Raw genomic sequence first — 56,715 nt, 5'->3', positions numbered from 1 at the left:
CCTTCGTTGACCTCTATCAGCAAACCGTCGCGCTGGCGGCTTAGCAGCAGGCCGTCGGGCGAGGCGTGAAACGCCTTGGCGAACTTCTCTTCGGAGGTTTGCAGCTGCTGCTGGGTTTCCTTCAACTGAGTGATGTCGCGGACTACCACGACCAGGGCGGGCGTGGTGTCGAGGTCGAAGGGTTCGGCGGAGATCAGTCCGGTGAACAGCTGGCCATTGCTGCGCCGAAAGGGCATCTCCAGGTTACGGATACTGCCGGCCTGCAAGCGCTGCAGCAGCCCGGGGCCGACGCCCTGGATACCCCAGATGTTCAGCTCGGTAGCCGTTTGGCCGATGACTTGCTCGGCACTCAGGCCGATCTGTTCCTCGAACGCCTCGTTGACCTCCAGCAGGCAGCCATCCGACAGGCGGGCAATGACCAGGATGTCCGGGCATTGCTGGAAAACCGAAGCGAATTTCTGTTCCGAGAGTTGCAGGGCCTCTTCGGTGCGTTTGGTTTCGCTGATGTCGATCATCAGGCCGCGCATGATCGGTTCATGCCCGTGCTCGATCAGGCTGACGATGTCGCGCACCCACAGGCAGCGGCCATCGGCGGTGATCACCCGGTAATCCAGGCTGTGATCGCGCCCGGCCAGGACTTCGTGGTCGCAGAAGTGCTGGGCGCGCGTCAGGTCGGCGGGGTGGATGATGTTTCTCCAGAACCCCGGAATCAGCCAGTGCGAAAGGGGGTAGCCCAACAGTTGCTCGGCATGGGGCGACACGTAGCTGTAGGTGAAGTCGCTGATGCGCGCTTCCCAGGCGATCGCCGAAAGGCTTTCGACCAGGCCGCGGTAATGGTATTCGCTGCTGCGCAGTTCCTGTTCCAGGGCCACGCGGCGGGCGATCTCGGAGCTCAGCCGGCGGTTGATGCGGATCACCGCCGCCAGCACGGCAAACAGCAGGAGCAGCCCTGGCAGGCCATAGAACAGCAGGTCCGACCAGAACGAACGATGATCGAGCACATTGCCTACCCAGCGCTGCTGGATTTCGTTGACCTCCGCCGGGCTTATGTCGGCCAGCACCTTGTCGAGAATGCTTACCAGTATCTTGCTGTCGCGGGGGACACCCATGGCCAGCTGATAGCGGTAGGGCGTCTCGCCGCTGACGTAGAGCCCATCCAGTTTCAGTTGCCGCAGGCTCCAGACACTGGAAGCCAGGTCGCCGACCACGGCATCGACCTGATTGAGGGCCAGCGCCTGCAAGGCCGAGCTCACATTGGGCAGGGCGACCAGATTCAGGTCTGGATGGTGGGTGCGCAGCAGTTCGTGGGGGGCGTAATTCTCCACGACGGCGATCTTCAGGCCGTACAGGTCCGGGAGCTTGCGAGGTTGTGCGCCGCCTTTATGGGCCAGGATCACAATGGGGAAATCGAGGTACGGGCGGGTGAACGCCAGGTAGTTTTGCCGCTCCGGGGTCGACATGATGCCTGGCAGCAGGTCCAGATTGCCCTTTTTCGCGGTTTCGAGCACTTCGCTCCAGCTGGCGGGTTCTATCGGCTTGAGCGTGATCGCCAGGCGATCCTGGATCAGGTGGATATAGTCCGCCGCAAGGCCCTGGTAGCGCCCTTCCTCATCGCGATATTCGAAGGGCGGCCATGATGCATCGACGCCCAGGCGCAACTCCGGATGAGCGGAAAGCCAGCCTCGTTCTTCATCGGTGAGCGTCAGTGCGCCAGCCGTTGCGGTCCAGGCGAGCAGCGACAGCATCAGCACGGTCGGCAGTCTGGGCATAACGGTCTCGTTATGGCACGGGGGAATGTTTCGAGTGTAGACGGGCAATTCGGAGGGAGTGAGGCGCGGGGAGTTTTAAACTGCACAAAACAAAACCCCCAGCAGGGCTGGGGGTCTTGGTATTACTCGTCGAGGAAGGAGCGCAGGTGCTCGCTTCGCGTCGGGTGGCGCAGCTTGCGCAGCGCCTTGGCTTCGATCTGACGAATCCGCTCACGGGTAACGTCAAACTGCTTACCGACTTCCTCGAGGGTGTGGTCGGTATTCATGTCGATGCCGAAGCGCATGCGCAGTACCTTGGCTTCACGGGCAGTGAGGCCGGAGAGTACTTCGCGAGTCGCTTCTTTAAGACTCTCGACGGTGGCGACATCGATTGGCGACTGCATGGTCGAGTCTTCGATGAAGTCACCCAGATGGGAGTCTTCGTCATCACCGATCGGGGTTTCCATGGAGATCGGCTCTTTAGCGATCTTCAATACCTTGCGGATCTTGTCCTCAGGCATTTCCATGCGTTCGCCCAGCTCTTCCGGAGTCGGTTCGCGACCCATTTCCTGCAACATCTGCCGGGAAATACGGTTGAGCTTGTTGATCGTCTCGATCATGTGCACCGGAATACGGATGGTGCGGGCCTGGTCGGCGATCGAGCGAGTGATCGCCTGACGGATCCACCAGGTGGCATAAGTCGAGAATTTGTAGCCGCGACGGTATTCGAACTTGTCTACCGCTTTCATCAAACCGATGTTGCCTTCCTGGATCAGGTCGAGGAATTGCAAGCCACGGTTGGTGTACTTCTTGGCGATGGAGATCACCAGACGCAGGTTGGCTTCGACCATCTCTTTCTTCGCGCGACGGGCCTTGGCCTCGCCGATCGACATGCGACGGTTGATGTCCTTGATCTCGGCGATCGTCAGGCCGGTCTCGGTCTCAAGCGCGGTCAGCTTCTGCTGGCAACGGATAATGTCCGGCTGCAGGCGGCCGATGGCTTCGGCGTACTTGGCCTTGCCTTTGGCCAGCGCGTCGGACCAGCTTTCGTCCACTTCATTGCCAGGGAACTGGCGCAGGAAGTCGGCGCGTGGCATGCGGGCATCACGAACACAGAGCTGCATGATCGCGCGCTCTTGCTGACGCAGGCGATCCAGGGCGCTACGAACACGTTCAACCAGGCCTTCGAATTGCTTCGGAACCAGTTTGATCGGCATGAACAGTTCAGCCAGGGCCAGCATTTCAGCCAGGGCTTGCTTGTGTTCGCGACCGTGCTTCTTCAGCGCCTTGCGGGTGATTTCCATCTGGTCGGCAACGGCGCCAAAGCGCTGGGCTGCGATGACCGGATCCGGACCGCTTTCGGCTTCTTCTTCGTCGTCACTGGCTTCGGCGTCATCGTCGTCGGTGTCGTCGTCCGCTTTTGCGGCCTTGGCATCGACAGGCGGTGGTACTTCGGCGGCAGGCGGCGCGATGCCGTCGTCCGGGTCGATGTAACCGCTCAGGACGTCGGACAGGCGGCCACCTTCGGTGGTGACGCGAGTGTATTCGGAGAGGATGTGCTCAACCGTGCCAGGGAAGTGCGCGATCGCGCCCATCACTTCACGGATGCCCTCTTCGATACGCTTGGCGATTTCGATTTCGCCTTCACGTGTGAGCAGCTCTACCGTTCCCATTTCGCGCATGTACATACGCACGGGGTCGGTAGTGCGACCAATGTCGGTTTCCACGGCCGCCAACGCTGCGGCGGCTTCTTCAGCTGCTGCTTCGTCGGTATCGGCTTCGGCCAACAAAAGGGCATCCGCATCCGGAGCACTCTCGAATACGTTGATCCCCATGTCGTTGATCATGCGGATGATGTCTTCCACCTGTTCCGGATCTGAAATATCCTCCGGCAGGTGGTCGTTGACCTCCGCGTAAGTCAGGTAACCCTGCTCACGACCACGGCTGATCAACTCTTTGAGGCGAGACTGCTGTTGCGCTTTTCCGGACATAACACCCTATCCACTGAAGGTCTTGGCGGGCAAAAAACAAGCCGAGGATTATACCCGAGCTATGACCTCACGCGCCAGTTGAGGTCGGGTTTGATGCGGGAACATTGCGTTTTAAAAGCTCGAGTAGCTGAATTTTTTCTTCGCCACTCAATTCGCTTTGACGCGATTTCCTGAGAAGTTGTTCCAAAACACGCTCACGTTGACGAGCGGACAAGCTTTTAATGGTGTCGAAAAACTGTTGTTCAAGGTTGTCGCCCTCAATCAACCACTCCTTTTCTGCCAGCGCCTTGATCAGGCGGCCCTGTTCAGTGCCGTGCCAGCGCGCCATCAGTTGATGAATAGAGCGTAGCTTAGGATTTTTCTGCACGGCTTCGATCAAGGCGACCAGCAACTGGGTATTGGTGTTGTCGTCGGCAGCGAAATGCCCGGCGTCTTCAACTTTCTCGGCCAGTTGCGGGTGATGCAGCAATGTTCGAAGGGCTGACAGTGTTGGGGGTTCGACGGCGGCCGGGACGCGCGGGGCACGTGGCTGATCACGATCGCCATTGCGCTTGCCCTTTTTGTCCCAGGGCTTGTTCTCCCACTTCTTGCCGCCCGCGCCGCTTTTCTTTGGCGTCCATTCCTGCTGCGGCACATAGGCTTCTTGCGGCTCGTGGTAGTCGACATAGTCCGGTATGCCGTCGTAATCGATGCCAGCGTCATACACCGGAGGTGCTTCTTGTGGGGCGCTGTGCACCAACTGGTTGACGGTCTCGTTGTTGAGCCCGGTAATTTCACTGAGGCGCTGGCGCATCAGGGTCCGCAGGTTGGCTCCGGGGACCTTGTCGATCAACGGTGCGGCGAGAGTGGCCAGGTGAGCCTTGCCCTCGAGCGAGCGTGGATCCGCTTCGTCGGTCAGTTGCTGGAAGAAATAATCGGCCAGCGGTTGAGCGTGTTGATTGATGCGTGCGCGAAAGGCATCTGTGCCCTCGGAACGCACCAGGGTATCCGGGTCTTCCCCTTCGGGAAGGAACAGGAAGCGTGCCCGGCGACCGTCCTGCAGGCTGGACAGGGTCGCCTCCAGTGCGCGCCAGGCGGCCTTGCGTCCGGCCTGGTCGCCGTCGAAGCAGAACAGCACGCTGGGCACGATGCGGAACAGGCGCTTGAGGTGTTCTTCGCTGGTGGCGGTGCCCAGGGTCGCAACGGCGTTACGCAGGCCCTGTTGGGCGAGGGCAATCACGTCCATGTAGCCTTCGACGACGATGATTTCGTCGAGGTTGCGGTTGTTCTTGCGAGCCTCGAACAGGCCGTAAAGCTCCTGGCCCTTATGAAACACCGGAGTTTCCGGCGAGTTCAGGTATTTCGGTTTGTCGTCGCCCAGTACCCGGCCACCAAAGGCGATGATCCGGCCGCGGCTGTCGCGGATCGGAAACATCACTCGGTCGCGAAAGCGATCGTAGCGTTTACCGGTTTCGGCGTTTTCGATCAGCAGGCCGGCGTCGATCATGGCTTTCTGCTGCAGGGTGTCGCTGCTCAGGTGCTTGAACAGATTGTCCCAGCCGGGCGGTGCGAAGCCGAGGCCGAAATCGCGGGCGATCTCGCCGGTCAGGCCGCGGCCCTTGAGGTAATCGACTGCTGCCTTGCGGGCTGGGTGGCTTTTCAGAGCCTGTCGATAGTAATCGGCGGCGGCGGTCAGCAGCGGGTAGAGCGGCGAATCGGTCGGCTGCCGCGGTTTGTGCGAGCGACCGCTTTCCTCCCGCGGGATTTCCATGCCGGCGGCTTTGGCCAGTTCCTCGACCGCCTGGGGGAAATCCAGGTTGTCGTGGTCCATGATGAAGCCGAGGGCGTTCCCGCCCGCGCCACAGCCGAAGCAGTAGTAGAATTGCTTGTCGGGGCTGACGCTGAAGGAGGGGGTTTTTTCCTTGTGGAACGGGCAGCAGGCGGTGTAGTTCTTGCCGGCCTTTTTCATCTGCAGGCGCGAGCTGACAACATCGACGATGTCGGTGCGGTTCAGAAGGTCGTCAATAAAGCTCTGGGGAATCAGCCCGGCCATGGCGTTCTCGTCATCACTGCGCGAAAGAATTGGACCAATGCGAAGGCTTCGAAAATGGGCTGTTCGAGACGCAACGGCTGCGCGTTCGACCATCTGTCGTCGGCTTGATCGCTATCGGGAAGTGTATCTGCCGAAAGTCCACTGACGTTAGTTTCAATCAGTCTTCGACTATTTGAAGATATTGCTCTGAGTCCGACAGGTCTCGGATGGCTCATAAGCGGACGCTGGAGAAGGGCGCCTTGGGCTGAGTCTGTTGAGGAATCAGAATAAAAGTGTGCTCGTCAGTAGCCTTGGAAGGCTCGTCAGAAGAGACGTGCACCGCTGGCAGGAAGCCAGGTCTGACGTGGTGAAGCGGATTGTCTCGGTCGCATGCGCGGCGTTGACGGTGAAGCATCAAGCGTTGTCCGCAAATGCCATTAGCCCGGCTGAGGGCCGGGCTTGGCAGAAGCTTGCAGCGAACGTCTGTGTATTAGTACAGACGTACGGCGCGGCGCTGTTCGCGCTGAACTTTCTTGGCGTGACGCTTAACAGCAGCAGCTGCTTTGCGCTTACGCTCGGAAGTCGGCTTCTCGTAAAATTCGCGGCTACGAACTTCAGCCAGAACACCGGCTTTTTCGCAGGAGCGCTTGAAACGACGCAGAGCTACGTCGAAGGGTTCGTTCTCTTTAACTTTGACGGCTGGCATCCAGAGCTACCTTCATTCATTACCGGGGTCAACGTTCTCGTCGCAAAAATCGCGGCTGAGGTCGTCGGTTTTTAAGGGTTGCGGATGTTAACCCCTCATCGCTCGGAATGCAAAGCCTCTGATCGAAAACCGCTGGTCGGCTGAGGGAGTGGCGACTATTATGCGCGCCTTCGAATTTAGCCTCTACAAGGCGCAAACCCATGCTAGTACTGGGATTAGAAACTTCCTGCGACGAAACCGGCGTCGCGCTTTACGACAGCGAGCGGGGCCTGCTGGCCGACGCGCTGTTCAGTCAGATCGACCTGCATCGGGCCTATGGTGGCGTGGTGCCGGAGCTGGCCTCTCGCGATCACGTCAAGCGCATGCTGCCCCTGATTCGTCAGGTCCTGGCCGAGGCGGACTGCGTACCGACTGAAATCGACGCCATTGCCTATACCGCGGGCCCCGGCCTGGTCGGAGCCCTTCTGGTGGGTGCCTCCTGCGCCCAGGCGCTGGCCTTCGCCTGGGGTATCCCGGCGCTGGGTGTGCACCATATGGAAGGCCACCTGCTGGCCCCGATGCTGGAAGAACAACCGCCGGAATTTCCGTTCGTCGCTTTGCTGGTTTCCGGTGGCCACACGCAGCTGGTGCGGGTCGATGGCATCGGCCAGTACGAGCTGATGGGCGAAACCCTGGATGATGCTGCCGGTGAAGCCTTCGACAAGACGGCGAAGATGATCGGCCTGAATTATCCGGGTGGTCCGGAAATCGCTCGCCTGGCCGCACAAGGCGTGGCCGGGCGCTTTGTCTTCCCGCGGCCGATGACCGATCGTCCGGGGCTGGATTTCAGCTTCAGCGGCTTGAAAACCTTCGCCCTGAACACCTGGCAACAATGCGTCAGCGCTGGGGACGACGGCGAGCAAACCCGTTGCGACATCTCGCTCGCCTTCCAGCAGGCGGTGGTGGAAACTCTGACCATCAAATGCAAGCGAGCCTTGAAGCAGGCGGGACTCAAGCGGCTGGTAATCGCTGGCGGCGTGAGCGCCAACAAGGCGCTGCGTGCGTCGCTGGAAAAAATGCTCGGCGAGATGAAAGGGAATGTGTTTTACGCCCGTCCTGAGTTCTGCACCGACAACGGCGCGATGATCGCGTTTGCTGGTTGCCAGCGTTTGCAGGCAGGTCAGCAGGAAAGCCTGGCGATCAGTGTGCAGGCGCGTTGGCCGATGGAGCAGCTGTCGCCGTTGTGAGTCGGTATCAAACTGACCTGAGCCCGGTTCATCTTCAGGATTCAGAAATGCCGTTCGCGCCCGGCAAACAGGTCGCGTAGATTGCCGCGGTGGCGCCAGACGATGAGCAGTGTGAGGACGCTCATCGGCAGCAGCGCTGCTGGTGCCTGCCAGGCCAGCAATGGCAAGGTCAGGGGCGTGGCGATCAGGGCCGCCAGCGAGCTGGTGCGGGTCAGGTAGAAGGTCAGGAGCCAGGCGGCAATGGCCAGGAGCGCCGCTGGTGGGTAAAGCCCCAGCAGCATCCCGGCGGCGGTGGCGACACCCTTGCCGCCGCGAAAGCGGAAGTACACCGGGAACAGATGGCCCAGTACGGCGTAGAGCCCGATCCAGGCCTGTTGTTGGAGTGAAAGGCCTGCGAGACTGGCGATCAGCACGGGCAACAGCCCTTTGAGCAGATCGCCGAGCAAGGTCAGTACCGCCAGTTTCTTGCCGGCCAGGCGCAGCATGTTGGTGGCGCCGGCATTGCCCGAGCCACTCATTCGCGGATCGGGTGTACCGGTCAGGCGGCTGAGCAAGATGGCGAAGGACAGCGAGCCGAGCAGGTAGGCGAAGATCGCCAGTAACCAAAACATGCTAACTATTCCGGGCGAGGACGCCCTGATTCTAACGGCGCATTGCGCCCTTGTCGTGCTGCGGAGAAGAGTGCTTGGACAGAGTGTTTATCGAGGGCCTGGAAGTCGACACGGTGATCGGTGCCTACGACTGGGAGCGAGGCATCCGGCAGTGCCTGCGCCTTGACCTGAGCTTCGCCTGGGACAACCGCCCGGCCGCCGCCGGTGACGACCTGACCCTGGCGCTCGACTATGCCAGCGTGTCTTCGCGGATCCAGGCGTTTGCCGAGCAGGCGCAATTCCAACTGGTGGAAACCTTTGCCGAGCGTCTGGCGGAGGTCCTGATGAGCGAGTTCCATATTCCCTGGTTGCACCTCAAGCTGACCAAACCCGGTGCTGTCGCGGCCGCCAAAGGTGTTGGCGTGGAGATCGAGCGCGGATGTCGCTAACTCAGGTATTTCTTGGGCTCGGCAGCAATATCGAGCGTGAAACCCATCTGCTGGCCGGGCTCGATGCCCTGGCGGGCTTCCTGCTGGATATGCGCTGCTCGGCGGTGTTCGAAAGCCAGCCGGTGGGGATCAAGAGCGGACCGTTCTTCAATCTGGTGGTTTCGGGCTTTACCGATTTGCCGCTGATGGAGCTGGACCGTCGATTGAAGTTCATTGAAGCGGACAACGGTCGTTATGCCCCGGACCGCAAAGGCTTGCCGCTGGATATCGATGTGCTGTTGTACGGCGATCTGGTGGGCAATTTCGACGGTTTGATCCTGCCGCGTGCAGAAATTCTGAAGAACGCCTTTGTGCTTTGGCCCTTGTCGCTGATGGCGCCGGGGCGGGTTCATCCGCTGGCGGGGCAGGACTTCGCTACCCTCTGGCACGAGGCCCGGATCGACCAGGTGCTGGCGCCCGTGGCATTCGAGTGGCGGGGCAGGCAGCTGACGCCGCCGGAGCTGGGATAGCCCTGGCTGGCGCAGTTCTGGCTGACAGCGATCGGCTGGCGAGCAAGCTGGCTCCTATGGCGGCGCTTGCTCGTGATGTTTCTTACTGTGAGTACTGTTCCTTGTAGGCCTTCAGCGCCTTCAGTCGTTCCCGTTTCAGCGCCTCCCCCAGCTCCGGCCCCTTGAATCCCTGCTCCAGCAGCGGTTGTACCGCGACTGTTCGCGCCGCCGTGGCCGCGCCGCGCAGATAGTCCGCCTGGGGATAGGCTCGCTCCTCCAGGCCGAGACGGCCACGAGCATCCATTTCACAGGCGGCGATAAACTCCTCGAAGCGTTGCGGCCGCCGGTACACGTCAAAGCTCTGCAGCAGTTCTGCCAATGTCGAAGGTTTCAGTTCGAGGGCGCGATGGCCGTGGGTGTGGTACTGACCCACCAGCAGCGCCAGTTCCTGACAGTCGCGTGGCGCCTTGAAGCGTTCATTGACCTGCTTGATCAGCTTCAGGCCCTTGTGCTCGTGCGCGATGTGTTGCGGCCATTCACTTTGCGGTGTCAGGCCCTTGCCCAGGTCGTGCAACAGGCACGCCCAGCGCACGCTCAATGGCTGCTTGTGCAGTGCCGCCTGCTCGAGAACGCTCAGTGTATGCACACCGCTATCGATCTCCGGGTGATGGACGGCGGGTTGCGGAACACCGAACAGCGCCTCCACTTCAGGCAGCAGGACTTTGAGCGCGTCACAATCACGCAGTACCTGGATGAACACTTGAGGGTGATCTTCCATCAGTGCGCGGGAGATTTCCTTCCAGCTGCGTTCCGGCGTCAGGGCTTCCAGCTCGCCTGATCCGCTGAGCTGGCGCATCAGCTCGAGGGTGTCAGGCGCTACTCGGAAGCCGAGTCCTGCGTAGCGGGCAGCAAAGCGGGCAACGCGCAGGACGCGCAGGGGATCTTCGGCGAATGCCGGGGAAACATGGCGCAGCAGGCGGTTTTTCAGGTCCTGCTGGCCGTGATACGGATCCGTCAGAACACCCTGGTCGTCTTCCGCCATGGCATTGATTGTCAGGTCACGGCGGATCAGGTCTTCTTCGAGAGTGACCTCGGGGCTGGCGTGAAAGGTAAAGCCACCATAGCCACGACCGCTCTTGCGTTCGGTGCGGGCCAGGGCGTATTCCTCGCCGCTCTTGGGGTGAAGAAAGACCGGAAAGTCCGAACCCACCGGGCGAAAACCCTTGGCGAGCATTTCTTCGGCCGTGGCGCCGACTACCACCCAATCGATGTCGGTTACCGGTTTGCCCAGCAGGCGATCGCGTACCGCACCGCCGACCTTGTAAATCTGCATAAAAAACCTCCGTTAGCCCGACAGAATAACCCTTGCGCCGAGCTTTCGGAGGTTTGTCATGCGCTCAGAGGTGGATGACCGCCAGGTCCAGGCGGCCATAGTCCCCTTCGTTGTGATCGCTTCTTGGCGGTACGTGATGGGTTTTCATCACCTGGTCGCCCTGCAGGGTTTCCAGATGGATGTCGAACCCCCACAGCCGGTGCAGGTGCTTGAGGACCTCGTCGGTAGAGTCGCCCAAGGGTTTGCGGTCGTGCTGTTGATGGCGCAGGGTCAGCGAACGGTCGCCTCGCCTGTCGATGCTCCAGATCTGCACGTTAGGCTCGCGGTTGCCCAGGTTGTACTGGGCGGCAAGGGTTTCGCGGATGATCCGATAGCCGCTTTCGTCATGAATGGCCGGTACCAGCAGGTCGTCTTTCTGGTCGTCGTCCAGGATGCTGAACAGCTTGAGGTCGCGGATGACCTTGGGTGACAGGTACTGCAGGATGAAGCTCTCGTCCTTGAAGCTGCTCATGGCGAACTTGATGCTGGAAAGCCAGTCGGTCCCGGCCAGTTCCGGGAACCAGCGGCGGTCCTCCTCGGTCGGTTCTTCGCAGATGCGCCGGATATCGCGGTACATGGCGAAACCCAGGGTGTAGGGGTTGATACCGTTGTAGTAAGGGCTGTCGAAGCCGGGCTGGAAGACCACGCTGGTGTGGGAGGCGAGGAACTCCATCATGAAGCCATCGGTCACCAGGCCTTCGTCATACAGGTCGTTCATCAGGGTGTAGTGCCAGAACGTTGCCCAGCCTTCGTTCATCACCTGGGTCTGGCGTTGCGGGTAGAAGTATTGGGCGATCTTGCGCACGATCCGCACGATTTCCCGTTGCCACGGTTCCAGCAGCGGCGCGTGTTTCTCGATGAAATACAGGATGTTTTCCTGCGGTTCGGCGGGGAAGCGCGCGTTGTCCTTGTCGCTGAACTTGTCCGTGCCTTTGGGAATGGTGCGCCACAGGTCGTTGATCTGTTTCTGCAGGTGTTCTTCCCGATCCTTTTGCCGGCGCCGTTCTTCTTCCGCGGAAATCGGATAAGGACGTTTGTAGCGGTCCACTCCGTAGTTCATCAGGGCATGGCAGGAGTCCAGCAGGTCTTCCACGGCATCGATGCCATGGCGCTCTTCGCACTGCATGATGTACTGCTTGGCGAACACCAGGTAATCGATGATCGAGCTGGCATCCGTCCAGGTACGGAACAGGTAGTTGCCCTTGAAGAAGCTGTTATGGCCGTAGCAGGCGTGGGCCACCACCAGTGCCTGCATGCAGATGGTGTTTTCTTCCATCAGGTAGGCGATGCAGGGGTCAGAGTTGATCACGATCTCGTAGGCCAGCCCCATCTGGCCACGGCTGTAGGACTTTTCGGTACTAAGGAAATGCTTGCCGTAAGACCAATGGTGATAACCCAGAGGCATGCCGACAGAGGCATAGGCATCCATCATCTGTTCGGCGGTGATCACTTCGATCTGGTTGGGATAGGTATCCAAGGCGTAGCGCGCTGCGATACGGCTGATTTCGCGGTCGTAGGCCTGGATCAGCTCGAACGTCCATTCCGAACCGGTGGAGATAGGCTGGCGTTTCTGCTCTCTGGCGGTCATGTCACTAACCTGCGCTGGAAGAGTTCACGGAAGACCGGATAGATATCTCCGGCCGAGACCAGTTGCTGCTGGGCGAAAGTATCGGAAAAGGCTTCGGCAATGCGCTCGTATTCGAACCACAGGGCCTGATGTTCGCGCGGGGTAATCTCCACGTAAGTGTAGTACTGCACGAAGGGCATGATCTGGTTGATCAGGATGTCGCGGCAGATCGGCGAGTCGTCGTTCCAGTTATCGCCGTCGGAAGCCTGGGCGGCGTAGATGTTCCACTCGTTGCTCGGATAACGCTCGGCCATGATCTCCTGCATCAGTTTCAAGGCGCTGGAGACGATGGTGCCGCCGGTTTCCCGGGAGTAGAAGAACTCCTCCTCGTCCACCTCACGTGCGCTGGTGTGGTGGCGGATGAACACTACGTCGATCTTGTCGTAGTTACGCTTGAGAAACAGGTATAGAAGGATGAAGAAACGCTTGGCGATGTCCTTGGTGGCCTGGGTCATGGAGCCGGAAACGTCCATCAGGCAAAACATCACGGCCTTGGAGCTGGGGTTAGGCTGTTTGACCAGCAGGTTGTACTTGAGGTCGAAGGTGTCGAGGAATGGCACCCGATGAATGCGGGCGCTGAGACGCTCGATTTCCGCTTCCATTTCCTGAATATCGCCGAAGTTGTCCGGTTCTTCGCGTTTCAGGCGTTCAAGCTCTTCTTTGACTTCGCGCAGTTTTGCCCGGCTGCTGCCGGACAGGGCGATGCGCCGGGCATGGGCCGAGCGCAGCGTCCGAATGATGTTGATGCGCGAGGGATTGCCCTCGTTGCTGATCCCGGCCCGGACAGTCTTGAAGGTGTCGGTCCCGGTCAGGTTGCGCTTGACCAGGTTCGGCAGTTCCAGGTCCTCGAACATGAACTCGAGGAACTCCTCCTGGGTAATCTGGAAAACGAACTCGTCCATGCCTTCGCCGGAATTGCCCGCCTTGCCCCGGCCGCCTCCGCCACCCCCGCCTTGAGGGCGTGCGATGTGCTCTCCGGCCGTGAACTCCTTGTTTCCCGGGTGCACCACGGTCTGTTTGCCGCCGCGCCCATGATGGAGCACGGGTTCATCGATATCCCGGCCGGGGATGCTGATTTGTTCGCCATGCTCCATGTCTGTGATGGAACGGCGGCTGACCGCCTCTTCGACGGCCTTCTTGATGTGGTCACGATAACGCCGCAGAAACCGCTGGCGGTTTACCGTGCTCTTGTTCTTGCCATTGAGACGTCGGTCGATCACATAACTCATGACTGCTCCTTAGAAGCGGTCTTGAAGCTCGCAAGCGGCCCGGACGGGGAGAGGGTGCGGTAAGGTGTCTTGCCGCCGGTACTCTGCCCGAGCCTCGCTGCGAACGTTCAAACGCGCTTCCTGAAGCCTGTGTAGCAGAAATCGCTAAGACAGGCTCCTGGCTAACGACAACCGGTGCAACCGGCGGGTTACTGCGATTTTCTGACCCGCAGATACCACTCGGACAGCAGTCGTACCTGTTTGTCGGTGTAGCCGCGCTCGACCATTCGAGTAACGAAGTCGTTGTGTTTCTGTTGATCCTCTTTGCTGGCCTTGGCATTGAAGCTGATGACCGGGAGCAGATCCTCGGTGTTGGAGAACATTTTCTTCTCGATAACCACCCGCAGTTTTTCGTAGCTGAGCCAGGTTGGGTTCTTGCCGTTGTTGTTGGCTCGGGCTCGCAGTACGAAATTGACGATCTCGTTGCGGAAGTCCTTCGGATTGCTGATGCCGGCCGGTTTCTCGATTTTCTCCAGTTCTTCGTTGAGCGCGACCCGATTGAGGATCTCGCCGGTTTCCGGATCGCGATATTCCTGATCCTGAATCCAGAAGTCCGCATACAGCACATAGCGGTCGAAGATGTTCTGACCGTATTCGCTGTAGGACTCCAGGTACGCGGTCTGGATTTCCTTGCCGATGAACTCGATGTAGCGCGGAGCCAGGTATTCCTTCAGGAAGCGCAGGTAGCGTTCGCGGGTTTCCGCCTGGAATTGTTCCTGCTCGATCTGTTGCTCGAGCACGTAGAGCAGATGCACCGGGTTGGCCGCGATCTCATGGGGATCGAAGTTGAAGACTTTCGACAGGATCTTGAAGGCGAAACGGGTCGACAGGCCGTTCATGCCCTCGTCTACACCGGCGGCGTCACGGTATTCCTGAATCGACTTGGCTTTCGGATCGGTGTCCTTGAGGTTCTCGCCATCGTAGACGCGCATTTTCGAGTAGATGTTCGAGTTCTCCGGCTCTTTGAGGCGCGAGAGCACGGTGAACTGAGCGAGCATTTTCAAGGTGTCGGGAGCGCAATGCGCCTTGGACAGGGAGCTGTTGAACAGCAGCTTGTCGTAGATTTTGACTTCGTCGCTGACCCGCAGGCAGTAAGGGACTTTGACGATATAGATCCGGTCGATGAAGGCTTCGTTGTTCTTGTTGTTACGGAAGGTGTGCCATTCCGATTCGTTGGAGTGAGCCAGCAGGATACCGGTGAAGGGGATCGCGCCCAGACCCTCGGTACTGTTGTAGTTGCCTTCCTGGGTGGCCGTCAGCAATGGGTGCAGCACCTTGATCGGTGCCTTGAACATTTCGACGAACTCCATCAGGCCCTGGTTGGCCCGGCACAATGCACCTGAATAGCTATAGGCGTCGGCGTCGTTCTGCGGGAATTCCTCCAGCTTGCGAATATCGACCTTGCCCACCAGGGCGGAAATGTCCTGGTTGTTCTCGTCTCCCGGTTCTGTCTTGGCGACCGCGATCTGGTTGAGGATCGAGGGATAGAGCTTGACCACCCTGAACTGGCTGATATCGCCGCCGAACTCGGACAGGCGCTTGGTGGCCCAGGGCGACATGATGGTGTTCAGGTAACGCCGTGGAATGCCGAAGTCTTCTTCGAGGATTGCGCCATCTTCCGTGGCGTTGAACAACCCGAGAGGCGACTCGAATACCGGGGAGCCCTTGATGGCGTAGAAGGGCACCTTCTCGATCAGTTGTTTGAGTTTCTCGGCCAGGGATGATTTACCGCCACCGACGGGACCGAGGAGGTAGAGGATCTGTTTCTTCTCTTCCAGGCCCTGAGCGGCATGGCGGAAATAGGAGACGATCTGGTCGATGCATTCTTCCATTCCATGGAAGTCCTCAAAGGCCGGATAGCGACGGATCACTTTGTTGGAGAAGATCCGTGACAGTCTCGAATTGGTCGATGTGTCCAGCAGCTCTGGTTCACCAATAGCCAGAAGCAGGCGTTCAGCGGCCGACGCGTAGGCGCTACGGTCCTTTTTGCAGAGCTCCAGGTACTCCTGTAACGAGAACTCTTCCTGGCGTGTGGATTCGAAGCGTTGTTGGAAGTGGCTAAAAATACTCATGACGTCACCTCGCTCGATACGTGGAGCCGACGCCGGATCAGTCAGTCAAGTGCTGGCATGCAACCGGGAATCCGGCTGCTGTTTACCCCCCAGAACACTTTCAAAGCTATCGACCTTGAAAGCTAGTACCGATGACCCGCACGCCGGTGTACCGGCTCTCCCCTGATTGGATGGCCTGAGGCTAAGGATAGTTCGGAATCGGGGAGATAAAGGTGGAATACGCAATTTGTTCAAGTGACCGTTCGTCGGTCGCGGCGCCAGCCCGCGAATGACGCGGGCTGGAGCACAGAAAAAATTATTCGGCGTTGCCTTGGGCAATTTCCGCAGGGTAGGTGGTTCGCCACAGTTCGAAACCACCGTCCAGGCTGTAGACGTCGGAGAATCCCTGGCTGATCAGGTAGGCCGCCGCGCTTTGGCTGGAGTTGCCGTGATAGCAGACGACCACCAGCGGGGCGTCGAGATCGGCATTGCGGATGAAGTCGGAGATGGAGTGGTTGTCCAGATGCAGGGAGCCGCTGATGTGGTTCAAGGCAAAGGTCTGCGGATCGCGGATGTCGACCACCACGGCGCCTTGCTCGCGCAGTGCCTGGGCCTGTTCTGGGGGGATGCGTTTGAATTCGCTCATGGCGGGCTCCTGGTCCTGGTGGCAAGCGCCGTCTAGCGCTTGGCGGTGATTGGCATGGGTTCAGGGGAAGGTTGATTGGCCTGGGGCTTGATGTGGCTGTGGGCGTCGCACTCACATTCGAGGCGTTGGCCGGTGTCGACGTTCAGCAGGGTCAGGGCGCCGCCCCAGACGCAGCCAGTGTCCAGGGCGACGACGCCGGGCTGGTTGCAGTTGCCTTCAAGGGCGGCCCAGTGACCGAAGATGATTTTCACGTCCCGGGTCTTGCGTTCCTTGTGCTCGAACCATGGGGCGTAACCCGGTGGAGCGGTGTCCGGCCCTTCCTTGCCCTTGAGGTCGAGCTTGCCATCGCTGGTGCAGAAACGCATGCGAGTGAAATAGTTGGTGATCACCCGCAGGCGAGTCACGCCTTTGAGTTCGCTGTCCCATTTTATCGGATCGTTGCCGTACATACCGTCCAGATAGGGCTCGAAGCGGTTGTCGTCACGCAATGCCTCTTCGACTTCGGTGGCGTACTTGAGGGCCTTTTTCAGCGACCACTGCGGCGGTATCCCCGCGTGCACCAGGGCGACGTTGCGCTGTTCGTCATAGTGCATCAGCTTTTGCTGGCGCAGCCACTGGAGCAATTCCTCGCAATCCGGCGCGTTGAGGATCTCGCTCAGGGTATCGGCTTTCTTCAGGCGCTCGATATTGCGCCAGACGGCCAGCAGGTGCAGGTCGTGATTGCCCAGCACGCACACCAGAGAATCGCGCATGGCATAAAGAAAGCGCAGGGTTTCCAGCGACTGTGGGCCGCGGTTGACCAGATCGCCAACCAGCCACAGGCGATCCTTGGCCGGGTCGAAAGCGACCTTTTCAAGCAGGCACTGCAACGGCCCCAGGCAGCCTTGCAGGTCACCGACGGCATAAGTCGTCATCAGTGCAGGGCTCCGGGCACCGCCAGGCGGAAGGGGGCGATGATGGCGTCGAAGTGTTTGCCGTCTTCGGCGAGCATCTGATAGCTGCCCTGCATATTGCCGACGCGCGTGGTCATGACCGTACCACTGCTGTAGGTGTGGCTTTTTCCTACGGCGATCAGCGGCTGCTGGCCGACGACGCCGGCACCGCGAACTTCTTCGACGTGCCCGTCGCCATCGGTGATCACCCAGTGCCGGGAGAGCAATTTGGCGGGCAGCAGGCCATTGTTCTGTACGGTGATGGTGTAGGCGAAGGCAAAGCGGTTCTGCTCGGGTTGCGACTGTTCTGCGAGAAAGCGGGTGACGACGCTGACGTCGATCTGATAGCGAGGATCGGACATGCAAGGGGCCTTAAAACGAAGCGGGACGCGGGATAAAACTGATGGAGGTCAGTCTAGGCCAAGTATCGGGTAGTAAACCAGACATGGCGCCTAGCGTCTTACCCGATAACGCTGGTGGCGTGTCAGCTGGCGCTGGCAGTGTCCGCGGCCTGTTCGCCGAGCTTGTCGGCCAGGCGAACGAAGGCTGCCAGGTCCAGTTGCTCCGGACGCAGGCTGCCATCGACACCGGCGGCTTCGATCTCGGCGCTGGAAAGCAGGGCCTTGAGGGTATTGCGCAGGGTCTTGCGGCGCTGGTTGAAGGCTTCGCGGACGATGCGCTCCAGCAGGCGATGATCCTTGGCCGGGTGCGGCAGTACCGCATGTGGCACCAGGCGGACGATCGCCGAGTCGACTTTCGGTGGCGGATTGAATGCGCCAGGGCCGACGTTGAACAGATGCTCCACGCGGCAGTGGTACTGGACCATGATCGACAGACGGCCCCAGTCACCACCGCCCGGGCCTGCGGCGAGGCGCTCTACCACTTCTTTCTGCAGCATGAAGTGCATGTCGCGGATCAGGCTGGCGTTTTGCAGCAGGTGAAAGATCAGCGGGGTGGAGATGTTGTAGGGCAGGTTGCCGACCACCCGCAGGCTGCCGGGGGCGGCATTCAGGCTGTTGAAGTCGAACTTCAGGGCGTCGCCCTGGTGCAGGCTGAAATTGTCCCGGCCGGCGAACTGCTGGTTGAGGATCGGCACCAGGTCCTTGTCCAGCTCGACCACGTCCAGCTGGGCGCCGCTGTTGAGCAGGCCTTCGGTCAGGGCGCCCTGGCCCGGGCCGATTTCCAGCATGCGGTCGCCGGACTTGGCATTGATGGAGCGCAGGATGCGGTCGATCACGCCGGCGTCATGCAGGAAGTTCTGGCCGAAGCGCTTGCGCGCCCGGTGCTGGTATTGCTCGGTCATAAACGGGTCTCGGCCATCTGATAGGCGGTTTCCAGGGCGACTTTCAGGCTGCCGGTATCGATCTTGCCGCTGCCGGCCAGATCCAGGGCAGTGCCGTGGTCGACCGAGGTGCGGATGATCGGCAGGCCCAGCGTCACGTTGACCGCGGCGCCGAAGCCTTTGTATTTCAGCACAGGCAGCCCTTGGTCATGGTACATCGCCAGCACTGCGTCGCAGTGCTCCAGATATTTGGGGGTAAACAGAGTGTCGGCGGGCAGGGGGCCGCGCAGGTCCATACCTTCGTTACGCAGACGCTCCAGGGTGGGTTCGATGATATCGATTTCTTCATGGCCCAGATGTCCGCCTTCGCCGGCATGCGGGTTGAGCCCGCAGACCAGGATACGTGGCTGGGCGATGCCGAATTTGTTGTGCAGGTCTGCATGCAGAATGCGTGTAACCCGCTCCAGGCGCTCCGGAGTAATGGCGTCGGCAATGTCCCGCAGGGGCAGGTGAGTGGTCACCAGTGCCACGCGCAGGCCATGGGTGGCCAGCATCATTACCACTTGTTCGGTATGCGTCAGGTCGGCGAGAAACTCGGTATGGCCGGAAAAGGCGATGCCGGACTCGTTGATCACTCCCTTGTGCACCGGGGCGGTAATCATGCCGTCGAAATATCCGTCCAGGCAGCCTTGGCCGGCCCGGGTCAGGGTTTCCAGGACGAATGCGGCGTTGGCCTTGTCCAGCTGACCGGCGACGACCTTGGCTGACAGCGGGGTATCCCAGACATAGAGGCTACCGGCGGCGGCCGGCTGGTTAGGCCAATTGTCGGGGCCGACCGCAATCAGGCTGACGGCCACACCCAGCTGCGCGGCCCGCTCGGTAAGCAGGTCGCGGCTGGTGATGGCGATCAGGGGGTGTGGCTGTTCTTGCGAGGCGAGCAGCAGGCACAGGTCGGGACCTATGCCGGCTGGCTCGCCGGGGGTGAGCGCGAAACGCTTGGGTTTCACTGTGCCGCCTGGTCAGCGCCAGGAAGTTTGATCTCGACGTAGGCTTCGTCGCGAATCTGGCGCAGCCAGGTTTGCAGCTCTTCGTCGTATTTGCGGTTACGCAGCACAGTCATGGCTTGTTGTTCGCGAGCCTGGGTGGTGCTGTCGGTGGCGCGGCGGCCAAGGACTTCCAGTACGTGCCAGCCGTAGGGGCTCTGGAACGGCTTGGACAGTTGCCCTTGCGGGGTCTTGGCCATCACGTCGCGGAACTCGGGTACCAGGGCGTTCGGGTCGATCCAGCTGAGGTCGCCACCGTTGAGGGCGGAACCCGGATCTTCCGAGTAGCTTTTCGCCAGTTCGGCAAAGTCTTCGCCGGCTTCGATGCGCTCGTAGAGCTTCTGGGCCAGGCGCTTGGTTTCTTCTTCGCTGCGAATTTCACTTGGCTTGATCAGGATGTGACGGACATGCACTTCGTCACGCATCTGATTGCCGCCACCGCGTTTTTCCAGCAACTTCAGGATGATGAAGCCGCCTGGAGTACGGGCTGGCTGGGTGATATCGCCCACTGCCATGGCGCTCAGTTCGCGGTCGAACGGAGGGGGCAGTTGAGCGGCTTTACGCCAGCCCATGTCGCCGCCTTCCAGAGCGTTGTCGCTACCCGAGCGGGCGATGGCCAGCTGAGCGAAGTCGGCGCCTTGCTTGAGCTGCTGATAGATATCCATGGCCTGGCGCGCGGCGCTCTGAATCGCTTCGGAGTTGGCGCTTTCCGGGGTTGGAATCAGGATATTGGCCAGGTGCAGCTCTTCGGACAGCTGCATCTTGCCCAGGTCGGAGGCGAGGAAGTTCTTCACTTCCTGCTCGGAGACCTGAATGCGTTCGGCAACACGGCGCTGGCGCACACGGCTGATGATCATCTCGCGGCGGATCTGTTCACGGGCGTCCTGATAGGACAGGCCATCACGAGCCAGGGCGGCACGGAACTGATCGGGTGTCATGTTGTTGCGTTGGGCGATGGTGCCGACAGCCTGGTTCAACTCTTCATCGGTAATGCGGATGCCGGAGCGTTCGCCGATCTGCAGTTGCAGGTTTTCGACGATCAGGCGTTCCAGTACCTGCTGGTTCAGAACATCGGCGGGAGGCATGCCGCCGCCGCGCTTGGCGATGGTTTGCTGAACTTCGTGAACCCGTTGGTCCAGCTGGCTCTGCATGACCACGTCGTTATCGACGATGGCCACCACTTTGTCGATGGGTTGTACCGCGGCACTCGCCGCGGTACCCAGGAACAATGCGCCCAGCATCAGCGGGCGCAGACAATCAGAAAGCTTGGTCTTCACGTTCACGGTAACCTTGAATGCCTTTGTCGAGGAAGCTCTCTACCTTGGCGCCGGTCAGGCCGCCGAGTCCTTTCAGGACGATTTGGAGGAAGATGCCATGGTCGCCTTTCTCGTTCTGCGGGGCGTCTTGACTGAATTCGTCATACTTGACCCAGTAACGGTTGATCAGGCGCAGTTTCCAGCAGCAGTTGTCGTATTCGAAACCACCGAAGGCATCGAGAGTACGGTTGCGGTTGTAGTCGTACTGCCAGCGGCTGATCAGGTTCCATTGCGGCACGATCGGCCAGATCACCGAGAAGTCGTGCTGCTTGATCTTGTAATAGTCCTTCACGTAGCCAGGAGTGCCTGGGGTGCCGTAGTCACCACCACCCACCGACCATTTACCCGTGGACTGGTCGTAACGAACCAGGTCGTTGCGATAACGATAACCGGCGTTGATGACCTTGTTCGGGTTGTCTTCCGGCTGGTAGTGGAACATCGCACTGCCGGAGCGCGGGCTGTGGCTGTCCGGATCCCAGTTGTAGTCGGCAGTGGTACGCCAGTCGCGGTTCCAGCGGTACTCGTATTCCAGCGCATAAGGCGAAACATTGGAGTGTGCGTCATCGCGGGTCTTCGCATCGATACCCGGCAACTGGACTTCGCGGTCCTTGAAGTACAAGGCCTGGCCGATACTGATGCGCTGACGTTCAAAGCCGTTTTCTTCGATCCAGCGGTTGGTGACGCCGAGAGACAGTTTGTTCTCGTCGCCTACACGGTCGGAGCCGGTGAAACGGTTATCACGGAACAGCGACGAGTAGTTGAAAGTAGACTCGCTGGTATCGAATACCGGGATGTCGCTCTGGTCTTTCTCCGGTACATAGAGATAGTAGAGGCGTGGTTCCAGGGTCTGACGGTAGTTCTTGCCGAACCATTGGGTGTTGCGGTCGAAGTACAAGCCGCTGTCGATGCTGGCGATAGGCACGCCACGGTTCTGGTTGCTGCTGTAAGTGCCGTCAAGACGGTTCTGCTCCGCGGTCTGTGCAGCAACCTGGCTCTTGCCAATACTGTCCAGATCCAGATCGTACTGGGTGTACTGATACTTGAGGGACGGCTTCAGGAAGCCGTAGGTCCAGTTAAGCGGAAGGCTTACAGACGGTGCAAGATTCAGGCGATTGCCATTGGCACGCGCCAGACCCTGAATGTTGCGGTCGAGTCTCGGTGCACCGACACCATTCTCATCAAAAAAAGTACCGTTCTGCAGGTCGCGATCAAACCGAACAATTTCAGTTTGATACTTGAAGTCCAGCCCGCCCGGATGCTGTGGCAAGAAGCCATCCAAGGTAATTTGCGGCAGACGGTTGTAAGGCGTGATGTTGGAAACCGTGGCCAGTTCATAAGCCTGGGCATTGAGGCGCGCGGTATAGGTATCGCCGCGGTAGGTCACTGCACCCTGCTGGTTGATGTAATCACGACTTTCCACACCGATCTGGTCGGTCTGCAGATCCTGGAAGTAGTACGGGTCGCTGATCTTGGTGTAGTCGACCTCGGTCATCAGGCGCGAATCGAGCCCGCCCTTGTGCTGCCAGTTGTACATGTAACGGGTTTTTTCGTAGTCCGACTGCAGCTTGCGGTCGTCGTTTTCGTCGTTGAGGTACGCCGCGCCGAACTGACCTTCGCTGGACTTGGTCAGGTAACGGAATTCGCCTTCCATCAACAGGCCGCGCTTGCTCATGTAGCGCGGGTACAACGTGGCGTCGTAGTTCGGCGCCAGGTTGAAGTAGTACGGGGTAACCAGCATGAAGCCGGTATCGCTGCCGCTGCCGATGGTCGGCGGCAGGAAGCCGGACTGGCGACGGTCGTCGATCGGGAAATAGATGTACGGCGTGTACAGGACCGGAATGTCCTTGACGCGTAACGTCACGTTGGTCGCGGTGCCAAAGCCGGTCGCCGGGTTCAGGGTGATGTTGTTGCCCTTGAGCTGCCAGGCGTTGCTGCTTGGTTCGCACGTGGTGTACGTACCATCCTTGAGACGGATGATCGCGTTCTCGGCACGCTTGGCGTACAGCGCGTTACCGCGGATGCGCGATTTGTGCATCACATATTCGGCGTTGTCGACCTTGGCCTCGCCGGTGTCCAGTTGTACATCGGCATGATCGCCGACCAGCAGGGCGCCGTTGTCGCGCAGGCGGACGTTGCCGTTCAGCTCGCCACGATTCTCGGCCTGGTACAGGTTGGCCTCGTCGGCCTCGACCTGCATGCTGCCCTGGCGCATGACCACGTCACCGGCCAGGGTAGCGATCTGCTGCTCCTGCTGATAACGCGAAGCCTTGGCGCCGATAAAGGTCGGGGCGTCACTTTTATTCGTCTTGTCATTCATGCCAGGACGAATCGGTTCGATATAAGCACCAGCGCAGTAAGGGCCGGTCTCGGCCAACTGGGCGGCGGTCAGCTTCTCGCGCGGAACCCAGTCGAGGTGACTGTAGTCTTCGCTGCGGGACTTCAGGCCGCGGCCCTTGGATTCGGTAACCAGCATCGGCTTGGCGCCGGTGTCTTCGCTGGTTTCGCCGCCTTCGGCCGATGTAGCGGTGCTCGAACTGACCGCACTCGCGTCATGCACAGGGCGCGGAGGCAGTTGAGCGGCGCTGGTTTTCGGCGCGCAGTCCCAGCCGCCCGAAGCAGAGACTGAGCAGTCATACTGTTCTGCGGCGACCACGAACGAAGTGGCTAGGGGTTGCAGGGCCAGCAGACTGCCAGTAACCAACAACGGAAATTTTTTACGAAACGCGGGGGATTTCAATGCCATCTTATTAGTCCGGGCTTCCTGCGTGCCATCTGCCCGCGGTGTGGGCCGCACGCCTCTCGATGGTCTGAAAAAGATGCTGGATAATAAAGCATGACCCGCTTGACGGCTAGCGCCGTCGGAGACCCTTGCAATGCCTGACCAAGATGTACGCTTGCAACACCTGAAAGTTTGGCTCGATGAGCAGTTGTCGATTGTTTATGCCTCCAACGGATGGGGCCCCGTGCCCCCGGCCACATTGACCGCGGCCAGCAGCGACGCGAGTTTCCGGCGGTATTTCCGCTGGGAAGGCGAAGGCCGCAGCTTTGTGGTGATGGATGCTCCACCGCCCCAGGAAAACTGCAAACCCTTCGTGGATATCGCCCATCTGTTGGCAAAATCCGCAATCAATGTGCCGAAAATTTATGCAGAAGATTTGTCGCGCGGCTTTCTTTTGCTCAATGACCTGGGTAACAAAACCTATCTGGACGTGATCGACGGCGAAAATGCCGACGCCCTGTTCAAGGATGCGCTGCAAACCTTGCTGGCTTTCCAGCAGTTGCCGATGGATGCGCCATTGCCCAGTTATGACGTTGCTTTGCTGCGCCGTGAACTGGAGCTGTTTCCCGAGTGGTACGTGGGACGCGAGCTGGGCGTCGAGCTGAATGAGCGCCAGCGCGGCCAATGGCAGCGGGTCAGCGAGCTGTTGATCGAAAGCGCTCTGGCCCAGCCCAAGGTGCTGGTGCATCGTGACTATATGCCGCGCAACCTGATGCTCAGCGAGCCCAATCCGGGCGTGCTGGATTTCCAGGACGCGGTCTACGGCCCGGTGACCTATGACGTCACCTGTCTGTTCAAGGATGCCTTTCTCAGCTGGCCCGAAGCACGGGTGCGCGGCTGGCTGGAAGACTACTGGCAGCAAGCGTCCCGGCTCGGGATCGCGGTACAGCCCGATTTCGAGGATTTCCTGCGCGCCAGCGACCTGATGGGGGTGCAACGCCATCTCAAGGTGATCGGGATCTTCGCGCGGATCTGCCACCGCGACGGCAAACCCCGCTACCTGGGCGACGTGCCGCGTTTCTTCGCTTATATAGAAGCCGTCGTGGCTCGTCGGCCGGAGCTGGCGGAGTTGGGTGAGCTGTTGGCCAGCCTGCGTCAACCTGTCGGAGCCTGTGTATGAAGGCGATGATTCTGGCCGCGGGCAAGGGCGAACGGATGCGCCCCTTGACCCTGACCACCCCCAAGCCGTTGATCCGCGCCGCCGGTGTGCCGCTGATCGAGTATCACCTGCGGGCACTGGCGCGGGCGGGCTTTACCGAAATCGTCATCAACCACGCCTGGCTGGGGCAGCAGATCGAGGATCACCTGGGCGATGGTTCGCGCTTCGGCCTGAGCATCCGCTATTCGCCGGAGGGCGAGCCACTGGAAACCGGTGGCGGTATTTTCCGCGCCTTGCCGTTGCTGGGCGACGAGCCCTTTGTGGTGGTCAACGGCGATGTCTGGACCGATTACGATTTCCGCTCGTTGAACCGTCCGCTGGACGCGCTGGCGCACCTGGTGCTGGTGGATAACCCGGCTCACCACACCGCCGGGGATTTCGTCCTCAGCGATGCCCGGGTGCGGGATGCCGAGCCGGGTGCGCAGACCCTGACCTATAGCGGGATCGCGGTGTTGCACCCGAACCTGTTCCAGGGCTGCACACCGGGCGCGTTCAAACTGGCGCCCCTGCTGCGCAAGGCCATGGCCGATGGACAGGTCAGCGGCGAGCGTTTGCAGGGTCACTGGGTCGATGTCGGTACCCATGAGCGCCTGGCGGAAGTCGAAACCTTGTTAGAAGCGAGTCACTGATATGTTGTGGCCAGGGACTCTGATCGGAGCCGGGGCTGGCTTTGCCATAGCCAGTATCCCGGGGGCCATGCTGGGAGCGTTGCTGGGACAGGCGCTGGACCGGCGCCTGCAACTGCATAGCTGGGCCCAGGTGCGTGAGCGTCTGGGCGGTCGACCGGCACTGCGCAACGATGAACTGCTGTTCGTACTCTTGGGGCGGTTGGCGAAAAGCGATGGCCGGGTGGTCGACGGGCATATCCAGCAGGCGCGTCTGGAAATGCGCTCGCTGGATATGAGTGAGGTCGCACAGCGCCGCGCCATTGCCGCGTTCAATCGGGGCAAGTCGGGTAACGATCGGTTGCGGGGCTACCTGCGACGCCTGGCGGCGCAGCCTCATGCCGCCGAGGGTGTATTGCGCGCATGCTGGCGGATGGTCTGGGCCGATGGCCGGGCCAGCCCCGCCGAGCGTGAGCTGATCCAGCTCTGGGGCAAGTGGCTGGGCTGGACCGTGCAGCAGGTGCAGGCGTTGGCGGCGGACTATGAGCCGAGCAAAAAACCGTTGGCCAACAGCAGTGGCACCTATCAGGACGCATTGCGCCTGCTGGGTGTCTCGGCGACCAGTGAGCCTTCGCAGATCAAGCGCGCCTACCGGCGCCTGCTCAGCCGCCATCACCCGGACAAGATTGCCGGCAGCGGCGCAAGCCCGTTGCAGGTGCGGGAAGCCACGGAGAAAACCCGCGAGCTGCACAGCGCTTACGCGCTGATCCGCGAGCGCCGGGATTTTCGTTAGAGAGATGCGTTAGAGGGAAATGCCTCACGTTCGGCGCCACCCCTGGCAAACAGGAGCGGGGCCGAGCGTGGCGGGATTCAGTCTTGCGCGGGTTGCGGGCTCAGCCAGCCGCGTACGCGTCTGAACAGCTGTTCGTTTTCAGCCGTGCTGTTGCCCGGCAGGGCATTGAGCGAGATCTGGGTGAAGTTGGCGTTCTTCAGGCGCTTGCTCGCTTGCAGGCGTTCCAGGGCGCTCTTGCGAGCCTGCGCGTTGTCCTTGTAGAAAAAGTCGGCGGTCGCCAGCTTCAGGGTCGGGGTCAGTTCCGCCAGTCCGGGCTTGCCGATGGACGGAGTCTGGGCAGCCACCAGCACCAGTTTCTGAATCTCCGGCGGCTGTTTTTCGCTCAGGTAGCGTGTGGCCCAGTAAGCGCCGCTGCCATGACCCAGCAGCACAATGCTGCGGGCATTCTGCTGCTGGGCGTAGGTCACCGCCGCGTCGATACGGGCAAAGATTCGCTCGGCATCGGCCTTGGCCTGTTCTTCGCTGCTCTCCACCACCGCGCGATCGGCAATCTCGGCTTCGCCACCGGCGGCCTGTTCGATCGGCTTGGGCGCTGCCGTGGCGGCATCTTTGCTGCTAGTGTCGGCGGTCGCGGGCGCAGGTTCGGCCTCGACGATGCGCGGTTGCGTCGCATCGCTCTGCAGGTCGGGCAAGGTCAGGCTCAGGCTGCTCCAGTCGGCGTCCGGCAATCTGTTGCGCAAAGGGCCGATTGCTTGAGGCCAGTCGGCGGTTTCGCCTGCGCCGGGGATGATAATCACCGCGCCCTTGGGGTCGCTGCTGTTGGCCGGTTTCCACAGGGCCAGAAAGCTCTCGCTGCCGGCTTGCAGTGACTGTTGTTCGCCGGGCGGTATGACGCGTTCGAGGGCCGCGGCATCTTCCTGGCTACGCTCAAGGAGCGGCTGGCGCTCGGCCGGTTTTTCCACGGCAGCCTGTTCTGCCGGGGCGGGTTGCGGATCCTCGGCCTTGACCGAAAAGGCACAAGGCAGGATCAGCGACAGGCACAATGCAGGCAGTGCCGTGCGGTGGACAAGGGGCATCGGTTATTCCAGGCCAGAAGTAATCCCGGCAGCCTAATGGGTTGGTCAGTATTTGTCAGTGTGTGAGACTTCAGATGATGCGTTTTCGCTGCCTGCTGGTTATCGGCTGTATCTGCCTTCCCTTGATGGCCTGGGCGGTGCCTGCGCCGCATATCGCCCAGGCGCAGTGGAGCCCCGCGCAGCAGCAATGGCTGGAACAGCACCGGGAACTGCGGGTCGGCGTGGTGCTCCAGGCCCCCTACGCCCAGTACGACCGTCGGCTGCAACGCTTGTCTGGCGCCAATATCGAACTGATGCAGTGGCTGGCCCAGGCGATGAAGGTCGAGCTGAGTTGGCGCAACTTTGCCGATCAGGCGCAGCTGGAAGCGGCGGTACGCGCCGGTGAAGTCGATATGGCCCCGGGCTTGAGCCAGACCCCGGCCGGCTTGCGGCTCTGGCAGTTTTCCGATCCCTACATGCGTGTCCCGCAACTGGTGGTCGGCGAGCAGAAGGGCGCCGGCGCGGTGGAGCTGGAAAAGCTCGACAGCCAGACTCGCGTGGCGGTGCGCATGCCCAGCGCGGTGGCAGACTACCTGCGTGCGACTTACTCCAATCTCAATCTGCAGGGCGTGCCCCTGGAGCGCCAGGCCCTGCAATTGCTGCTCAGTCAGCAGGCGCGTTATGCGGTGATCGATGAGGCGCAGCTCAGTCGTTTGTCGGCGGAACCGGAATTCGCCGGCCTGGCGGTGGTGGGCGATATCGGCCTGCCGCAATTGCTGCGGGTGGCTACCCGGCGCGACTGGCCCGAGCTGGCGGACATCGTGCAACGCGCCTTGCACGGTATCGCCGCCAAGGACCTGGAACAGCTGCACAATCGTTGGCTGCAGCCCAAGTATCCGCGGCTGAGCGAGTCCCGCGGTTTCTGGCAGAACCTCAGCCTGTTGCTGGCCGTGCTGCTGTTGGCGAGCATGGCCATCGTGATCTGGCAGCGCCGCCAGCAACAGGCGCTCGAGCAGCGGTTGCTGACCACCCGCGAGGACCTGGCCCGGCGCGAGGCCAGTGAAGAAGCCTTGCGCCTGACCCAGTTTTCCATCGACCAGAGCACGGTGGGCATTCTCTGGGTCAACTGGGACAGCCATGTACGCTACGCCAACCGCGCGGCCGAAAGCATGCTGGGTTATGCGTCGGGGGCGGTGGTCGACCGGCCGTTGAGCGACTTCGAACCCAACCTGCACATGGACCGCTGGCTTGGCCTGTGGAAGCGCGCGCGTGCCAGCGAGGACGCGCCGCCCAGCTTCGAGACCCAGTGTGTCCGCGCCGACGGCAGCATCCTGCCGGCCGATGTGTCGCTGAGCTTTCTGCGCTTTCGCGATGGCGAGTACCTGGTGGTTTACCTCACTGACGTCACCGAGCGTCGTCGCGCCCTGGCCGCCCTGCAGGAAAGCGAAGCGCGGTTGCAGGGGATCGCCGCCAACGTACCGGGGCTAGTGTTCCGCCTGGAACGGGCGCCGGTGACCGGGCAGATCGATTTCGCCTACATCAGCGAAGGCAGCGAGAGCCTGGTGGGTTACTCCCCAGCGACCCTCAGCCACCGCGACATAGGGCTGCGCAGCCTGGTGCACCCGGAAGATCGGGCCAGTTACCACCAGACCCAGGACCATGCCCTGGACACCGACAGCGACTGGTCCTGGCAGGGGCGGATCCTGACCCGCCAGGGCGAACAGCGCTGGGCGGAAATCAAGGCCATCACCCGCCAGCTCGAGGACGGCGCCTATGTCTGGGACGGTATCGTCTGGGACATCAGCGAAAGCAAGCGCATCGAACTGGAACTGGCCAGCTCGCGCGAGCAACTGCGCGAGCTATCGGCGCACCTGGAAAGCGTGCGCGAAGAGGAAAAGGCTCGTATCGCCCGGGAAGTGCACGACGAGTTGGGGCAGATGCTCACGGTGCTCAAGCTGGAGACCTCGATGTGCGAGCTGGCCTACGCGCAACTCGATCCGGGGCTGCACGAACGCCTGAACAGTATGAAGCGCCTGATCGCCCAGCTGTTCCAGCTGGTGCGCGATGTGGCCACGGCCTTGCGCCCGCCGATTCTCGATGCCGGCATCGCCTCGGCCATCGAGTGGCAGGCGCGGCGTTTCGAGGCGCGCACGCAGATTCCTTGCCTGGTGCAGGTGCCCGACAACCTGCCGGTGCTCAGCGACGCCAAGGCCATCGGTCTGTTCCGCATCCTCCAGGAGGCGCTGACCAACGTGATGCGCCATGCACAGGCGCATACTGTCGAACTGACCCTGAGCCTCGAGCACAATCAGCTGTGCATGACCATCAGCGACGACGGCCAGGGTTTCGTGGTCGAGGCCGGGCGGCCGACGTCCTTCGGTCTGGTGGGCATGCGCGAGCGGGTGCTGATCATGGGCGGCAGCCTGACCCTGGACAGTCAGCTGGGCGAGGGCACCACCCTGAGCGTTACTGTGCCGCTGGACCTGTAGGCGCGAGCAGACTCGCCGCTGCAGAGATCATCACTAATAAGAAGAGGTACGAGCTGTGATCCGTGTACTGGTAGCCGAAGACCACACCATCGTTCGCGAAGGCATCAAGCAGTTGATCGGCCTGGCCAAGGACCTGACGGTGGTGGGGGAGGCGAGCAATGGCGAGCAGTTGCTGGAAACCCTGCGCCACGTGCCTTGCGAGGTGGTGCTGCTGGATATTTCCATGCCTGGCGTCAACGGCCTGGAGGCGATCCCGCGGATCCGCGCGCTGAACAATCCACCGGCGATCCTGGTGCTGTCGATGCACGACGAAGCGCAGATGGCGGCCCGGGCGCTGAAAGTGGGAGCGGCCGGTTATGCCACCAAGGACAGCGACCCGGCGCTGCTGCTGACGGCGATTCGCAAGGTGGCGGCAGGCGGGCGTTATATCGACCCGGAACTGGCCGACCGGATGGTTTTCGAAGTCGGCCTGACGGATACCCGGCCCCTGCATTCCCTGCTGTCGGAGCGTGAGTTCTCCGTGTTCGAACGGCTGGCCCAGGGTGCCAACGTCAACGATATCGCCCAGCAGCTGGCCTTGAGCAGCAAGACCATCAGCACCCACAAGGCGCGGCTGATGCAGAAACTCAACATCACCTCCCTGGCCGAGCTGGTGAAGTATGCGATGGAGCACAAGCTGCTTTGAATGGATCTGTAGCCGCTGCCGCAGGCTGCGATCGACAGCGCAGCTGTCGCTAAACCTGGCCCTGGGGATTTTCAGCTCAATCGCGCTGCCTGGATCACGAGTGCTTCGCCCTCGATCGCAGCCTGCGGCAGCGGCTACACGTACCCATTTGCGACACGAAAACCGGCTTATGGCCATGATCGCCGTCAGGCGTGTGCCGGGACTTGTCCAATCGCGCCATCCTTGTAGGGGGATTCCTACAAGGAACCTTCCATCCGACTGAGGCCAATCTCTCATACCCCCCGATTTGCGCGGCTTGTGGCCTCCACTAGGCTTAGTCCACAGCCGTCAAAAAACAAAAGGTGTGGGTATGAGCGAGGTCGATTCAAGCGCTGGGGCGAGTGATGTACTGGTCAGTTTCCGTGGTGTGCAAAAGAGCTACGACGGCGAAAACCTGATCGTCAAAGACCTCAACCTGGAAATTCGCAAAGGCGAGTTCCTTACCCTGCTCGGGCCATCCGGCTCCGGCAAGACCACCAGCCTGATGATGCTGGCCGGCTTCGAGACCCCGACCGCCGGGGAAATCCAGCTGGCCGGGCGGGCGATCAACAACGTGCCGCCGCACAAGCGCGATATCGGCATGGTGTTCCAGAACTATGCGCTGTTCCCGCACATGACCGTGGCCGAGAACCTGGCGTTCCCGCTGTCGGTACGTGGCCTGAGCAAGACCGACATCAGCGAGCGGGTCAAACGCGTGCTGAGCATGGTCCAGCTCGAATCCTTCGCCCAGCGTTATCCGGCGCAACTGTCCGGTGGCCAGCAGCAGCGGGTGGCCCTGGCCCGGGCGCTGGTGTTCGAGCCACAGCTGGTGCTGATGGACGAACCCCTCGGCGCGCTGGACAAACAGCTGCGCGAACACATGCAGATGGAAATCAAGCACCTGCACCAACGCCTCGGCGTGACCGTGGTCTACGTGACCCACGACCAGGGCGAAGCCCTGACCATGTCCGATCGGGTCGCGGTGTTCCACCAGGGCGAAATCCAGCAGATCGCCCCGCCACGCACCCTTTACGAAGAACCGAAGAACACCTTCGTCGCCAACTTCATCGGCGAGAACAACCGGCTCAACGGCCGCCTGCACAGCCACAGCGGCGACCGCTGCGTGGTCGAGCTGGGGCGTGGCGAGAAGGTCGAGGCGCTGGCGGTCAACGTCGGCAAGACCGGCGAGCCGGTGACCCTGTCGATTCGTCCGGAGCGCGTGAGCCTCAATGGCTCCAGCGAAAGTTGTGTCAACCGCTTCTCTGGGAGGGTTGCGGAATTCATCTATCTGGGCGACCACGTCCGGGTTCGCCTGGAAGTCTGTGGCAAGACCGACTTCTTCGTGAAACAGCCGATTGCCGAGCTCGATCCTGCGCTGGCGGTGGGCGATGTGGTTCCGCTTGGCTGGCAGGTCGAGCACGTTCGCGCGCTCGACCCACTTCTAGAGGCGCATTGATCGCCCCCTTGCTTCACCAACCCTGCACGTGGAGAGAACAATAAATGTCGAGATCCCTGAAATTCACCGCTTTGACATTGGGCCTGATGGGCGCGGCGCACGCGATGGCGGCGGGCCCGGACCTGACCGTGGTGTCCTTTGGCGGGGCGAACAAGGCGGCTCAGGTCAAAGCCTTCTACGCCCCCTGGGAGGCGGCAGGCAACGGCAAGATCGTCGCTGGCGAATACAACGGTGAGATGGCCAAGGTCAAAGCCATGGTCGACACCAAGAGCGTGTCCTGGGACCTGGTGGAGGTCGAGTCGCCGGAGCTGTCCCGCGGTTGCGACGAAGATATGTTCGAGCAGCTCGATCCCGAGCTGTTCGGCAAGGCCGAAGATTACGTCAAGGGCGCGATCCAGCCTTGCGGCGTGGGGTTCTTCGTCTGGTCGACCGTCCTGGCCTATAACGCCGACAAGCTGAAAACCGCGCCGACCAGCTGGGCGGATTTCTGGGACACCAAGAAATTCCCGGGCAAGCGCGGCCTGCGCAAAGGCGCCAAGTACACTCTCGAATTCGCCCTGATGGCCGACGGCGTGGCGCCCAAGGATGTGTACAAGGTGCTGGCTGGCAAGGACGGTCAGGATCGCGCCTTCAAGAAGCTCGATGAGCTCAAGCCAAGCATTCAGTGGTGGGAAGCCGGCGCCCAGCCGCCGCAGTACCTGGCTTCCGGTGACGTGGTCATGAGCTCGGCCTACAACGGCCGGATCGCCGCGGTACAGAAGGAAAGCAACCTGAAGGTCGTGTGGAACGGCGGTATCTACGACTTCGACGCCTGGGCCATTCCGAAGGGCCTGGACAAGACCCGCGCGGAAGCTGCGAAGAAATTCATCGCCTTCTCGGTGCAGCCGCAGCAGCAGAAGACCTACTCGGAAAACATCGCCTACGGTCCGGCCAACACCCAGGCAGTCCCGCTGCTGGCCAAGGACATCCTGAAAGACATGCCGACCACCCCGGAAAACATCGCCAATCAGGTGCAGATCGACGTCAGCTTCTGGGCTGACAACGGCGAGCAACTGGAGCAGCGTTTCAACTCGTGGGCGGCCAAGTAAGGCGTCATGCATGGGCGGCGTCACCTGTGGGTGACGCCGTTACCGTTTAAAGATTTGCGGAGTTCGTCATGGCCATTAGCGTTCCCCTGAACGAGGTCACCAGCCCCAGCCTCAAGCAGCGCCTGGCGCGTGCCGAGCGGGTCAACCGCTGGAAGGCACAAGCGTTGATCGCGCCTCTGGTGCTGTTCCTGCTGCTGGTGTTTCTCGTGCCTATCGCAGCGCTGCTGTACAAGAGCGTCGGCAACCCGGAAGTGGTCGAAGGCATGCCGCGTACCGTGGTCGCCGTGGCCGGTTGGGACGGACGCGGCCTGCCGGCCGAACCGGTGTACAAGGCACTGAGCGAAGACCTGGCCGAAGCGCGCAAGCAGCAAACCCTGGGCGACCTGTCCAAGCGACTGAACATGGAGTTGGCCGGCTATCGCAGCCTGCTGACCAAAACCGCACGTGCCTTGCCGTTCAAGGAGGAGCCGGCTTCCTATAAGGAAGCGCTGGAAGCCATCGACGAGCGCTGGGGCGACCCGGCCTACTGGCAGGCGGTACGCCGCAACACCAGCAGCCTGACCCCGTTCTACCTGCTGGCCGCCGTCGACCATCGGATCGACGACCTGGGGGAGATCGCCCCGGCGACCCCTGACCAGGCCATCTACCTGGATATCTTCGCCCGGACCTTCTGGATGGGCCTAGTGATTACCGGCATCTGCCTGGTGCTGGCTTACCCCCTGGCGTACCTGCTGGCCAACCTGCCGGCGCGCCAGAGCAACCTACTGATGATTCTGGTGTTGCTGCCGTTCTGGACGTCGATCCTGGTTCGTGTGGCGGCGTGGATCGTGCTGCTGCAATCGGGTGGCCTGATCAACAGTGCGCTGATGGCCATGGGGGTGATCGACAAGCCGCTGGAGCTGGTGTTCAACCGCACCGGGGTCTACATCTCCATGGTGCACATCCTGCTGCCGTTCATGATCCTGCCGATCTACAGCGTGATGAAAGGCATCTCGCCGACCTATATGCGCGCGGCGATTTCCCTTGGCTGCCATCCGTTCGCCAGTTTCTGGCGGGTGTATTTCCCGCAGACCTATGCCGGCGTCGGCGCCGGCTGCCTGCTGGTGTTCATCCTTGCCATCGGCTACTACATCACCCCGGCGCTGCTGGGCAGCCCGAACGACCAGATGGTCAGCTACTTCGTCGCCTTCTACACCAACACCAGCATCAACTGGGGCATGGCGACCGCGCTGGGCGGCCTGCTGCTGTTGGCGACCATCGTGCTGTATCTGATTTACAGCTGGCTGGTGGGCGCCAGTCGCCTGCGCCTGAGCTAAGGAGAGAATCGAAATGCTGAGCCCTTACATGTCGCCCGTCGAGCGGGTCTGGTTCTACAGCTTGCGGATTCTCTGCGGCTTGATCCTGTTGTTCCTGATCCTGCCGGTGCTGGTGATCATTCCGCTGTCGTTCAACTCGGGCAGCTTCCTGGTGTACCCGCTGCAAGGCTTCTCGCTGCAGTGGTATCACGACTTCTTCGGCTCGGCGGAATGGATGCGCGCCCTGAAGAACAGCATCATCGTCGCCCCGGCGGCCACGGTACTGGCGATGGTCTTCGGCACGCTGGCGGCGATCGGCCTGACCCGCGGCGACTTCCCCGGCAAGGCACTGGTGATGGCGCTGGTGATTTCGCCGATGGTGGTGCCGGTGGTGATCATCGGCGTGGCCAGCTACCTGTTCTTCGCGCCCCTGGGCATGGGTAACAGTTTCTTCTCGCTGATCATCGTCCACGCCGTGCTGGGTGTGCCTTTCGTGATCATCACGGTCTCGGCCACTTTGCAGGGCTTCAACCAGAACCTGGTACGGGCCGCGGCCAGCCTCGGCGCTTCGCCGCTGACGGCGTTCCGCCGGGTGACCCTGCCGTTGATTGCGCCGGGGGTGATCAGCGGCGCGTTGTTCGCCTTTGCCACCTCGTTCGATGAAGTGGTGGTCACGCTGTTCCTCGCCGGCCCCGAGCAAGCCACCTTGCCCCGGCAGATGTTCAGCGGCATCCGCGAAAACCTCAGCCCGACCATCGCTGCCGCGGCGACGCTGCTGATCGCCTTCTCGGTGATTCTGCTGCTGACCCTGGAATGGCTGCGTGGCCGCAGCGAAAAACTGCGTACAGCACCGGTCTGATCGCCACGGACAGATCGCTCCCGCACCGACCGTGGGAGCGATCTGCTACGCCATTCATTGGCTGAATGGCAGACAACCCCGAATCCCCAGCTACTCTTGTGCCAGCTTCCCCCCTTTATAAGAGGCCGCGCACATGAGTCTTTCCTCTTTCAAAATCGCCCACAAACTGCTCACCGGTTCTGCCGCCATCGAGCAACTGTCCACCGAACTGAGCCGCCTGGATGTCGATAACCCGCTGATCGTCACCGATGCCGCGCTGGTCAAGTCCGGCACCGTGGAACTGGCGTTAGCGCAGCTGGGTGGGCGTGACTACGAGATTTTCGACCGGGTGCTGCCCGACCCGGAAATCGCCATCGTCGAAGACTGCATGCAGGTTTACCGCGAAGGCGGGCACGACGGGCTGATCGGCCTGGGCGGCGGCAGCGCCATCGATATCGCCAAAAGTGTCGCGGCCTACGCCGGTTATCACGGGGCGCTGGAAGACCTGTTCGGTATCGACCAGGTGCCGCGCAAGGGGCCGCCGCTGATCGCCATCCCCACCACGGCCGGCACCGGCTCCGAAGTCACCAATGTGGCGATTCTCTCGGACAAGGTCGCGCAGCTGAAAAAGGGCATTGTCAGCGACTACCTGTTGCCGGATGTAGCGCTGGTCAGCCCGCAAATGACCCTGACTTGCCCGCGCAGTGTCACCGCCGCCAGCGGTGTCGATGCCTTGGTGCACGCCATCGAGTCCTATCTGTCGCTCAACGCCTCGCCCATCACCGACTCCCTGGCCATTGGCGCCATCCGGCTGATCGTCCAGGCGCTGCCCAAGGCCTACGCCAATCCTGCCCACCTCCAGGCCCGCGAAGACATGGCCACCGCCAGCTTGATGGCCGGTATGGCTTTCGGCAACGCCGGGGTCGGCGCGGTGCACGCGTTGGCGTATCCACTGGGCGGGCGCTTCAACATCGGCCATGGCGTCAGCAATGCCTTGCTGCTGCCGTACGTCATGACCTGGAACAAGATGGCCTGTGTCGAGCGCATGCAGGATATCGCCGAGGCCATGGGGGTGAAGACCGCTCATCTGAGTGCAGCCCAGGCTGCCGACAAGGCCGTCGAGGCCATGACCCAGCTTTGCGCCGCGGTGGAGATTCCAGTGGGACTGCGCAGCTTCGGGGTGCCGGAGGAGGCCATTCCGTCCATGGCGGTAGAGGCCGCGGGGATCGAGCGCCTGATGCGCAACAACCCGCGCAAGCTGAGCCCGGGCGACATAGAGAAGATCTATCGCGCGGCTTACTGATCATCGCAGTCACGGTGCGCGCGCCAAAGCATGAGGTATACAATGCGCGCCACCGTGATTCTGCTCAAAAAGGTGCGTCATGCAGCCCTTCGCAATTGCTCCGTCGATCCTCTCCGCCGATTTCGCCCGCCTGGGCGAGGAAGTGGACAATGTTCTCGCCGCTGGCGCCGATATCGTGCACTTCGATGTCATGGACAACCATTACGTACCCAACCTGACCATCGGCCCGATGGTCTGCGCTGCCCTGCGTAAGTACGGCATCACCGCGCCGATCGACGCCCACCTGATGGTGAGCCCGGTGGACCGGATCATCGGCGACTTCATCGAGGCCGGTGCGACCTATATCACCTTCCACCCGGAAGCCACGCTGCACGTCGACCGCTCCCTGCAGATGATCCGCGAAGGCGGCTGCAAGGCCGGCCTGGTATTCAACCCGGCCACCCCGCTGGACGTGCTCAAGTACGTCATGGATAAGGTCGACATGGTCCTGCTGATGAGCGTCAACCCGGGTTTTGGCGGCCAGAAGTTCATTCCGGGCACCCTCGACAAGCTGCGTGAGGCCCGTGCCCTGATCGACGCTTCCGGTCGCGATATCCGCCTGGAAATCGACGGCGGGGTGAATGTGAACAACATCCGCGAAATCGCTGCTGCGGGTGCCGATACCTTCGTGGCGGGCTCGGCGATCTTCAATGCGCCGAACTACCAGGATGTGATCGAGAAGATGCGCGCCGAACTGGCGCTGGCGCGTCCATGAGCGGTTTCGAGCAGCTGTTCCCGGGGCGTCTGCCACGACTGGTGATGTTCGACCTGGATGGCACCCTGGTCGATTCGGTTCCCGACCTCGCGGCGGCCGTGGACGACATGCTGCTCAAACTGGGGCGTCCGCCCGCCGGTATCGAATCGGTGCGTGAGTGGGTCGGCAATGGCGCGCAAATGCTGGTGCGCCGGGCCCTGGCCAACGACATCGCGGCGCAGGGTGTCGACGATGTCGAGGCCGAGCGCGGGCTGGAGCTGTTCAACAGCGCCTATGAGGATGGCCACGAACTGACCGTGGTCTATCCTGGCGTGCGCGACACCCTCAAATGGCTGCACAAGCAGGGCGTCGAAATGGCGCTGATCACCAACAAGCCGGAGCGTTTTGTCGCGCCCCTGCTGGATCAGATGAAGATCGGCCGTTATTTCCGCTGGATCATCGGTGGCGATACCCTGCCACAGAAGAAGCCCGACCCGGCCGCCCTGTTTTTCGTCATGAAAATGGCCAGTATCCCGGCCTCGCAATCGCTGTTCGTCGGTGACTCGCGCAGCGACGTACAGGCGGCGAAAGCTGCGGGTGTGAAGTGCGTGGCATTGAGCTATGGCTACAACCACGGACGGCCGATTGCCGAGGAAATGCCGGCCCTGGTGATCGACGATCTGCGCCAGCTAATTCCCGGTTGCCTGGATCCGGCCGCTGAGATAACGTTGCCCGACGCTGTTCAATCCCCTCCTGGAAACGCCATCGTGGTGGTTACTCGCAAACTCTGGATGAAAGTCATCAAGGCCCTGGCCCGCTGGCGTTGGCGCGCCTGACTTGTTCCTGGCCGGTCTTCCGGCGCGTTTGCATACCTGACTGTCAGAACCTCAAGCCACGAGGCACCCCATGATCCGCGAAGAATTCCTGCGTTTGGCCGCTGCCGGCTACAACCGCATCCCGCTTGCCCGCGAAACCCTGGCCGACTTCGACACGCCGCTGTCGATCTACCTGAAACTGGCCGACCAGCCCAACTCCTACCTCCTGGAGTCGGTGCAGGGCGGCGAGAAGTGGGGCCGTTACTCGATCATCGGCTTGCCCTGCCGCACCGTGCTGCGGGTGCATGACCACCATGTCAGCATCACCGTCGATGGCGTCGAGACCGAAAGTCATGACGTGGCCGATCCGCTGGCGTTCGTCGAAGAATTCAAGGCGCGTTACCAGGTGCCGACCATCGCGGGCCTGCCGCGTTTCAACGGTGGCCTGGTCGGTTATTTCGGCTACGACTGTGTGCGTTATGTGGAGAAGCGTCTGGGCAAGTGCCCGAACCCGGATCCGATTGGCGTACCGGACATTCTGCTGATGGTCTCTGACGCCGTGGTGGTGTTCGATAACCTCGCCGGCAAGATGCACGCCATCGTCCTCGCCGACCCGTCCCAGGACAATGCTTTCGAGCAAGGCCAGGCGCGCCTGCAGGCGTTGCTGGAGAAGCTGCGCCAGCCCACCACCCCACGTCCTGGCCTGGATTTCAGCAAGCAGCAGGCGTCCGACCCGGTGTTCCGCTCCAGTTTCACCCAGGGTGACTACGAGCGTGCCGTCGATACCATCAAGGAGTACATCCTGGCGGGCGACTGCATGCAGGTGGTGCCGTCGCAGCGCATGTCCATCGACTTCAAGGCGGCGCCGATCGACCTGTATCGCGCATTGCGTTGCTTCAACCCGACGCCTTACATGTATTTCTTCAACTTCGGCGACTTCCATGTGGTCGGCAGTTCGCCGGAAGTGCTGGTGCGGGTCGAAGACAACCTGATCACCGTTCGCCCGATCGCCGGTACTCGCCCACGCGGTGCCAACGAAGAGGCGGACCAGGCGCTGGAGAAGGACCTGTTGTCCGACGACAAGGAAATCGCCGAACACCTGATGCTGATCGACCTGGGGCGCAACGACACCGGGCGGGTTTCCGAGATCGGTTCGGTGAAGCTCACCGAGAAGATGGTAATCGAGCGTTATTCCAACGTGATGCACATTGTCTCCAACGTCACGGGCCAGTTGAAGGCCGGACTGACCGCGATGGATGCGCTGCGGGCGATTCTGCCGGCGGGTACCTTGTCCGGCGCGCCGAAGATCCGCGCGATGGAAATCATCGACGAGCTGGAGCCGGTCAAGCGCGGTGTGTATGGCGGGGCCGTGGGTTATTTCGCCTGGAACGGCAACATGGACACCGCCATCGCCATTCGTACGGCGGTGATCAAGGACGGCGAACTGCATGTGCAGGCCGGTGGCGGCATAGTCGCCGACTCGGTGCCGGCGCTGGAATGGGAAGAAACCCTGAACAAGCGTCGCGCCATGTTCCGCGCGGTGGCCTTGGCCGAGCAAACGCCCGATAGCTGAGTCGGGAAACGAGCCATAAAAAAACGCTGCCTCCTCACGGGGGCAGCGTTTTTTATGGCCTGCGGTTTAGAAGTCGAGACTGACCCCGACGTTGATGCCTTGCTGGGTGAAGTCATCGTCCTTGCGGATGTTGTAGCTGGCACGCAGGGCCAGGTCCTGGGTGAGCTTGTGGCTGACCCCGAGGTTCAGGCGGTTCAGGTTGGTCTGCGGGGTATAGCCTTCGAGGGTGTAGTTGTTGTCCGGCAGGCTGTTGAGGGCCATGGTCAGCTTCTGGGTATCGTCCTCGTATTCCTTTTCGTGGGCGATTTCGCCGAACACCTGGGTTTGCTGGGTGATCTGATACTTGCCTTGCAGGCCGATGCCCAAACGCCGTGAGGTGCGTTTCTGGTCATCGAAGGTCAGGGCGGTGGAGTCGCTGCCGTCCTCGGAGTAACCGTCGACCTTGGCCCGCGCGTAGTCGGCGCTGATGAACGGCGACAGGTGCCACGGGCTGCTGGCCTGCTGCGCGATGTCGTAGCCCAGGCGAGCGCTGAAGGCCAGGATGTCGCCGCTGGTGTCGCCTTTTTCCCCGCGCTCGTTGGGGCCCAGGTCGAATTTGCGCTTGAGGTTGTCGTAGTCCAGGTGTCCGGCGGTAGCCGCCGCGTCGGCCCACCAGCGGTTTTGCTGGTACTGGACGAAGGCGGTGCCCAGGTAGGTGTTGAGCTTGTAGTCCGAATCGTTGCTGCCCGCTTCGAGCTTCTGCCGATAGGCGCCGGCCAGCACGCCCACTCGCCAGGCCTCGTCGAGCCGGTAGCTACCACCGATGTTCAGGTTGAAGCCGTTGCCGTCGGCACTGGCGCCGCTGCGCTGGCTGTCGAAGTCCTGATGCTGGCCACCCGCGGCGACAATCGCCCGCCATTGACCCACGCCCTGCCAGTTTTCCCAATCGGCCTGCCATTGGTTGCGCAACTCATCCTGGTGCGCACGCAGGGTGCCCTGGGCCATTTCCGGGAGCAGGGTTATTTCCCAGGGCGCTGCCAGCAGGGAGTAAGCGTAATCGGCGATCAGCCGCTGGCCGGCTTCGGTGGGGTGGACCGAGTCGTTATAGATCAACTTGCTCGGGTCAGGTGTGGCGCTGTGAATGCCATAGCGGGCGTTTTCCGTACAGCCATTGCCGCTGAAGCAGGTGGCGGTGAGATTCTGATCGGTGGCCAGGCCGAACTGTGCCGGGTTGGCGAAGCTTTCCTTCAAGAGCACGGGAATATTGAGGGGAATGACTTCGGCATCGACCGTCTGTAGTTGCCGCACCAACTCGGTGTTGAACTGGGCGCTGAGTTGGGAGGTGAACCCTTGCAACGGGCTGCCGTTGATCGCCGGGGTCAGGCCGATATCCGGCAGCAGCCAGACCATGATGTAGCGGGCGCCGGCCTGTTGCAGGGTCTGCACGCTGTCGACCAGGCGACCAGCTGCTGCATTGGCCTGGTCGAGGCTGGTGACGCGGCCCTGGAGGAAGTCGTTGCCGCCGCCCGACAGGTAGTACAGGGCATTCGGGTCGGCGCGCAAATGGTTGGCCACCAGATAACCCGGGCGGCTACGGCTGCCGGCGGTCGAGGTGGTGGTAATCGAATCGAGAATCTGGTCGGTGCGATAGCCGCCGACCGCCCAGTTGTTGCCGTCAGGCAGGCCTTCGCTGGCGCGGGTGGCCGAGGTCGAGGCGGCGAGCTGGTCGTCCGAGAACCCCAGTTTGGCACCGAGCAATTGGGTCGAGTTGGCGGAACGGAGTTCTCCGCTGCCATCCAGGTAGATAGGCCCTGTGCGGTTGGTAAAGCGCTGGGTGGCTCCAGCGGGACCGCCTGGATCGGCGAATTGCCCGGCATCGCTGAGGCTGTCGCCGAACACGATAAAGCTGGAATAGGGGGAGGGGGCTGCGATCGCTTGAGTGCAGGCTAAAGACAAAAGACTGCTGGCGAGTGGTACGAACAACGTCTTTTTGATCATGAACAAGTCCGTTTTATTTATTGTTGTAGAGAACGAAACGACAGTACCAAAAACTTTTGTGTCTGAGCTATGGCTATAAGCCATATCGCTTGTTTATCCGGGCGCGGGCCCCGCCATATTGCGCCCTCTGCTCAGCTAAGTTACTGTGCCTGAACGTATGAATGAGACCTTCCCCGTGTTGATCGTCAGCAAACTCTTGATGCGAGTTGTTAAGGCACACGCCCGTTGGCGTTGGCGCGCCTAACTTTTCTCTGCCGGCCCGGCCGGACCTGTACCGTTTCGCCTTCTTTACCCCTGTTCGACTCCGCTTGTGCTGGTTGAGTGATTGCAACCCCCGGCGGGCCTGTCAGCGGGCAATCCACTGAAGGCTGTATTAAAAGTCAGTGAATTCAAGAGGTTGTAATCCCCATGTTGCTGATGATCGATAACTACGACTCCTTTACCTATAACGTTGTGCAATACCTTGGCGAGTTGGGTGCCGAGGTCAAGGTGGTGCGCAACGACGAACTGACCGTGGCTGAAATCGAAGCGCTCAACCCTGAGCGGATCGTCGTGTCGCCCGGTCCTTGCACACCGACCGAAGCCGGTGTGTCCATCGAAGCGATCAAGCATTTCGCCGGCAAGCTGCCGATCCTGGGCGTCTGCCTGGGCCACCAGTCCATTGGCCAGGCCTTTGGCGGCGATGTGGTGCGCGCGCGGCAGGTGATGCATGGTAAGACTAGCCCGGTATTTCACCAGGACAAGGGCGTATTCGCCGGTCTGAACCATCCGCTGACCGTGACCCGTTACCATTCCCTGGTAGTCAAGCACGACACCTTGCCGGACTGCCTCGAGCTGACCGCCTGGACCCAGCTGGAAGACGGCTCCGTCGACGAGATCATGGGGCTGCGCCACAAGACACTGAACATCGAGGGTGTGCAGTTTCACCCCGAGTCTATTCTCACCGAGCAGGGCCACGAGCTGTTCGCCAACTTCCTCAAACAGAGCGGCGGCACGCGCTAAGGACTTTCCATGGATATCAAGACTGCCCTGAGCCGTATTGTCGGCCACCTCGATCTGAGCACCGATGAAATGCGCCAGGTCATGCGTGAAATCATGACCGGCCAGTGCACCGACGCACAAATCGGCGCCTTCATGATGGCTATGCGCATGAAGAGCGAAAGCATCGACGAAATCGTCGGCGCTGTTTCGGTCATGCGCGAGCTGGCGGACAAGGTCGAGCTGAAAACCCTCGACGGCGTGGTCGATGTGGTCGGCACCGGCGGTGACGGTGCGAACATCTTCAACGTGTCTACGGCTTCTTCCTTTGTCGTCGCAGCAGCCGGTTGCACGGTGGCCAAGCACGGCAACCGTGCGGTGTCCGGGAAAAGCGGTAGTGCCGACCTGCTCGAATCCGCCGGCATCTATCTGAACCTGACGCCGGTACAGGTTGCCCGCTGCATTGATAACGTCGGCATCGGTTTCATGTTCGCCCAGTCCCATCACGGTGCCATGAAGTACGCCGCTGGCCCGCGCCGCGATCTCGGCCTGCGCACCCTGTTCAACATGCTCGGCCCGCTTACGAATCCGGCCGGTGTGAAACATCAGGTGGTGGGTGTGTTCACTCAGGCGTTGTGCCGGCCATTGGCCGAAGTTTTGCAACGTTTGGGTAGCAAGCACGTGCTGGTAGTGCACTCTCAGGATGGCCTGGATGAATTCAGTATCGCCGCGCCGACCTTTGTCGCTGAACTGAAGGACGATCAGATCACTGAGTATTGGGTGCAGCCCGAAGACCTCGGCATGAAGAGCCAGAGCCTGTTCGGCCTGGTGGTCGAAAGCCCGGCGGCATCGCTTGAGCTGATTCGCGATGCCTTGGGGCGGCGCAAGACCGAGCATGGGCAGAAGGCAGCGGAAATGATTGTGCTCAATGCCGGTGCCGCGCTCTATGCCGCGGACCATGCCAGCAGCCTGAAAGAAGGTGTAGCCCTGGCCCATGACGCTTTGCACACTGGGTTGGCTCGCGAGAAGCTGGAGGAGTTGGGTGCCTTTACCGCGGTATTCAAGCAGGAGAATGAAGGATGAGTGTGCCGACGGTTCTGGAAAAAATCCTCGCCCGCAAGGTCGAGGAAGTGGCTGAGCGTAGCGCACGGGTAAGCCTGGCCGAACTCGAAGGCCTGGCCCGCGCCGCGGATGCGCCGCGCGGCTTTGCCAAGGCGCTGCTCGACCAGGCCAAGCTCAAGCAGCCGGCGGTGATCGCCGAAATCAAGAAAGCCTCGCCGAGCAAAGGCGTGATCCGCGAGCATTTCGTGCCGGCGGAAATCGCCAAGAGCTATGAGAAGGGTGGCGCGACCTGCCTGTCGGTGCTCACCGACGTCGATTATTTCCAGGGCGCCGACGCCTACCTGCAACAGGCGCGCGCCGCCTGTTCGCTGCCGGTGATCCGCAAGGACTTCATGATCGATCCGTACCAGATCGTCGAAGCCCGCGCCTTGGGTGCCGACTGCGTGCTGTTGATTGTGGCGGCGCTGGATGATGCCAGGATGGCCGAACTGGCTGCCGTGGCCAAAGGTGTGGGTCTTGATGTGCTGGTTGAAGTGCATGACGGCGACGAGCTGCAACGCGCCCTGAAAACCCTCGACACGCCGCTGGTGGGCATCAACAACCGCAACCTGCACACCTTCGAGGTCAATCTGGAGACCACCCTCGATCTGTTGCCGCAGATTCCGCGCGATCGTCTTGTGATCACCGAGAGCGGCATCCTCAACCGGGCCGATGTCGAGCTGATGGAAATCAGCGACGTCTACTCCTTTCTGGTGGGCGAGGCCTTTATGCGGGCCGAGAGCCCAGGCCTGGAACTGCAACGCCTGTTCTTCCCGGAGCGTGGCGTGCCGGTGAGCGGTTCGACCCTGGACTGAACCTGAGTTGATGAAGAAGCCGGCGCCGCCGGCTTTTTTATACCTATCGCAAAGGACCTTTACTGTCATGACCCAGCCCCTTTCCCTGACCGTCGAAGCCGGTCTGCAGGCCGAACAGGATCTGCTCGCCCAGGTATGCAGCGGTGACCAGGAGTACGGCCTGTTGTTCTGGCAACCGAGTGACAGGGCGCTGGTGATGCCGCGGCGCTTGAGTCGTTTGCCGGGGTTTGAGCAGGCTTGCGAGGCACTAGCCGCCAGTGGCTGGCCGGTGTTGCTACGGGAAACCGGTGGGGAGCCGGTGCCGCAATCGGCTGCGACGATCAATATCGCGCTGGTCTATGCGCCGCCTCGCAGTGAGGGTGACCAGAACCGGATCGAAACCGGTTATCGCCGTTTGTGCCAGCCGATCTGCGACCTGCTTTCCGAGCTGGGGGGCGAACCCTCCCTGGGTGAAGTCGAGGGCGCTTTCTGCGATGGCCGGTTCAACGTCAATCTCAACGGGCGCAAGATGGTTGGCACCGCCCAGCGTTGGCGTCAGAGCAAGGGTGGGACGCGTCCGGTTGGATTGGTGCATGGCGCGCTGTTGCTGGATGACGAGCGGGAAACCATGGTCGCGGCGGTCAATCGGTTCAACCAGGCCTGTGGCCTGGAGCAGCGTTGCCGTGCCGAGAGCCATATCGCCTTGCATGAGGCGTTCGCCGCGCCGAATGCCATCGAGCGCCTGGATACCCTGTATCGGCAGATGCTGGCGCAGTTCCTGCCGCTCTAGCGGGTGCCGAACACCACCATGGTCTTGCCTTTGACATGGACCAGGTTGCGTTCTTCGAGGTCCTTGAGCACCCGGCCGACCATTTCCCGTGAGCAGCCGACGATTCGCCCGATTTCCTGACGGGTCACCTTGATCTGCATGCCGTCCGGGTGGGTCATGGCATCCGGCTGCTTGCACAGTTCGAGCAGGCAGCGGGCTACGCGCCCGGTGACATCGAAGAACGCCAGGTCGCCGACCTTGCGGGTGGTGTTGCGCAGGCGCTGGGCGATCTGGCCGCTTAGCACATACAGAATGTCCGGGTCCTGTTGAGACAACTCACGGAATTTCGCATAGCTGATCTCCGCGACTTCGCATTCGACCTTGGCGCGTACCCAGGCGCTGCGTTGCTGCTCATGCCCGGCCTGTTCGAACAGGCCCAGCTCGCCGAAAAAATCCCCGGCATTGAGATAGGCGATGATCATTTCCCGACCGTCATCGTCTTCGATCAGGATGGTGACCGAGCCTTTGATGATGAAGAACAGCGTGTCCGACTGGTCACCGGCGCAGATGATGTTGCTCTTGGCCTGATAGCGGCGGCGCTGGCAGTGCATCAACAGCTTGTCGAGGTTCTTGATCTTGGGTGTAGGGGCAAGAGCAACCATGGTTGTATCCCGAAAAGACAGCACGGTGTGATTTGGTTTTTTTATGGGGCGGTCAAGCAGGATCGCCGATAGCTGGCAATGCGCCAGCGATTTGGCGCCAGCTTAACAGACACATCCTTTGGGTAATTAAGAATTTTCCTATCAGAACTGAGTGTGGCACCGGAACAGGCAAAGCGCTGCCGTCCAAGGCCCTGTGCTAAGCTGGCGACCCTTTTTTAGCAGTGGAGTCTTGGCGATGAAGGCACGCATCCAATGGGCTGGCGAAGCCATGTTCCTCGGGGAATCGGGCAGCGGTCATGTGGTGGTAATGGATGGCCCGCCGGAAGCCGGCGGTCGTAACCTGGGCGTGCGCCCGATGGAAATGCTCCTGCTCGGCGTAGGCGGTTGCAGCAACTTCGACGTGGTCAGCATCCTGAAAAAGTCCCGCCAGGCTGTCGAAAGTTGCGAAGCCTTCCTCGACGCCGAGCGTGCGACCGAGGACCCCAAGGTTTTCACCAAGATTCACATGCACTTCGTGGTCAAGGGCCGCGGGTTGAAAGAAGCCCAGGTCAAGCGCGCCATCGAGTTGTCTGCGGAAAAATACTGCTCGGCATCGATCATGCTCGGTGCGGCCGGGGTTGCCATCACTCACGATTACGAAATCGTCGAGCTCGGTTGAGTTTCCATTCAACCATCCTGAATTCGTGGCAAAAGAAAGGGCGCTGAAAAAGCGCCCTTTTTTTGCCTGCGATCTGTATCGATCAGATCCGGTAAGTGCTTTTGGTCATGACCTTGGCCAGCAGGCTCATGCCGAACTTCACCGGCGTGGGGAAGCGGAATCCCCCTGCGTCCAGCGCGCTTTCGGCGTGTTGTTCTTCGTCGATGCGCATCTGCTCGAGAATCGCCCGGGATTTTTCGTCCTCGGCCGGCAATTGCTCAAGGTGCTCGTTGAGGTGTTTGCACACCTGATCTTCAGTGGCAGCCACGAAACCCAGGCTGACCTTGTCGCTGATCAGCCCGGCTACCGCGCCGATGCCGAACGACATGCCGTAAAACAGTGGGTTGAGCACACTGGTGTGGCTACCCAGTTGGTGAATGCGTTGCTCGCACCAGACCAGGTGGTCGATTTCTTCTTCCGCGGCGTGCTCCATGGCGGCGCGCACGTGCGGCAGCTTGGCGGTCAGGGCCTGGCCCTGGTACAGCGCCTGGGCGCAGACTTCGCCGGTATGGTTGATGCGCATCAGGCCGGCGACATGCTTGGTGTCCTCTTCGCTCATCTGCACGTCCGGCTGCACGATGGCAGGGGAAGGGCGATAAGGCTGGCCACTGAAGGGCAGCAAGGTACGCATTGCCGCATCTGCCTGCAGCAGTAGACGGTCAATCGGCGAGTAGTGACGTTGGGTAGTCATGCTTACCTCCGGGAAGAATCACGGCGGCCAGTTTACCCCAATCGATGGGCAGAGGCCTGCGCTGGATCAGCACACTCTCGGCAAACCGGGCGAGAAGTGTGCTGTCGCGCACTTTGGGCGGGGATCAGCCCGGCGGCCAGTGCATCTGGCGCTGACCCAGAACGTGCATGTGAATGTGATACACGGTCTGGCCGCCGAGTTCATTGCAGTTCATGACGACGCGGAAGCCTTCCTCGCAACCCAGTTCCCTGGCCAGGCGCTGGGCGGTGAACAGGATATGTCCGGCCAGCAGCTTGTCGTCTTCGGTCAGGTCATTGAGGGTGCGCACCGGCTTTTTTGGAACTACCAGGAAATGCACGGGGGCCTGTGGGGCGATATCGTGGAAGGCCAGAACCTGGTCGTCCTCGTAGATGATCTTCGCCGGTATTTCCCGGTTGATGATCTTGGTGAACAGAGTATCCACAGCTGTTTCTCCGTTGTGTTGGTCCGGGCTGAGTGTACTCAGGCAAGCCGAGTGCGCCCAGCCTTAGATGATTGCCAGGTCAGCGCGGGCAATAGGCTTTGTTGACGGCGCCGGAAATCTTGCGGGTCAGCCAGCGCGAACCCAGCCGCGGGCTGAACGCGAACCAGCGGTTGCGGCGGCCGGGGATGATAATGGCGCGGTTCTTTTCCAGGGCGCGCACGGTGTACAGCGCGACTTCTTCCGGGCTCATCAGCAGCTTGCTGTCGTTGAGCTTGCTGGTGTTCAACTGGGCGGTATCAAAGAAACCGGTGCGGGTCGGGCCGGGGCAGAGTACCGAAACCTTCACCGCATTGTTTTTCAACTCTTCGCGCAGGCCTTCGGAGAAGTGCAGCACATAGGCCTTGCTGGCGTAGTAGGTGCTCATCCAGGGGCCGGGATAGAAGCCGGCGATCGAGGCGACGTTGAGAATCTGCCCGCCGCCCTGCAAGGCCATGCTGTTGCCCAGGGCATGGCAAAGCCGGGTGAGGGCGAGAATGTTCACTTCGATCAGGTCCTGTTCGGTCATCCAGTCCTGGGCGAGGAACGGCCCGCAGGTGCCGATGCCGGCGCAGTTCACCAGCAGGTCGATCTGCCGGTCGCCTTCCTCCAGCTCCAGCAGAAAGCCCGAAAGCCGCAAAGGCTCGGACAGGTCGCAGGCGCGGAACAGCACCTCGACGCCAAAACGCTGGGTCAACTCGATGGCGATGCTTTCCAGCTGATCACGCTGCCGGGCCACCAGGATCAGGCTGCGGCCACGCCGGGCCAGCGCTTCGGCCAATGCCAGGCCTATGCCGCTGGAGGCGCCGGTGATCAGAGCGTAACGGGTCATGCGGTTCTCCATTGCAACGGTCGGTCGCCTGTGGGGAAAGTCCCAGGCACCGGCGCGTTATTTCAATCCGATAGTCTACAGGTGGCCAGGGCGGGCTTGCTGCTTTCGCTGCTGCCATCCTGGGCGCCTTAGACCGAGCTGAGCCCGCCAATGAAGGACAGCAGCAAAACGATTATCCACAGCGCGGCAAGCCCCTTGACCGCTCCACTGTTTGGCGGAGGCGGCGCGCCGTAACGATTGGCGCCGGTGTTGCCCGGCAGGACCGCCAGCAGCAGCGGAAACACCGCGTACACAAATGGCAGCAAGTTCAACAGCCAGAGCCAGCCCGACCAGCCCAGGTCATGCAGGCGCTGAACGGAAATGGTGATGTTCAGATAGGCGAAGGCCAGTGCTACGACGCCGAGGAAGATCATTCCCGTCACCTGCAGGCCGTTGCCGACCAGAGCCGCGGTCAGGAAGCCGCCGACGAGGGTAGTCAGCAGGATCAGCACGAGGGTCCAGGCGAGATAGCGCAGGCGCCCGATGCGGCCATCGACGGTATAGAACTTCAACTCGCCAAACTCGGGAAGGGGATCACCCACTGTGGCTTGAGGCGGGGTATAGGGCGAAGTGTCCGCGCCGGCCATGGGTTCTGGCGCTGGTGTCGGTGTCGGGCGTTGCCAGTCACTTGTCGCGGTGGGGCCTGCTTGAGGCAAGTCCACCGAAAGCGAAGGGGCTGGCGCCGGGGGAGCAGGTTGAGGTGTCGGTTGGCTGGCGCCTGGGGCAAGATCCGGTTCTACGCGTGGGGCGATACCGGCCTGGTTCAGCGCGGCGAGATAAATATCCGCATCCAGCTGGGAGAGGTCGCGCTTGAGGGTAATGTTTTGCCCCTTGAACAGAGGCTCGATCGCGGCGATATCGCTTTTGAACAGCTTGGCGATTTTCTGCTTGGCATGTTCGATGTCGACACCCGGAAGCAGAGCTCCGTCAAATACGATCTTGAAACGGTTTTCGCTCATGCAGGGCTTCCTTGTCGGCTTTATAGAGAGGGCTTTCGCAGGGCGATAGTTTAAGGCCAGCTGTCCGTTGCTGGCCAAAAAACATCAGCGATTCAGCGTGGCCAGCGTTGCGGCAGCCGAGCGGCCAGTTCCTGTGCGGCACGGTATTCGGCGTCCAGGCGGGCGACCAGTTGATCGACACTCGGCAAGTCATCGATTTCGCCGACGCCTTGTCCGGCGGACCACACGGTTTTCCAGGCTTTGGCTTCGTCGCTGAGCGGCTTGAGTTTCGAGCCGAAGTTGACTTCGCCTTTACCCTGCAGGGCGGCAAGGTCGAAGCCGGCGTTTTCCAGGCTTTGGCGCATGAAGCTTGCCGGAACCCCGGAGACCGCCGCGGTGTGCACGATGTCGGCGGCCTTGGCGCTCAGCAGCATCTCTTTATAGGCTTCCGGCGCGTGGCTTTCCGTGGTGCCGATAAAGCGCGTGCCGAAGTAGGCGAGGTCGGCACCAAGCAACTGTGCGGCGAGTATCTCGTGGCCATGGTTCAGGCAGCCAGCCAGCAGCAGCGTCTTGTCGAAGAACTGGCGAATTTCGGCGATCAGGGAGAACGGGCTCCAGGTCCCGGCGTGACCACCGGCGCCGGCGGCTACGGCGATCAGGCCGTCGACCCCGGCCTCGGCAGCTTTTTCCGCGTGGCGTCGGGTGGTGACGTCATGGAAGACCAGGCCTCCATAAGCATGCACCGCATCGACCAACTCCTTCACCGCCCCGAGGCTGGTGATGACGATAGGCACCTTGTGTTCGATGCAGATCGCCAGGTCGGCGTTCAAGCGTGGGTTGCTGTGATGCACGATCAGGTTGACGGCATAGGGTGCGGGGTTTTCCAGGGTCGCAAGGCCTGCTTCGATTTCTTCCAGCCAGGCCTTGAAGCCACTGCTTTCACGCTGGTTGAGGGCAGGGAAACTGCCCACTACACCGTTGCGGCAGCACGCCAGAACCAGTTGTGGGTTGGAAATCAGGAACATCGGCGCCGCCACGACAGGCAAGCGCAAGCGTTGTTCGAGCAGAGCGGGCAGCGACATTGGAAGTACCCCGAATAATGAACGGCTAGTAGGAATTAGAACGGCCGGACGACGACCAGAATTACGATAGCCAGCAATACCAGAACTGGCACTTCATTGAACCAGCGGTAAAAGACATGGCTGCGGGTGTTTTCGCCACGGGCAAAACGTTTCACCTGGGCGCCGCACATGTGGTGGTAGCCAATCAGGATGGCTACCAGGGCCAGCTTGGCATGCATCCAGCCACCCTGGCCGAAGTAGGCGCTGGGGTTCAGGCTCAGCAGCCAGATACCGAAAACCAGCGTGGCGATCATCGCCGGCCCCATGATCCCGCGGTACAGCTTGCGCTCCATGATACTGAAGCGTTCCTTGCTGATCGTGTCTTCGCTTTGAGCGTGATAAACGAACAGGCGTGGCAGGTAGAACAGACCGGCAAACCAGCAGACCAGACTGACGATGTGAAAGGCTTTGAGCCACAGATAGAGCATTTAGGTTATTCCCAGGTTCACGGTAGCGCAGATAGTAGAGGCAGGAGCGTCCGCACGTCACCTTGACGGTTGTCGCAGGGTCTTTCGGCCCCTATCATCGACGGCTTTCCAGTGGGTTCGTTGAGGGCAGGTTTATGGTCAAGGTCGGTATCGTCGGCGGCACGGGTTACACCGGTGTCGAACTGCTGCGTCTGTTGGCACAGCATCCGCAGGCTGAAGTGGTAGTCATCACTTCCCGATCCGAGGCAGGCCTTGCCGTTGCCGATATGTACCCGAACCTGCGAGGCCACTATGACGGCCTGGCATTCAGCGTTCCGGACATCAAGACCCTCGGTGCCTGCGATGTGGTGTTCTTCGCGACGCCGCACGGCGTTGCCCACGCCCTGGCGGGTGAGCTGCTGGCTGCGGGTACCAAGGTCATCGACCTGTCGGCGGATTTCCGTCTGCAGGACGCCGATGAGTGGGCCAAGTGGTACGGCCAGCCCCACGGCGCCCCTGAATTGCTCGACGAAGCCGTCTATGGCCTGCCTGAAGTCAATCGCGAGCAGATCAAGCAGGCGCGTCTGATCGCTGTTCCGGGTTGCTATCCGACCGCTACCCAACTCGGCTTTCTGCCATTGCTGGAAGCTGGGCTGGCCGATACTTCGCGGCTGATCGCCGACTGCAAGTCGGGTGTCAGTGGCGCCGGCCGGGGGGCCAGCGTTGGCTCCCTGTACTCCGAGACCTCGGAAAGCATGAAGGCCTATGCGGTCAAGGGGCATCGTCACCTGCCGGAGATTCGCCAGGGGCTGCGCCGTGCGGCGGGCAAGGATGTCGGCCTGACGTTCGTGCCGCACCTGACGCCGATGATCCGCGGCATTCACTCGACGCTCTATTCCACTGTCGTGGACAAGTTTGTGGACCTGCAGGCGCTGTTTGAGAAACGTTATGCCAACGAGCCGTTCGTGGATGTGATGCCGGCGGGCAGCCATCCGGAAACCCGCAGCGTGCGAGGCGCCAACGTCTGCCGGATTGCCGTGCACCGTCCGCAGGATGGCGATCTGGTGGTCGTGTTGTCGGTGATCGACAACCTGGTCAAAGGTGCTTCGGGCCAGGCCGTACAGAACCTGAACATCCTGTTCGGTCTGGACGAGCGCCTGGGCCTGTCCCACGCCGGCATGCTGCCTTAAGGCGTCTGCCTGCTTCAGCAAAAGGCCCGTTACGGGCCTTTTTGCATTCTGCGGTGAGCCTCGGGCTTATTGATATATCGTAACAATAGTTGACCGCTTTTCTGGGAGAAGCGGATAATGCGCGTCATCACGCATTATGGCGGCGTAACGCCGGGAGATAGTCAGCATGAGCGTCGAATCCTTCACCCCCACGGCTTTGCAATTCACCCACGGTGCCGCGCACAAGGTGAAGAGCCTGGTCGATGAAGAGGGTAATGATCGCTTGAAGCTGCGCGTATTCGTTACGGGCGGCGGTTGTTCAGGGTTTCAGTACGGCTTCACTTTCGATGAAGAAGTCGCGGATGACGACACCATCGTCGAGCGCGAAGGCGTCAGCCTGGTGGTCGATCCGATGAGTTTCCAGTACCTGGCGGGTGCCGAGGTGGATTATCAGGAAGGTCTGGAAGGTTCGCGCTTCGTGATCAAGAACCCGAATGCCACGACCACCTGCGGTTGCGGTTCTTCATTCTCGATCTGATCGCTGGTCAAGGTTTTATCAGGCGCCGCAGGGCTTTCGGGCTCTGCGGCGTTTTGCTGTCTGGCGATCAGGCGGGGTAGATCGCGCCCAATACACGCAGGCCGCGGGCGCCCGTGACGCTTGGGCGGTTGGCGGCGATGCCTTCGAGGCAGCAGTGGGCCAGCCAGGCGAACGCCATGGCTTCAACCCAGTCCGGATCGACGCCATGGGTGGCGGTACTGCTGACCTTGGTATTGGGCAGCAGGCTGGACAGGCGATTCATCAAGGCCGAGTTGTGGGCGCCGCCGCCGCAGACTAGCAGTTCCTGGGTATCGGTCTGCGCGGCTTGCAGCGACTCGACGATGGTCAGTGCTGTCAGCTCCAGGAGCGTTGCCTGTACGTTTTCGGGGGCAAAGGCCGGCAAACGAGCCAGATGCCCCTGTAGCCATTCCAGGTTGAACACCTCGCGGCCAGTACTCTTCGGGCCTTGAGTGGCAAAGAACGGGTCGCTGAGCAGCGCGTTCAGCAGCATCGGCTCAACATGACCACTGGCGGCCCACTGGCCGTCGCGATCGTAGTTCTCGCCACGTTGGGCATTGATCCAGGCGTCCAGCAGAACGTTGCCCGGGCCGCAATCGAAGCCTGCAACCGGCTTGTCGCTCTCGATCAGGCTCAGGTTGCTGAAGCCGCCGACGTTCAAGACTGCGCGCTTGCCGGCACTTCGATCAAAGAGCGCCTCATGAAAGGCCGGCACCAGTGGGGCGCCCTGGCCGCCAGCGGCGACGTCGCGGCTGCGGAAGTCGCTGACCACAGTGATTCCAGTGAGCTCTGTCAGCAGGGCCGGGTTGCCGATCTGGACCGTGAAACCGCGGGCTGGCTCATGACGGATGGTCTGGCCATGACTACCAATAGCGCGAATATCTGCGGGTTTCAGCTGTTGTTGAGCAAGGAGGCTATGAATGCCCTGGGCGGCCAGCTTCACCCAGTTCTGTTGGGCGATGGCAGAGCGGGCGATTTCATCGGGGCCGCTGGCGCACAAGCCAAGCAGCTCGGCGCGCAGGGATTCGGGCATGGGGATGTAATGCGTGGCGATCAGCCTGATCGCCGGGGTTTGCTCGATGAGTGCGATATCCAGGCCATCAAGGCTGGTCCCGGACATCACACCTATATAGAGCGCCATGCTTAACGCTTGTTCGAAGCGAGCAGGGTGGCTTTTTCCTGATCCATCCGCGCCATCAGCGGCTGGCTTTGTTGCAGGAAACGCGCGCGTTCCGCTTTGGCAATCGGGTCAGCCATCGGCAGCTTCTGGCCCAGTGGGTCGACGTGAACGCCATTGACCTGGAACTCGTAATGCAAGTGCGGGCCCGTGGAAAGCCCGGTGGTGCCAATGTAGCCGATCACCTGGCCCTGCTTGACGGTTCCGCCGGTCTTGACGCCTTTGGCGAAGCCTTGCATATGGCCGTACAGCGTACGGTAGGCGTTACCGTGCTGGATGATCACGGTGTTGCCGTATCCGCCACGACGCCCGGCCAGAAGCACCTTGCCATCGCCGGCAGCCTTGATTGGCGTGCCGCGAGGGGCTGCGTAGTCGACGCCTTTGTGAGCGCGGATCTTGTTCAGGATCGGGTGTTTGCGGCCCATGGAGAAGCGCGAGCTGATACGTGCGAAGTCCACTGGCGTACGGATAAAGGCCTTGCGCATGCTATTGCCGTCAGCGGTGTAATAACTGCTCATGCCTTGTTTGTTGGTGTAACGCACCGCGGTGTAGGTCTTGCCACGGTTGGTGAAACGCGCAGAGAGAATGTTGCGGGAGCCCACGGCTTTGCCATTGACGACGGTCTGCTCGTAGATCACGTCGAACTCGTCGCCCGGGCGAATATCCTGGGCAAAGTCGATGTCGTAGCCAAAGACGTTGGCCATGTCCATCGTCAGGCTGTGAGAGAGGCCGGCACGGGCTGCGGATTGCGACAGCGAGCTGTTGATCACGCCATGAACATAGGCCGTGCGCACCATGGGCTTGGCGGTGATACGGCTGAAGGCGAAGCCTTTTGGCCCTTTGGTCAGGGTGATGCTTTCCAGGTCGTTGACCTTGCTGTGCAAGTTGTTCAACTGGCCGTCCGGGCCCAGTTCAAACTCAAGTTTCTGGCCGCGCTTCAACTGGGTGAACTGCTTGGCCTGCTTGTCGCTGGCCAACACTTCGTGCACCGAGGTGGCTGGCAGGCCGACCTTCTCGAATAGCGTGGAAAGGGTGTCGCCCTTGGCAACAATGACTTCCCTGTGATTAGCCGTCTTCTTTTCTTCTGCTAGGGCTGGAGCAGGCTGTTCTTGAGCGGTTTCAGCGGTCTTTGCGGTGTCTTCGGGGCTGTTTTCGATTTGCGCGAACGGGGACGGTACGGCTTCATTTGTGGCTTGTACGGCGTCTGCAGCGTCTTGATCTTGTGTCAGTTGCTCGGCTGGGCTTTCCAGATCAAGACTCAAAGTTGTTCTTTTGGCTTCTACATCACTGGAAGGGAATACCAGGAGCGCCAGGCTGAGGAGGGCGGCGATGCCACTTGCGGCGAGCAGGTGGGTCTTCGGATAAAGCGGCGGGGCTTTAGGCGGTTCTGTGGTCATAGGTAATTTTGACTTTGAAAAAGATGAATTGGAAAAGATGAATGACATGATGAAGATGAAATAACTGTATAAAATATAACCAAATCATCTGTTAAGCAAGCCTGCGGACGTCCTGTTCGCGGAAAGCCATCCATACGCCGGGCAAAACTTGTAATTGGGCGCTGATCTTGTATGGTTGGTTCCCTTTGAATCTGAGCCTTGCGGGTCTGTTATGAAGTCGGTTGAAGAGCAGCTAGCGCTGATCAAACGTGGTGCGGAAGAGTTGTTGGTCGAGTCCGAGCTGATCGAAAAGCTCAAGCGCGGCCAGCCGCTGCGTATTAAGGCTGGCTTCGACCCGACGGCGCCGGATTTGCACCTGGGTCACACCGTGCTTATTAATAAGCTGCGCCAGTTCCAGGATCTGGGTCACCAGGTGATCTTCCTGATCGGCGATTTCACCGGGATGATCGGTGATCCGAGCGGCAAGAGTGCAACCCGCCCGCCACTGACTCGCGAGCAGGTCCTCGAGAATGCCGAGACCTACAAGAGTCAGGTGTTCAAGATTCTCGATCCGGCGAAAACCGAGGTGGCCTTCAACTCCACCTGGATGGACAAGATGGGGCCTGCGGACTTCATTCGCCTGACTTCCCAGTACACCGTTGCTCGCATGCTCGAGCGTGACGATTTCGACAAGCGCTATTCCACCAATCAGCCCATTGCCATTCACGAGTTCCTCTATCCGCTGGTTCAGGGTTATGACTCGGTGGCGCTGCGTGCCGATGTGGAATTGGGCGGTACCGATCAGAAGTTCAACCTGTTGATGGGCCGTGAGCTGCAGCGCGGTTATGGTCAGGAAGCTCAGTGCATTCTGACGATGCCATTGCTCGAGGGGTTGGACGGCGTCAAGAAGATGTCCAAGTCGCTGGGTAACTATGTGGGTATCCAGGAAGCGCCAGGTGTCATGTACAGCAAGCTGGTTTCCATTCCGGATGCCTTGATGTGGCGTTACTTCGAGTTGCTGAGCTTCTGCTCCATGGAGGAGATCCTTTCCTTTAAGGCGGATGTCGATGCAGGTGCGAATCCGCGGGATATCAAGATCAAGCTGGCTGAAGAGATCGTTGCGCGCTTCCATGGTGAAGAGGCTGCGGCGAATGCTCATCGTGCGGCGGGTAACCGTATGAAGGATGGTGAGCTGCCGGATGACCTGCCTGAGATCGAGCTGGCTGCTGCTGAAGACATGCCGATCGCGGCTGTCCTTAATAAGGCCGGCTTGGTAAAGAATTCGGCGATGGCGCGTGACCTGCTTGGCTCAGGTGGGGTGCGTGTGGATGGTGAGGTGGTTGAGCGTTCCTTTATATGGGCGATCGGCTCGACTCATGTTTGCCAGGCCGGAAAGAAGGCTTTTGCACGTATTACGCTTAAATCCGAATAAAACTGAAAATAGGTGTTGACGGCGAATCATATCTCTCTATAATTCGCCCCACTTCCGGCGCAGTCGAAAC

At 61.0% G+C, this 56,715-nt stretch carries 51 protein-coding genes (1 of these 51 only partly in view); 24 read left to right on the top strand and 27 right to left on the bottom strand.

Annotation, left to right across the window (positions count from 1 at the left end; genetic code table 11):
* From J4D28_RS16250 to rpsU, 4 genes are all read right to left on the bottom strand, one after another.
* Positions 1-1,769: the 5' end (the start) of a bifunctional diguanylate cyclase/phosphodiesterase gene (locus J4D28_RS16250; RefSeq protein WP_009051172.1), read on the bottom strand. It extends 1,975 nt beyond the left edge of the window; only the first 1,769 of its 3,744 coding nucleotides appear in the window; its start codon is at positions 1,767-1,769; its stop codon lies off the left edge, out of view.
* 122 nt (positions 1,770-1,891) lie between these two features.
* Positions 1,892-3,739, bottom strand: a complete 1,848-nt coding sequence (rpoD, locus tag J4D28_RS16245; protein ID WP_007926106.1) for an RNA polymerase sigma factor RpoD — start codon at positions 3,737-3,739, stop codon at positions 1,892-1,894.
* A gap of 67 nt (positions 3,740-3,806) precedes the next feature.
* Complete coding sequence (dnaG, locus tag J4D28_RS16240; RefSeq protein WP_009051170.1) at positions 3,807-5,771, bottom strand: DNA primase; 1,965 nt, start codon at positions 5,769-5,771, stop codon at positions 3,807-3,809.
* A 469-nt stretch (positions 5,772-6,240) separates the two neighbouring features.
* Positions 6,241-6,456 (bottom strand): 30S ribosomal protein S21, encoded by a 216-nt coding sequence (rpsU, locus tag J4D28_RS16235; RefSeq protein WP_002551877.1) that lies wholly within the window; start codon positions 6,454-6,456, stop codon positions 6,241-6,243.
* A 200-nt stretch (positions 6,457-6,656) separates the two neighbouring features.
* Here rpsU and tsaD point away from each other — a divergent pair, with 200 nt between their 5' ends.
* Complete coding sequence (gene tsaD, locus J4D28_RS16230) at positions 6,657-7,682, top strand: tRNA (adenosine(37)-N6)-threonylcarbamoyltransferase complex transferase subunit TsaD (RefSeq protein WP_009045890.1); 1,026 nt, start codon at positions 6,657-6,659, stop codon at positions 7,680-7,682.
* 41 nt (positions 7,683-7,723) lie between these two features.
* Here tsaD and plsY read toward each other — a convergent pair whose 3' ends face one another.
* Positions 7,724-8,293 (bottom strand): glycerol-3-phosphate 1-O-acyltransferase PlsY, encoded by a 570-nt coding sequence (gene plsY, locus J4D28_RS16225; RefSeq protein ID WP_009051169.1) that lies wholly within the window; start codon positions 8,291-8,293, stop codon positions 7,724-7,726.
* Positions 8,294-8,367: 74 nt separating this feature from the next.
* On the opposite strand from plsY, the gene folB reads away from it, so the two are divergent.
* Together folB and folK are read left to right on the top strand one after the other, a co-directional pair.
* Positions 8,368-8,721, top strand: coding sequence for a dihydroneopterin aldolase (gene folB / locus J4D28_RS16220; protein WP_007926118.1), 354 nt, complete (start codon positions 8,368-8,370; stop codon positions 8,719-8,721).
* Positions 8,712-9,230 carry a 2-amino-4-hydroxy-6-hydroxymethyldihydropteridine diphosphokinase gene (folK, locus tag J4D28_RS16215; RefSeq protein WP_009051167.1) on the top strand — a complete coding sequence of 173 codons (519 nt, stop codon included), beginning with the start codon at positions 8,712-8,714 and terminating at the stop codon, positions 9,228-9,230. The genes folB and folK overlap by 10 nt, the downstream gene beginning before the upstream one ends.
* Before the next feature lie 82 nt (positions 9,231-9,312).
* On the opposite strand, the gene J4D28_RS16210 is transcribed toward folK, so the two are convergent.
* From J4D28_RS16210 to J4D28_RS16160, 11 genes are all read right to left on the bottom strand, one after another.
* Positions 9,313-10,542, bottom strand: a complete 1,230-nt coding sequence (locus tag J4D28_RS16210; RefSeq protein ID WP_009051166.1) for a multifunctional CCA addition/repair protein — start codon at positions 10,540-10,542, stop codon at positions 9,313-9,315.
* A 64-nt stretch (positions 10,543-10,606) separates the two neighbouring features.
* The gene (locus J4D28_RS16205; RefSeq protein ID WP_009051165.1) at positions 10,607-12,169 is read right to left on the bottom strand and encodes a SpoVR family protein; all 1,563 of its coding nucleotides are present in this window, start codon (positions 12,167-12,169) and stop codon (positions 10,607-10,609) included.
* Complete coding sequence (locus J4D28_RS16200; RefSeq protein ID WP_009051164.1) at positions 12,166-13,437, bottom strand: YeaH/YhbH family protein; 1,272 nt, start codon at positions 13,435-13,437, stop codon at positions 12,166-12,168. Before J4D28_RS16200 ends, J4D28_RS16205 begins: the two co-directional genes overlap by 4 nt.
* A 188-nt stretch (positions 13,438-13,625) precedes the next feature.
* Complete coding sequence (locus J4D28_RS16195) at positions 13,626-15,548, bottom strand: PrkA family serine protein kinase (RefSeq protein ID WP_007926124.1); 1,923 nt, start codon at positions 15,546-15,548, stop codon at positions 13,626-13,628.
* 295 nt (positions 15,549-15,843) lie between these two features.
* Positions 15,844-16,173, bottom strand: a complete 330-nt coding sequence (gene glpE, locus J4D28_RS16190) for a thiosulfate sulfurtransferase GlpE (RefSeq protein ID WP_009051163.1) — start codon at positions 16,171-16,173, stop codon at positions 15,844-15,846.
* A 32-nt stretch (positions 16,174-16,205) separates the two neighbouring features.
* Positions 16,206-17,087 (bottom strand): symmetrical bis(5'-nucleosyl)-tetraphosphatase, encoded by an 882-nt coding sequence (locus J4D28_RS16185; protein WP_038636363.1) that lies wholly within the window; start codon positions 17,085-17,087, stop codon positions 16,206-16,208.
* Complete coding sequence (gene apaG / locus J4D28_RS16180) at positions 17,087-17,467, bottom strand: Co2+/Mg2+ efflux protein ApaG (RefSeq protein WP_007926128.1); 381 nt, start codon at positions 17,465-17,467, stop codon at positions 17,087-17,089. The genes J4D28_RS16185 and apaG overlap by 1 nt, the downstream gene beginning before the upstream one ends.
* A gap of 122 nt (positions 17,468-17,589) precedes the next feature.
* Complete coding sequence (gene rsmA / locus J4D28_RS16175; protein WP_009051161.1) at positions 17,590-18,408, bottom strand: 16S rRNA (adenine(1518)-N(6)/adenine(1519)-N(6))-dimethyltransferase RsmA; 819 nt, start codon at positions 18,406-18,408, stop codon at positions 17,590-17,592.
* On the bottom strand, positions 18,405-19,394 hold the full coding sequence (pdxA, locus tag J4D28_RS16170) for a 4-hydroxythreonine-4-phosphate dehydrogenase PdxA (RefSeq protein WP_009051160.1): 990 nt from the start codon (positions 19,392-19,394) through the stop codon (positions 18,405-18,407). The genes rsmA and pdxA overlap by 4 nt, the downstream gene beginning before the upstream one ends.
* Positions 19,391-20,707: a peptidylprolyl isomerase SurA gene (gene surA, locus J4D28_RS16165; RefSeq protein WP_036985516.1), complete on the bottom strand. Its 1,317-nt coding sequence runs from the start codon at positions 20,705-20,707 to the stop codon at positions 19,391-19,393. Before surA ends, pdxA begins: the two co-directional genes overlap by 4 nt.
* Positions 20,688-23,489 (bottom strand): LPS-assembly protein LptD, encoded by a 2,802-nt coding sequence (locus J4D28_RS16160; protein WP_009051158.1) that lies wholly within the window; start codon positions 23,487-23,489, stop codon positions 20,688-20,690. Before J4D28_RS16160 ends, surA begins: the two co-directional genes overlap by 20 nt.
* A 130-nt stretch (positions 23,490-23,619) precedes the next feature.
* Between J4D28_RS16160 and J4D28_RS16155 the strand changes: the two genes are divergently transcribed.
* Genes J4D28_RS16155 through J4D28_RS16145 form a run of 3 tightly spaced genes read left to right on the top strand, consistent with a single transcriptional unit; the run spans position 23,620 to position 26,082 of the window.
* Complete coding sequence (locus tag J4D28_RS16155; protein WP_009051157.1) at positions 23,620-24,645, top strand: aminoglycoside phosphotransferase family protein; 1,026 nt, start codon at positions 23,620-23,622, stop codon at positions 24,643-24,645.
* Complete coding sequence (gene murU / locus J4D28_RS16150) at positions 24,642-25,313, top strand: N-acetylmuramate alpha-1-phosphate uridylyltransferase MurU (RefSeq protein ID WP_009051156.1); 672 nt, start codon at positions 24,642-24,644, stop codon at positions 25,311-25,313. Before J4D28_RS16155 ends, murU begins: the two co-directional genes overlap by 4 nt.
* A 1-nt stretch (position 25,314) precedes the next feature.
* Positions 25,315-26,082 (top strand): TerB family tellurite resistance protein, encoded by a 768-nt coding sequence (locus J4D28_RS16145; RefSeq protein ID WP_009051155.1) that lies wholly within the window; start codon positions 25,315-25,317, stop codon positions 26,080-26,082.
* A gap of 77 nt (positions 26,083-26,159) precedes the next feature.
* Here the strand turns inward: J4D28_RS16145 and J4D28_RS16140 are convergent, their stop codons facing one another.
* Positions 26,160-27,158 carry an alpha/beta hydrolase family protein gene (locus tag J4D28_RS16140; protein ID WP_009051154.1) on the bottom strand — a complete coding sequence of 333 codons (999 nt, stop codon included), beginning with the start codon at positions 27,156-27,158 and terminating at the stop codon, positions 26,160-26,162.
* Between the two features lie 74 nt (positions 27,159-27,232).
* Here J4D28_RS16140 and J4D28_RS16135 point away from each other — a divergent pair, with 74 nt between their 5' ends.
* From J4D28_RS16135 to trpE, 10 genes are all read left to right on the top strand, one after another.
* Positions 27,233-29,626, top strand: coding sequence for a PAS domain S-box protein (locus J4D28_RS16135; protein WP_016704059.1), 2,394 nt, complete (start codon positions 27,233-27,235; stop codon positions 29,624-29,626).
* A gap of 55 nt (positions 29,627-29,681) precedes the next feature.
* Positions 29,682-30,311, top strand: a complete 630-nt coding sequence (locus J4D28_RS16130) for a response regulator transcription factor (RefSeq protein ID WP_007926150.1) — start codon at positions 29,682-29,684, stop codon at positions 30,309-30,311.
* A gap of 349 nt (positions 30,312-30,660) precedes the next feature.
* Positions 30,661-31,785, top strand: coding sequence for an ABC transporter ATP-binding protein (locus tag J4D28_RS16125; RefSeq protein ID WP_009051151.1), 1,125 nt, complete (start codon positions 30,661-30,663; stop codon positions 31,783-31,785).
* 44 nt (positions 31,786-31,829) lie between these two features.
* A complete protein-coding gene (locus tag J4D28_RS16120) occupies positions 31,830-32,873 on the top strand; it encodes an ABC transporter substrate-binding protein (RefSeq protein WP_009051150.1) in 1,044 nt (347 codons plus the stop codon).
* Between the two features lie 68 nt (positions 32,874-32,941).
* A complete protein-coding gene (locus J4D28_RS16115) occupies positions 32,942-34,189 on the top strand; it encodes an ABC transporter permease (protein ID WP_009045872.1) in 1,248 nt (415 codons plus the stop codon).
* 13 nt (positions 34,190-34,202) lie between these two features.
* Positions 34,203-35,027: an ABC transporter permease gene (locus J4D28_RS16110; RefSeq protein ID WP_009051149.1), complete on the top strand. Its 825-nt coding sequence runs from the start codon at positions 34,203-34,205 to the stop codon at positions 35,025-35,027.
* A 133-nt stretch (positions 35,028-35,160) separates the two neighbouring features.
* A complete protein-coding gene (locus tag J4D28_RS16105) occupies positions 35,161-36,309 on the top strand; it encodes an iron-containing alcohol dehydrogenase (protein ID WP_009051148.1) in 1,149 nt (382 codons plus the stop codon).
* A gap of 79 nt (positions 36,310-36,388) precedes the next feature.
* The gene (gene rpe / locus J4D28_RS16100) at positions 36,389-37,063 is read left to right on the top strand and encodes a ribulose-phosphate 3-epimerase (protein ID WP_009051147.1); all 675 of its coding nucleotides are present in this window, start codon (positions 36,389-36,391) and stop codon (positions 37,061-37,063) included.
* Positions 37,060-37,878 carry a phosphoglycolate phosphatase gene (locus J4D28_RS16095; protein ID WP_009051146.1) on the top strand — a complete coding sequence of 273 codons (819 nt, stop codon included), beginning with the start codon at positions 37,060-37,062 and terminating at the stop codon, positions 37,876-37,878. Before rpe ends, J4D28_RS16095 begins: the two co-directional genes overlap by 4 nt.
* Positions 37,879-37,948: 70 nt before the next feature.
* Entirely contained in the window at positions 37,949-39,430 is a 1,482-nt protein-coding gene (trpE, locus tag J4D28_RS16090; RefSeq protein ID WP_009051145.1) for an anthranilate synthase component I, read from the top strand.
* A gap of 66 nt (positions 39,431-39,496) precedes the next feature.
* On the opposite strand, the gene estP is transcribed toward trpE, so the two are convergent.
* Positions 39,497-41,407 (bottom strand): esterase EstP, encoded by a 1,911-nt coding sequence (gene estP / locus J4D28_RS16085; protein WP_207246430.1) that lies wholly within the window; start codon positions 41,405-41,407, stop codon positions 39,497-39,499.
* 408 nt (positions 41,408-41,815) lie between these two features.
* On the opposite strand from estP, the gene J4D28_RS16080 reads away from it, so the two are divergent.
* From J4D28_RS16080 to J4D28_RS16065, 4 genes are all read left to right on the top strand, one after another.
* Positions 41,816-42,409, top strand: a complete 594-nt coding sequence (locus J4D28_RS16080; RefSeq protein ID WP_007930170.1) for an aminodeoxychorismate/anthranilate synthase component II — start codon at positions 41,816-41,818, stop codon at positions 42,407-42,409.
* Positions 42,410-42,418: 9 nt separating this feature from the next.
* Complete coding sequence (gene trpD, locus J4D28_RS16075) at positions 42,419-43,468, top strand: anthranilate phosphoribosyltransferase (RefSeq protein WP_009051142.1); 1,050 nt, start codon at positions 42,419-42,421, stop codon at positions 43,466-43,468.
* A complete protein-coding gene (gene trpC, locus J4D28_RS16070; RefSeq protein ID WP_009051141.1) occupies positions 43,465-44,301 on the top strand; it encodes an indole-3-glycerol phosphate synthase TrpC in 837 nt (278 codons plus the stop codon). The genes trpD and trpC overlap by 4 nt, the downstream gene beginning before the upstream one ends.
* 67 nt (positions 44,302-44,368) lie before the next feature.
* Positions 44,369-45,070 (top strand): lipoyl protein ligase domain-containing protein, encoded by a 702-nt coding sequence (locus J4D28_RS16065; protein WP_028683513.1) that lies wholly within the window; start codon positions 44,369-44,371, stop codon positions 45,068-45,070.
* Here the strand turns inward: J4D28_RS16065 and crp are convergent.
* The gene (gene crp, locus J4D28_RS16060) at positions 45,067-45,711 is read right to left on the bottom strand and encodes a cAMP-activated global transcriptional regulator CRP (RefSeq protein WP_009051139.1); all 645 of its coding nucleotides are present in this window, start codon (positions 45,709-45,711) and stop codon (positions 45,067-45,069) included. The genes J4D28_RS16065 and crp overlap by 4 nt on opposite strands.
* 235 nt (positions 45,712-45,946) lie before the next feature.
* Here crp and J4D28_RS16055 point away from each other — a divergent pair, with 235 nt between their 5' ends.
* A complete protein-coding gene (locus tag J4D28_RS16055) occupies positions 45,947-46,369 on the top strand; it encodes an OsmC family protein (protein WP_009045862.1) in 423 nt (140 codons plus the stop codon).
* An 82-nt stretch (positions 46,370-46,451) separates the two neighbouring features.
* Here J4D28_RS16055 and coq7 read toward each other — a convergent pair whose 3' ends face one another.
* From coq7 to hemJ, 6 genes are all read right to left on the bottom strand, one after another.
* Positions 46,452-47,099 carry a 2-polyprenyl-3-methyl-6-methoxy-1,4-benzoquinone monooxygenase gene (coq7, locus tag J4D28_RS16050; protein WP_016702772.1) on the bottom strand — a complete coding sequence of 216 codons (648 nt, stop codon included), beginning with the start codon at positions 47,097-47,099 and terminating at the stop codon, positions 46,452-46,454.
* 124 nt (positions 47,100-47,223) lie between these two features.
* Positions 47,224-47,562, bottom strand: a complete 339-nt coding sequence (locus tag J4D28_RS16045; protein WP_007930180.1) for a histidine triad nucleotide-binding protein — start codon at positions 47,560-47,562, stop codon at positions 47,224-47,226.
* 79 nt (positions 47,563-47,641) lie between these two features.
* Positions 47,642-48,430 (bottom strand): SDR family oxidoreductase, encoded by a 789-nt coding sequence (locus tag J4D28_RS16040; RefSeq protein ID WP_009051137.1) that lies wholly within the window; start codon positions 48,428-48,430, stop codon positions 47,642-47,644.
* A 128-nt stretch (positions 48,431-48,558) separates the two neighbouring features.
* Complete coding sequence (locus J4D28_RS16035) at positions 48,559-49,428, bottom strand: DUF805 domain-containing protein (RefSeq protein ID WP_009051136.1); 870 nt, start codon at positions 49,426-49,428, stop codon at positions 48,559-48,561.
* A gap of 92 nt (positions 49,429-49,520) precedes the next feature.
* Positions 49,521-50,489 (bottom strand): nitronate monooxygenase family protein, encoded by a 969-nt coding sequence (locus tag J4D28_RS16030; RefSeq protein ID WP_009051135.1) that lies wholly within the window; start codon positions 50,487-50,489, stop codon positions 49,521-49,523.
* A gap of 35 nt (positions 50,490-50,524) precedes the next feature.
* Positions 50,525-50,956, bottom strand: a complete 432-nt coding sequence (hemJ, locus tag J4D28_RS16025) for a protoporphyrinogen oxidase HemJ (RefSeq protein WP_009051134.1) — start codon at positions 50,954-50,956, stop codon at positions 50,525-50,527.
* Between the two features lie 134 nt (positions 50,957-51,090).
* Between hemJ and argC the strand changes: the two genes are divergently transcribed.
* Together argC and erpA are read left to right on the top strand one after the other, a co-directional pair.
* A complete protein-coding gene (gene argC / locus J4D28_RS16020) occupies positions 51,091-52,125 on the top strand; it encodes an N-acetyl-gamma-glutamyl-phosphate reductase (protein WP_103331916.1) in 1,035 nt (344 codons plus the stop codon).
* 166 nt (positions 52,126-52,291) lie between these two features.
* A complete protein-coding gene (gene erpA, locus J4D28_RS16015) occupies positions 52,292-52,642 on the top strand; it encodes an iron-sulfur cluster insertion protein ErpA (protein WP_007906865.1) in 351 nt (116 codons plus the stop codon).
* Between the two features lie 67 nt (positions 52,643-52,709).
* Here erpA and J4D28_RS16010 read toward each other — a convergent pair whose 3' ends face one another.
* Entirely contained in the window at positions 52,710-53,801 is a 1,092-nt protein-coding gene (locus J4D28_RS16010) for an anhydro-N-acetylmuramic acid kinase (RefSeq protein ID WP_009051132.1), read from the bottom strand.
* Positions 53,802-53,803: 2 nt separating this feature from the next.
* On the bottom strand, positions 53,804-55,234 hold the full coding sequence (locus J4D28_RS16005; protein ID WP_009051131.1) for a peptidoglycan DD-metalloendopeptidase family protein: 1,431 nt from the start codon (positions 55,232-55,234) through the stop codon (positions 53,804-53,806).
* Positions 55,235-55,445: 211 nt separating this feature from the next.
* Between J4D28_RS16005 and tyrS the strand changes: the two genes are divergently transcribed.
* The gene (tyrS, locus tag J4D28_RS16000; protein WP_103331915.1) at positions 55,446-56,645 is read left to right on the top strand and encodes a tyrosine--tRNA ligase; all 1,200 of its coding nucleotides are present in this window, start codon (positions 55,446-55,448) and stop codon (positions 56,643-56,645) included.
* The last annotated feature ends 70 nt before the right edge of the window (positions 56,646-56,715 follow it).

The sequence above is a fragment of the Pseudomonas sp. GW531-T4 genome (assembly GCF_017349615.1).
In the GTDB taxonomy this organism is placed as follows: Bacteria; Pseudomonadota; Gammaproteobacteria; order Pseudomonadales; family Pseudomonadaceae; genus Aquipseudomonas; species Aquipseudomonas chlororaphis_I.
Note: the sequence above shows the minus strand (reverse complement) of the source record. Positions and strands in the feature narration are given on the sequence as shown.

Excerpts from the sequence above, each read along its gene's own strand:
- hemJ (WP_009051134.1), bottom strand. The coding sequence starts at position 50,956 with ATGCTCTATCTGTGGCTCAAAGCCTTTCACATCGTCAGTCTGGTCTGC.
- J4D28_RS16110 (WP_009051149.1), top strand. The coding sequence starts at position 34,203 with ATGCTGAGCCCTTACATGTCGCCCGTCGAGCGGGTCTGGTTCTACAGC.
- J4D28_RS16065 (WP_028683513.1), top strand. The coding sequence starts at position 44,369 with ATGACCCAGCCCCTTTCCCTGACCGTCGAAGCCGGTCTGCAGGCCGAA.
- rsmA (WP_009051161.1), bottom strand. The coding sequence starts at position 18,408 with ATGACCGAGCAATACCAGCACCGGGCGCGCAAGCGCTTCGGCCAGAAC.
- trpC (WP_009051141.1), top strand. The coding sequence starts at position 43,465 with ATGAGTGTGCCGACGGTTCTGGAAAAAATCCTCGCCCGCAAGGTCGAG.
- J4D28_RS16155 (WP_009051157.1), top strand. The coding sequence starts at position 23,620 with ATGCCTGACCAAGATGTACGCTTGCAACACCTGAAAGTTTGGCTCGAT.
- trpD (WP_009051142.1), top strand. The coding sequence starts at position 42,419 with ATGGATATCAAGACTGCCCTGAGCCGTATTGTCGGCCACCTCGATCTG.
- J4D28_RS16145 (WP_009051155.1), top strand. The coding sequence starts at position 25,315 with ATGTTGTGGCCAGGGACTCTGATCGGAGCCGGGGCTGGCTTTGCCATA.
- trpE (WP_009051145.1), top strand. The coding sequence starts at position 37,949 with ATGATCCGCGAAGAATTCCTGCGTTTGGCCGCTGCCGGCTACAACCGC.
- J4D28_RS16135 (WP_016704059.1), top strand. The coding sequence starts at position 27,233 with ATGATGCGTTTTCGCTGCCTGCTGGTTATCGGCTGTATCTGCCTTCCC.
- J4D28_RS16080 (WP_007930170.1), top strand. The coding sequence starts at position 41,816 with ATGTTGCTGATGATCGATAACTACGACTCCTTTACCTATAACGTTGTG.
- murU (WP_009051156.1), top strand. The coding sequence starts at position 24,642 with ATGAAGGCGATGATTCTGGCCGCGGGCAAGGGCGAACGGATGCGCCCC.
- dnaG (WP_009051170.1), bottom strand. The coding sequence starts at position 5,771 with ATGGCCGGGCTGATTCCCCAGAGCTTTATTGACGACCTTCTGAACCGC.
- J4D28_RS16095 (WP_009051146.1), top strand. The coding sequence starts at position 37,060 with ATGAGCGGTTTCGAGCAGCTGTTCCCGGGGCGTCTGCCACGACTGGTG.
- rpoD (WP_007926106.1), bottom strand. The coding sequence starts at position 3,739 with ATGTCCGGAAAAGCGCAACAGCAGTCTCGCCTCAAAGAGTTGATCAGC.
- J4D28_RS16030 (WP_009051135.1), bottom strand. The coding sequence starts at position 50,489 with ATGTCGCTGCCCGCTCTGCTCGAACAACGCTTGCGCTTGCCTGTCGTG.
- apaG (WP_007926128.1), bottom strand. The coding sequence starts at position 17,467 with ATGTCCGATCCTCGCTATCAGATCGACGTCAGCGTCGTCACCCGCTTT.
- J4D28_RS16205 (WP_009051165.1), bottom strand. The coding sequence starts at position 12,169 with ATGACCGCCAGAGAGCAGAAACGCCAGCCTATCTCCACCGGTTCGGAA.
- folK (WP_009051167.1), top strand. The coding sequence starts at position 8,712 with ATGTCGCTAACTCAGGTATTTCTTGGGCTCGGCAGCAATATCGAGCGT.
- J4D28_RS16010 (WP_009051132.1), bottom strand. The coding sequence starts at position 53,801 with ATGGCGCTCTATATAGGTGTGATGTCCGGGACCAGCCTTGATGGCCTG.
- J4D28_RS16195 (WP_007926124.1), bottom strand. The coding sequence starts at position 15,548 with ATGAGTATTTTTAGCCACTTCCAACAACGCTTCGAATCCACACGCCAG.
- J4D28_RS16120 (WP_009051150.1), top strand. The coding sequence starts at position 31,830 with ATGTCGAGATCCCTGAAATTCACCGCTTTGACATTGGGCCTGATGGGC.
- J4D28_RS16160 (WP_009051158.1), bottom strand. The coding sequence starts at position 23,489 with ATGGCATTGAAATCCCCCGCGTTTCGTAAAAAATTTCCGTTGTTGGTT.
- J4D28_RS16005 (WP_009051131.1), bottom strand. The coding sequence starts at position 55,234 with ATGACCACAGAACCGCCTAAAGCCCCGCCGCTTTATCCGAAGACCCAC.
- J4D28_RS16105 (WP_009051148.1), top strand. The coding sequence starts at position 35,161 with ATGAGTCTTTCCTCTTTCAAAATCGCCCACAAACTGCTCACCGGTTCT.
- estP (WP_207246430.1), bottom strand. The coding sequence starts at position 41,407 with ATGATCAAAAAGACGTTGTTCGTACCACTCGCCAGCAGTCTTTTGTCT.
- J4D28_RS16140 (WP_009051154.1), bottom strand. The coding sequence starts at position 27,158 with ATGCCCCTTGTCCACCGCACGGCACTGCCTGCATTGTGCCTGTCGCTG.
- J4D28_RS16040 (WP_009051137.1), bottom strand. The coding sequence starts at position 48,430 with ATGACCCGTTACGCTCTGATCACCGGCGCCTCCAGCGGCATAGGCCTG.
- J4D28_RS16200 (WP_009051164.1), bottom strand. The coding sequence starts at position 13,437 with ATGAGTTATGTGATCGACCGACGTCTCAATGGCAAGAACAAGAGCACG.
- argC (WP_103331916.1), top strand. The coding sequence starts at position 51,091 with ATGGTCAAGGTCGGTATCGTCGGCGGCACGGGTTACACCGGTGTCGAA.
- J4D28_RS16210 (WP_009051166.1), bottom strand. The coding sequence starts at position 10,542 with ATGCAGATTTACAAGGTCGGCGGTGCGGTACGCGATCGCCTGCTGGGC.
- coq7 (WP_016702772.1), bottom strand. The coding sequence starts at position 47,099 with ATGACTACCCAACGTCACTACTCGCCGATTGACCGTCTACTGCTGCAG.
- J4D28_RS16055 (WP_009045862.1), top strand. The coding sequence starts at position 45,947 with ATGAAGGCACGCATCCAATGGGCTGGCGAAGCCATGTTCCTCGGGGAA.
- J4D28_RS16125 (WP_009051151.1), top strand. The coding sequence starts at position 30,661 with ATGAGCGAGGTCGATTCAAGCGCTGGGGCGAGTGATGTACTGGTCAGT.
- J4D28_RS16185 (WP_038636363.1), bottom strand. The coding sequence starts at position 17,087 with ATGACGACTTATGCCGTCGGTGACCTGCAAGGCTGCCTGGGGCCGTTG.
- rpe (WP_009051147.1), top strand. The coding sequence starts at position 36,389 with ATGCAGCCCTTCGCAATTGCTCCGTCGATCCTCTCCGCCGATTTCGCC.
- glpE (WP_009051163.1), bottom strand. The coding sequence starts at position 16,173 with ATGAGCGAATTCAAACGCATCCCCCCAGAACAGGCCCAGGCACTGCGC.
- tyrS (WP_103331915.1), top strand. The coding sequence starts at position 55,446 with ATGAAGTCGGTTGAAGAGCAGCTAGCGCTGATCAAACGTGGTGCGGAA.
- tsaD (WP_009045890.1), top strand. The coding sequence starts at position 6,657 with ATGCTAGTACTGGGATTAGAAACTTCCTGCGACGAAACCGGCGTCGCG.
- plsY (WP_009051169.1), bottom strand. The coding sequence starts at position 8,293 with ATGTTTTGGTTACTGGCGATCTTCGCCTACCTGCTCGGCTCGCTGTCC.
- crp (WP_009051139.1), bottom strand. The coding sequence starts at position 45,711 with ATGGTTGCTCTTGCCCCTACACCCAAGATCAAGAACCTCGACAAGCTG.
- rpsU (WP_002551877.1), bottom strand. The coding sequence starts at position 6,456 with ATGCCAGCCGTCAAAGTTAAAGAGAACGAACCCTTCGACGTAGCTCTG.
- erpA (WP_007906865.1), top strand. The coding sequence starts at position 52,292 with ATGAGCGTCGAATCCTTCACCCCCACGGCTTTGCAATTCACCCACGGT.
- J4D28_RS16035 (WP_009051136.1), bottom strand. The coding sequence starts at position 49,428 with ATGAGCGAAAACCGTTTCAAGATCGTATTTGACGGAGCTCTGCTTCCG.
- J4D28_RS16115 (WP_009045872.1), top strand. The coding sequence starts at position 32,942 with ATGGCCATTAGCGTTCCCCTGAACGAGGTCACCAGCCCCAGCCTCAAG.